The organism is Pseudomonas sp. MT3 (assembly GCF_054720805.1).
Genome location: NZ_JBTVPY010000001.1, coordinates 57,672 through 108,210, shown reverse-complemented (window position 1 = coordinate 108,210; position 50,539 = coordinate 57,672). Strand labels below are relative to the sequence as shown.

General features: G+C 67.1%; 33 protein-coding genes (1 of these 33 running past the window's edge). 15 read left to right on the top strand and 18 right to left on the bottom strand.

Features of this window, described 5'->3' with window-relative positions; translation table 11 throughout:
- Nucleotides 1-107: 107 nt before the first annotated feature.
- From ACYCAX_RS00340 to ACYCAX_RS00330, 3 genes are all read right to left on the bottom strand, one after another.
- Nucleotides 108-2,504 (bottom strand): TonB-dependent siderophore receptor, encoded by a 2,397-nt coding sequence (locus ACYCAX_RS00340; protein WP_015477342.1) that lies wholly within the window; start codon nt 2,502-2,504, stop codon nt 108-110.
- Nucleotides 2,505-2,636: 132 nt separating this feature from the next.
- Nucleotides 2,637-4,325: a cyclic peptide export ABC transporter gene (locus ACYCAX_RS00335; protein WP_460247218.1), complete on the bottom strand. Its 1,689-nt coding sequence runs from the start codon at nt 4,323-4,325 to the stop codon at nt 2,637-2,639.
- Between the two features lie 170 nt (nt 4,326-4,495).
- A complete protein-coding gene (locus ACYCAX_RS00330; RefSeq protein ID WP_015477340.1) occupies nt 4,496-5,509 on the bottom strand; it encodes a FecR family protein in 1,014 nt (337 codons plus the stop codon).
- A 151-nt stretch (nt 5,510-5,660) separates the two neighbouring features.
- Between ACYCAX_RS00330 and ACYCAX_RS00325 the strand changes: the two genes are divergently transcribed.
- From ACYCAX_RS00325 to fhuF, 4 genes are all read left to right on the top strand, one after another.
- Complete coding sequence (locus ACYCAX_RS00325) at nt 5,661-6,143, top strand: sigma-70 family RNA polymerase sigma factor (protein ID WP_460247217.1); 483 nt, start codon at nt 5,661-5,663, stop codon at nt 6,141-6,143.
- A 374-nt stretch (nt 6,144-6,517) separates the two neighbouring features.
- A complete protein-coding gene (locus ACYCAX_RS00320; protein WP_015477338.1) occupies nt 6,518-7,852 on the top strand; it encodes a lysine N(6)-hydroxylase/L-ornithine N(5)-oxygenase family protein in 1,335 nt (444 codons plus the stop codon).
- A gap of 98 nt (nt 7,853-7,950) precedes the next feature.
- Nucleotides 7,951-8,937 carry a GNAT family N-acetyltransferase gene (locus ACYCAX_RS00315; RefSeq protein WP_460247216.1) on the top strand — a complete coding sequence of 329 codons (987 nt, stop codon included), beginning with the start codon at nt 7,951-7,953 and terminating at the stop codon, nt 8,935-8,937.
- A 31-nt stretch (nt 8,938-8,968) separates the two neighbouring features.
- A complete protein-coding gene (fhuF, locus tag ACYCAX_RS00310) occupies nt 8,969-9,724 on the top strand; it encodes a siderophore-iron reductase FhuF (protein WP_460247215.1) in 756 nt (251 codons plus the stop codon).
- 162 nt (nt 9,725-9,886) lie between these two features.
- Here fhuF and ACYCAX_RS00305 read toward each other — a convergent pair whose 3' ends face one another.
- Complete coding sequence (locus ACYCAX_RS00305; RefSeq protein ID WP_460247214.1) at nt 9,887-11,344, bottom strand: high affinity choline transporter 1; 1,458 nt, start codon at nt 11,342-11,344, stop codon at nt 9,887-9,889.
- Nucleotides 11,345-11,880: 536 nt separating this feature from the next.
- Here ACYCAX_RS00305 and ACYCAX_RS00300 point away from each other — a divergent pair.
- Together ACYCAX_RS00300 and ACYCAX_RS00295 are read left to right on the top strand one after the other, a co-directional pair.
- Complete coding sequence (locus tag ACYCAX_RS00300) at nt 11,881-12,765, top strand: Dyp-type peroxidase (protein WP_294976970.1); 885 nt, start codon at nt 11,881-11,883, stop codon at nt 12,763-12,765.
- 277 nt (nt 12,766-13,042) lie between these two features.
- On the top strand, nt 13,043-13,462 hold the full coding sequence (locus ACYCAX_RS00295; RefSeq protein ID WP_015477333.1) for a cupin domain-containing protein: 420 nt from the start codon (nt 13,043-13,045) through the stop codon (nt 13,460-13,462).
- Between the two features lie 52 nt (nt 13,463-13,514).
- Here the strand turns inward: ACYCAX_RS00295 and lpdA are convergent, their stop codons facing one another.
- The 4 genes from lpdA to ACYCAX_RS00275 are packed head-to-tail and all read right to left on the bottom strand — an operon-like array spanning nt 13,515 to nt 18,503.
- Entirely contained in the window at nt 13,515-14,921 is a 1,407-nt protein-coding gene (gene lpdA / locus ACYCAX_RS00290) for a dihydrolipoyl dehydrogenase (protein WP_460247213.1), read from the bottom strand.
- Between the two features lie 16 nt (nt 14,922-14,937).
- Nucleotides 14,938-16,221: a dihydrolipoamide acetyltransferase family protein gene (locus tag ACYCAX_RS00285; RefSeq protein WP_294975735.1), complete on the bottom strand. Its 1,284-nt coding sequence runs from the start codon at nt 16,219-16,221 to the stop codon at nt 14,938-14,940.
- Nucleotides 16,222-17,274 (bottom strand): alpha-ketoacid dehydrogenase subunit beta, encoded by a 1,053-nt coding sequence (locus tag ACYCAX_RS00280; protein WP_041711981.1) that lies wholly within the window; start codon nt 17,272-17,274, stop codon nt 16,222-16,224.
- The gene (locus tag ACYCAX_RS00275) at nt 17,271-18,503 is read right to left on the bottom strand and encodes a 3-methyl-2-oxobutanoate dehydrogenase (2-methylpropanoyl-transferring) subunit alpha (RefSeq protein WP_015477329.1); all 1,233 of its coding nucleotides are present in this window, start codon (nt 18,501-18,503) and stop codon (nt 17,271-17,273) included. The genes ACYCAX_RS00280 and ACYCAX_RS00275 overlap by 4 nt, the downstream gene beginning before the upstream one ends.
- Before the next feature lie 273 nt (nt 18,504-18,776).
- On the opposite strand from ACYCAX_RS00275, the gene ACYCAX_RS00270 reads away from it, so the two are divergent.
- Entirely contained in the window at nt 18,777-19,238 is a 462-nt protein-coding gene (locus ACYCAX_RS00270; protein ID WP_015477328.1) for an Lrp/AsnC family transcriptional regulator, read from the top strand.
- Nucleotides 19,239-19,551: 313 nt separating this feature from the next.
- Here ACYCAX_RS00270 and ACYCAX_RS00265 read toward each other — a convergent pair whose 3' ends face one another.
- The gene (locus ACYCAX_RS00265; protein ID WP_294975742.1) at nt 19,552-20,514 is read right to left on the bottom strand and encodes a GlxA family transcriptional regulator; all 963 of its coding nucleotides are present in this window, start codon (nt 20,512-20,514) and stop codon (nt 19,552-19,554) included.
- Between the two features lie 261 nt (nt 20,515-20,775).
- Between ACYCAX_RS00265 and ACYCAX_RS00260 the strand changes: the two genes are divergently transcribed.
- The 4 genes from ACYCAX_RS00260 to codA all read left to right on the top strand — a co-directional run bounded on the left by ACYCAX_RS00260 (nt 20,776) and on the right by codA (nt 25,063).
- Nucleotides 20,776-21,018: a DUF2790 domain-containing protein gene (locus tag ACYCAX_RS00260; protein WP_015477326.1), complete on the top strand. Its 243-nt coding sequence runs from the start codon at nt 20,776-20,778 to the stop codon at nt 21,016-21,018.
- A 313-nt stretch (nt 21,019-21,331) separates the two neighbouring features.
- Nucleotides 21,332-22,591 (top strand): cytosine permease, encoded by a 1,260-nt coding sequence (codB, locus tag ACYCAX_RS00255; RefSeq protein ID WP_294975747.1) that lies wholly within the window; start codon nt 21,332-21,334, stop codon nt 22,589-22,591.
- On the top strand, nt 22,588-23,799 hold the full coding sequence (locus ACYCAX_RS00250) for a PucR family transcriptional regulator (protein WP_294975749.1): 1,212 nt from the start codon (nt 22,588-22,590) through the stop codon (nt 23,797-23,799). Before codB ends, ACYCAX_RS00250 begins: the two co-directional genes overlap by 4 nt.
- Nucleotides 23,800-23,821: 22 nt before the next feature.
- Nucleotides 23,822-25,063, top strand: a complete 1,242-nt coding sequence (gene codA, locus ACYCAX_RS00245) for a cytosine deaminase (protein WP_294975751.1) — start codon at nt 23,822-23,824, stop codon at nt 25,061-25,063.
- 279 nt (nt 25,064-25,342) lie between these two features.
- Here the strand turns inward: codA and ACYCAX_RS00240 are convergent, their stop codons facing one another.
- The 5 genes from ACYCAX_RS00240 to ACYCAX_RS00220 are packed head-to-tail and all read right to left on the bottom strand — an operon-like array spanning nt 25,343 to nt 42,465.
- The gene (locus ACYCAX_RS00240) at nt 25,343-27,442 is read right to left on the bottom strand and encodes an HlyD family efflux transporter periplasmic adaptor subunit (RefSeq protein WP_460247212.1); all 2,100 of its coding nucleotides are present in this window, start codon (nt 27,440-27,442) and stop codon (nt 25,343-25,345) included.
- Nucleotides 27,443-27,458: 16 nt separating this feature from the next.
- On the bottom strand, nt 27,459-28,799 hold the full coding sequence (locus tag ACYCAX_RS00235; RefSeq protein WP_460247211.1) for an efflux RND transporter periplasmic adaptor subunit: 1,341 nt from the start codon (nt 28,797-28,799) through the stop codon (nt 27,459-27,461).
- Complete coding sequence (locus tag ACYCAX_RS00230; RefSeq protein WP_460247210.1) at nt 28,792-29,568, bottom strand: efflux RND transporter periplasmic adaptor subunit; 777 nt, start codon at nt 29,566-29,568, stop codon at nt 28,792-28,794. The genes ACYCAX_RS00235 and ACYCAX_RS00230 overlap by 8 nt, the downstream gene beginning before the upstream one ends.
- Nucleotides 29,555-31,096: a TolC family protein gene (locus ACYCAX_RS00225; RefSeq protein WP_460247209.1), complete on the bottom strand. Its 1,542-nt coding sequence runs from the start codon at nt 31,094-31,096 to the stop codon at nt 29,555-29,557. Before ACYCAX_RS00225 ends, ACYCAX_RS00230 begins: the two co-directional genes overlap by 14 nt.
- 38 nt (nt 31,097-31,134) lie before the next feature.
- Nucleotides 31,135-42,465 (bottom strand): VCBS domain-containing protein, encoded by an 11,331-nt coding sequence (locus ACYCAX_RS00220; RefSeq protein ID WP_460247208.1) that lies wholly within the window; start codon nt 42,463-42,465, stop codon nt 31,135-31,137.
- Between the two features lie 289 nt (nt 42,466-42,754).
- On the opposite strand from ACYCAX_RS00220, the gene ACYCAX_RS00215 reads away from it, so the two are divergent.
- The 3 genes from ACYCAX_RS00215 (at nt 42,755) to ACYCAX_RS00205 (ending at nt 45,967) form a co-directional block, all read left to right on the top strand.
- A complete protein-coding gene (locus tag ACYCAX_RS00215; protein WP_460247207.1) occupies nt 42,755-44,383 on the top strand; it encodes a mechanosensitive ion channel family protein in 1,629 nt (542 codons plus the stop codon).
- Between the two features lie 144 nt (nt 44,384-44,527).
- The gene (locus tag ACYCAX_RS00210; RefSeq protein WP_294975772.1) at nt 44,528-45,034 is read left to right on the top strand and encodes a DUF3015 domain-containing protein; all 507 of its coding nucleotides are present in this window, start codon (nt 44,528-44,530) and stop codon (nt 45,032-45,034) included.
- A gap of 144 nt (nt 45,035-45,178) precedes the next feature.
- Nucleotides 45,179-45,967 (top strand): SDR family NAD(P)-dependent oxidoreductase, encoded by a 789-nt coding sequence (locus ACYCAX_RS00205; protein WP_460247206.1) that lies wholly within the window; start codon nt 45,179-45,181, stop codon nt 45,965-45,967.
- Nucleotide 45,968: 1 nt separating this feature from the next.
- On the opposite strand, the gene ACYCAX_RS00200 is transcribed toward ACYCAX_RS00205, so the two are convergent.
- Both ACYCAX_RS00200 and pdxR read right to left on the bottom strand, forming a co-directional pair.
- A complete protein-coding gene (locus ACYCAX_RS00200; protein WP_460247205.1) occupies nt 45,969-46,259 on the bottom strand; it encodes a putative quinol monooxygenase in 291 nt (96 codons plus the stop codon).
- A gap of 581 nt (nt 46,260-46,840) precedes the next feature.
- Nucleotides 46,841-48,274 carry a MocR-like pyridoxine biosynthesis transcription factor PdxR gene (gene pdxR / locus ACYCAX_RS00195; protein WP_460247204.1) on the bottom strand — a complete coding sequence of 478 codons (1,434 nt, stop codon included), beginning with the start codon at nt 48,272-48,274 and terminating at the stop codon, nt 46,841-46,843.
- A gap of 149 nt (nt 48,275-48,423) precedes the next feature.
- On the opposite strand from pdxR, the gene ACYCAX_RS00190 reads away from it, so the two are divergent.
- A complete protein-coding gene (locus ACYCAX_RS00190; protein ID WP_015477312.1) occupies nt 48,424-48,864 on the top strand; it encodes a carboxymuconolactone decarboxylase family protein in 441 nt (146 codons plus the stop codon).
- A 66-nt stretch (nt 48,865-48,930) separates the two neighbouring features.
- Here the strand turns inward: ACYCAX_RS00190 and ACYCAX_RS00185 are convergent, their stop codons facing one another.
- Together ACYCAX_RS00185 and ACYCAX_RS00180 are read right to left on the bottom strand one after the other, a co-directional pair.
- Entirely contained in the window at nt 48,931-50,136 is a 1,206-nt protein-coding gene (locus ACYCAX_RS00185; RefSeq protein ID WP_460247203.1) for a YbfB/YjiJ family MFS transporter, read from the bottom strand.
- Nucleotides 50,133-50,539, bottom strand: the 3' portion of a protein-coding gene (locus tag ACYCAX_RS00180; RefSeq protein WP_015477310.1) for a LysR family transcriptional regulator. It continues 466 nt past the right edge of the window; 407 of the gene's 873 nt are visible here — the last part of the coding sequence; its start codon lies off the right edge, out of view; its stop codon occupies nt 50,133-50,135. Before ACYCAX_RS00180 ends, ACYCAX_RS00185 begins: the two co-directional genes overlap by 4 nt.

Genomic DNA, 50,539 nt, shown 5'->3' with positions numbered 1-50,539 from the left:
GGCGGGGGGGGGGGTGCGTGGTCCCCTCCACGTTTGGCAAAACGACAACTATCCCCCGGAGAAGAGGGAGCTCGGGGAAGCTGCGTAACGTCCCCCCGCCAGGTGGCTTACCAGCTGTATTTCACGCTGGTCAGCACGGTGCGGCGCAGGCCCGGATAGCAGGAGATGGCGCTGTCGCAGGTGGCCACGTAATCCTCGTCGAGGAGGTTCTGGGCGTTCAGCGAGACGGTCACGTTCTTGTTCAGCGGGTAGCTCACGCCAGCGTCGAACAGGGTGTAGTTGTCGACGTGGAAGGTGTTGGCGTTGTTGCCGTACAGCGAGCCGGTGTAGCGCGCGCCGCCGCCGATGGACAGCCCGCCCAGGGTGCCGTCGCGGAAGGTGTAGTTCAGCCAGCCGGAAGCCATGTGCTCGGGCACGTTGGCCGGGCGGTTGCCCTGGTTGCCGTCGTTGCTCTTGTGGATCTCGGCCTTGGTGTAGGTGTAGGAGGCGAGCAGGTCCCAGTTTTCGTCCAGCTTGGCCTTCAGTTCCGCCTCGATGCCGCGCGAGCGCTGCTTGCCGGTGGCTTCGCTGAAGCCGGTGGGGATGCCATTGGCGTTCAGCTGCGGGGTGAGCGCGTTGGTCTTCATCAGGTCGAATGCGGCCAGGGTGACCAGCAGGGCGTCGTTGGGCTGGTACTTCACGCCGATTTCCCACTGGCTGGCTTCGCTGGGGTCGAAGGCATTGCCGGAGGAGTCCAGGCCGGAGTTCGGGGCGAAGGACTCGGCGTAGCTGATGTAGGGCGCCAGGCCGAAGTCGGTCAGGTAGGTCAGGCCGGCGCGCCCGGTGAAGGCGTTGTCTTTCTGCATGCTGTGCGCGCCGGTGTGGCTGTCCAGGTCGTTGCGCACGTAGTCGTAGCGGCCGCCGACGGTGAGGATCCAGCGCTCGTCGTACTTGATCTGGTCCTGCACGTAGCCGCCGATCTGCTCGATGTTCTGGTCGTAGTCGATGGCCTGGCCGGGAATGGTGGTGTCCTTGTTCGGACGCTGCACATCCTGGCCGTACACCGGATTGCCCAGGTCGAGCGACGGGCCGAGGGTGCGCCAGCGGGCGATGTCGGCATCCTGCCAGCTGTAGTCGCCGCCCATCAGCAGGGTGTGCTTGAACGGGCCGGTGTCGAAGTTGGCCTGCAACTGGTTGTCCAGGTTGAAGGTGTTCATGTGCTGGTCGAAACGGTCGGCGGTGCGGATCACGTTGCCGGCGATCACGCCCTGCGGCAGCAGGTTGTTGAAGATCAGGTCGACCTGGCCGTAGCGGGCGTTCTGGCGGAACTCCCAGACATCGTCGAAGCGGTGGCGAAACTCGTAGCCCAGGGTGTACTGGTCCTGGTCGAAGTGGTTGTAGCTGTGGTCGCCGAGCAGGGTGCCGGTGGTGTGGCCGCCCACGCTGTAGTCGAAGATCGAGCCGCCGTTGCGGTCGCGCAGGAAGTCGGCGAGCAGGGTCAGGCTGGTGTCTTCGTCCGGTGCCCAGGTGAAGGACGGAGCGAGGTACTGGCGGTCGTCGCGCAGTTCGTGGCCGTCGTCGTACTCGGCCTGGGTGTTGGCGTCGCGCGCCAGCCCGACGACGCGGTAGAGGTACTGGTTCTGCTCGTCCAGGGCGCCGCCGATGTCGAACTGGCCCTGCTTGCGGTCGTGGTTGCCGCCGGTCAGCTCGATTTCGTTGACGTGATTGGCGGTGGGCTTCTTGCTCACGCGGTTGACGATGCCGCCGGCGTCACCCAGGCCGAACAGACTGGAGGACGGGCCACGGACCACGTCGATGCGCTCGAAGGCGTAAGGCTCGCTGCGAAAGAAGGCGTAGCTGTTGTTCTGCTGGCGCAGGCCGTTGAGGTAGTCGCTGGTGGCCTGGGCGTTGAAGCCGCGGATGTACAGCCAGTCGAAGCCCTTGGGGTCCAGGCCGTAGGCTTCGACCTTGACGCCCGGCACGTAGCGCAGCGCCTCGGTCACGGTCTGCGCGCCCTGGGCGTCCATCTGCTTGCGGGTGATCACCGAGATCGACTGAGGGATTTCCACCAGCGGGGTGTCGGTCTTGCTGCCGCTGTTGGAGGTGCGCGGCACGTAGCTGTCTTCGCCCTCGACGGCGCCGGTGATGGTCTGCGCGGACAGGCTCAGGGTGTCGCCATTGCCCGCGTTGGCGCCCAGCAGGGTCACGCGGCTGCCTTCGACCTGGTACTGGATGCCGGTGCCTTGCAGCAGGCGTTCCAGCGCCTGGGTCGGCTCCATTTCGCCGCGCACGCCGGCGCTGCGTAGGTTCTGCACCTGGGTCTGGTTGAAGACGATCTGCAGGTTCGACTGCGCACCCAGGGTGGTGAGCGCGGAGGCCAGCGACTGGGCTGGGATGTCGATGCGGATCGGTGTGGCGTAGGCGGCGGTGGCCGTCAGGAGCATGCCGAAGGTGGTGGCGCGGACCAGGCGGGCCAACGGCTTCACCGTGTGCTGGGCGTTCAGCGCGGAGCGGGTGCGACTCACTTGAAAACTCCTATGATCATGTAATGCAGTTTCTAATAAGAATGATTTAGCTTTATATGACGCGTAGCCCCGGAAAAACCGGAAGCCTTTCCTTGAAAAATTCGTGGCGCGGCCTTGGCGAGGGCGCCGGGCTCAGTGCAGGGCGATGTCCGGCGTGCCGTTGGCCCGCTGCGCGCGGTGCTCCTCGATCTCGACGATTTGCCCGGCGCTCATGCGCAGCAGGCGGTCGGCGACGTCGAAGTAGCGGTCGTCATGGGAGATCACGATCAGCGTCTTGCCCTGGGCGCGCAGCTCGGGCAGCAGCTCGGTGTAGAAGATGCGGCGGAACTCCGGGTCCTGGTCGGCGGCCCATTCGTCGAACACCAGTACCGGGCGCTTCTCCAGCCAGGCCTGCACCAGTGCCAGGCGCTTGCGCTGGCCGGTGGAGAGGTCCGTGGTGGAGAACTCCTGGCCCTGCAGGCTGACCTTGTGGGCGATCTCCAGGCGTTCCAGGTAGCGGTTGGCCTCGACGGGGATTTCCTCGCTGCCCTTGAGCAGGTCTTCGAACAGGAAGTAGTCGGCGAAGATGGTGGTGAACAGTTGGCGGTAGTCGTCGCGGTTGGCGTCGGTCACTGCCTCGCCGTTGAGGAGCAGCTCGCCGCCGCGCGGGGCGTAGAGGCCGAGCAGCAGCTTGATCAGGGTGGTCTTGCCACAGCCGTTCTCGCCGGCGATGAAGAGGATTTCGCCACGGCGCAGGGTCAGGTTCAGCGGGCCGACGCCGAAGCCGCGCGAGCCGTCCTCGGTGGGGTAGTGGTAGCTGAGGTCGCGCAGCTGGATCTGCTGCATGTCCAGGGCCGGGCGGCCGTCGTCGGCCAGCAGCAGGTTCGGTTCGGGCGAGGAGAAGCGCACCGACAGCTCGGCGATGCGGCGAAAGGCGACCTGGGCGCGGCTGACGATCGGCAACTGGCCGATCAGGTGCTCCAGCGGCCCCTTCATGTACAGCAGCACCAGGATAAAGCCGCTGAGGGTGGCCTTGTCGGTGCTCGGCCACAGCGACTGGTAGGCCAGCGCCACGCCGATGACGATGAAGAACAGGGTGGAGCCGAAGCCCTTGGCGATGACGAACAGGTTGATCGAGCGTACCTGGATGTCGCAGATGCGGTCGGCGGTGCCTTGCAGGCGCTCATTGTAGTGCTGGAAGCGGCGCGGCCGGCTGATGCGCAGCTCCTTCGAACCCTCGGCCAGGGCGCGGTAGTGCTTCTGCAGCAGGTCTTCCTCGTCGCGCGCCTCGAAGAAGCCCTTGATGCCCTTGCTGCGCGCCACGTACTGCACGGCGCTGCCGATGACGATGGCCACTGCGGTGGTGAGGAACATCGGCAACGACAGGTTGGCCAGGTAGCCCAGGCAGCCAAGGGTGACGGTCAGGGACACCGCCAGCGGCGCGAAGGCGAAGGCGAAATCGCTGATGGTGTCGATGTCGTGGGTCAGCACCGGGATCAGACGATGGCTGCGGTAGCGCTCGATCTGCTCGATGGGCGCGGAAATGATCTTGCTGCCCAGGTCCTTGCGCAGCCGGGCGATGACGTTCTGGCCGACGTAGTTGGTGCCGATGTCGGAGATGATCGAGCCGAGCAGGGCCAGCAGGCAGAGGCCGGCGAAGCCCAGCAGCAACCTCGAGGGCATGCCGCCGTCGGAATGCAGGCTGTAGTTGATGGTGGCGAGCAGCGCGGTGATGCTCGCGCCGCCGACGATACCCAGCAAAGTGGCGATGGACAGGGGCAGCCAGAAGGGCTTGAGCAGCTTGAAGAGTTCGCCCAGTGGGCTTTGCGCAGGCGTGTGCATCGTCTTTTCCTAGGCTCGGCCCGCCGCGGCGGCGGGCCGGAAATCGAGGGCGAGACGGCCCTGCGGATCAGGGAATGATCTGCAAATCCGAATCGTTCTTGTTAAGACGGATGAGCCGGGGAAAAACTGAAGGAAATTTGCGAAAGATTCGCAAAAAACCGGAAGGGGGATTACAGCTGCACGAATCGGCTGGCGAGGGTGAGGCGTCCGGCGCTGTCCTTGCGCAGTTCCACCGGCAGCACCTTGGGCAGGGAGTCCACCAGCGCCTGCAGGTCATCGGTGCGGTAGATGCCGCCGATGCGCATGGCGGCGGCCTCGGCGTCCTCGAGACGCACCGGTTGTTTCAGGTAGCGGTTGATCAGCGGGAGGGCGGTCTGCAGGGTGAGGTCGTCGAGCACCAGCTTGCCTTCGATCCAGGCAATCGCGCCGGCCGGCGCGACCTGGGCCAGTTCGATGCGCTCGCTGCCGCGCAGGTAGCGCGCCTGCATGCCGGGGGTGAGCTGGGCGCTGTTGCCGTCGATGTCGTCCGGCGGGCTGACCACCACCGAGCCTTCGAGCAGGGTGACCAGCATCTGGTGGGTGTCGGTCCAGACATTGAAGCGCGTGCCGGTGACCCGCACGCTGCCGTTGTCGGTATGCACGGAGAAGGGTTGCAGCGTGTCGTGGGCGACCTGGAAGTACGCCTCGCCGCCGCTCTTGAGCCAGGCGCTGCGGCGGTCGCGGAAGTCGGCGAAGATCAGTTGCGAGCCGCTGTTGAGTTCCACCTTCGAGCCGTCCGCCAACTGCACTTCGCGCGGTGCGGGTTGCGCCGCGTAGTAGCCGACGTGTGACGGCAGCCAGCCGGTGGACCAGCCCGCCGACCAGACCGCTCCCAGCGCCACCAGGACGCTGGCGGCGACCGCCGCGATTCGCCGTGCGCGGCGCGGGCGATGCGCGCGGGGGCGATTCGAGGGGGCCGCCAGTGGCGCAGCGGCGACGGGCTGTCCGGGCGGCAGCAACTCGGACAGGTGCCAGATCTCCAGCATCGCCTGGTATTCCTCCGCGTGGCGCGGGTCGGCCGCGAGCCACTGGGCGAACGCTTCCTGTTCGGCATCGCTGCAGTCGGCGTCGTGCAGGCGAGCGCACCAGTGCGCGGCCTCGGCGCTGATGCGGTCGTCGTCGGTCGGGGCGGGGGAGGCGGTCATCAGGGTTCCTGGTGTGGGCCGGAGCAGGCCCTTTATCACACTTTCTTTTCGAGTTGATGCGAGTGATTATAAGTAAGCCTGACTCGGACTGTCAGCAGGCGCCAGCAGCCTCGACTGTTTTCATGGGATGCCCGACGGGGTGGAGAGCGCGTTGATCCGTTACTACCAGGAACTGGTCCTGTACCTGAGTCGCACCCTTGGCGACCGCCAGGCGGCCGCCGATGTCACCCAGGAAACCTTCCTGCGCCTGCTCGACCGCAAGACCGGCGAGCGTATCGAACAACCCCGCGCTTTTCTCTACCGCACCGCGACCAACCTGAGCATCGACCTGCACCGCCGGACCCGCGTCCGCCGTGCCGAGGAGCTCGAGACCCTCGATCGCGAGGGCGTCCTGGACGAACGCTGCCCGCAGGAGGAGGCCAGCCGGCAACAGCAACTGCGGCTGTTGCAGCGTGCCCTGGACGAGCTCTCCGAGCCGTGCCGGCAGGCCTTCCTGCTGCGCAAGGTCGAGGACTGCAGCCACCTCGAGATCGCCGAGCGCATGGGGATTTCCCGCGACATGGTGGAAAAGCACATCGTCAACGCGATGAAGCACTGCCGCGTACGCCTGAAAGCCTGGGGTGGGCCGGGTTGAGCATTCGCCGGGCGCAGGGCTCGCTCCTACAGGTCAGCTCCGGTGGGTTCTTCGTAGGAGCGAGCTCGCTCGCGAATCCGAATCGAACCTGAGCACGGCACGGCCAGGATCAATCGGCACATGGCACCCTGCGCCCAGCGGATGTCTCCGGCTGCGGCCAGGTATTTATGGGTCTTATTGAGAATCATTCTAAATTTCACCGAGCCTGTCTCGTCTCTCCAGATAACGCGCTATCGACAGCGCAAATCATGGGCGACACGCAGGATCGAGTGCCGGCTGCCAATCGGTGGGCGCTCCTGGCAGGGCAGAACAGTAAGCCGCCGGCTGCCGCGTCGTCATGCCCCACGGCCATCGCGACACAGGACATTGGCACCATGACCCAGATGATCACCCCGACCTACGACGTGCTCGGTATCGGTTTCGGCCCCTCCAACCTTGCGCTGGCAATCGCCCTCCAGGAGCAGGCGCGCCGCGAGGGGCGCCACTACCACGCGCTGTTCCTCGACAAGCAGGCCGACTACCGCTGGCACGGCAACACCCTGGTTGCGCAGAGCGAGCTGCAGATCTCCTTCCTCAAGGACCTGGTGACCCTGCGCAACCCCACCAGCCCCTACAGCTTCGTCAACTACCTGCATGCGATGGGGCGGCTGATCGATTTCACCAACCTGGGCACCTTCTATCCGTGCCGCCTGGAGTACAACGACTACCTGCGCTGGGTCAGCGAGCAATTCGCCGAGCAGCGCGTCTGCGGCGAGACGGTCAACCGCGTGGAACCGGTGCAGGGCCCGGACGGCATCGAGCTGGTCAAGGTGATCTCCAGCGACGCCCGTGGCCACGAGCGCTTCCGCCTGGCGCGCAGCGTGGTGGTGAGCACCGGCGGCACGCCGCGGTTCCCATCGGCCTTCAGCCACCTGCGCGACGACCCGCGCGTGTTCCACCATGCCCGCTATCTCGAATGCATGGCCAGGCAGCGCTGCAACCAGAACGAGCCGATGCGCATCGCGGTGATTGGCGGCGGCCAGAGCGCGGCCGAAGCCTTCATCGACCTGAACGACAGCTTCCCCTCGGTGCAGGTCGACATGGTTCTGCGCGCGGCGGTGCTCAAGCCCGCCGACGACAGCCCCTTCGTCAACGAAATCTTCGCCCCGCGCTACACCGACCTGGTGTTCAACGAGCCCCAGGCCGAGCGCGAGAAGCTGATCCAGGAGTTCCACAACACCAACTACTCGGTGGTGGACCTGGACCTGATCGAGCGCATCTACGGCATCTTCTATCGACAGAAAGTGGCCGGCGTGGATCGCCATGCCTTCCTCTGCCGCCGCAATGTAGAGGCGGCCAGGGCCGACGCCGACGGGATCGAACTGACCCTGCGCGACAGCGCCACCGGCGCGGTGGAAACCCATCGCTACGACGCGGTGATACTCGCCACCGGCTACGAGCGCAAATCGCACCGCGAACTGCTCGCACCGCTGCAGGACTACCTGGGCGACTTCGAAGTGGGCCGCGACTACCGCGTACTGGCGGACGAGCGCCTGCACGCCGGCATCTACCTGCAGGGCTTCACCCAGGACAGCCACGGCCTGAGCGACACGCTGCTGTCGGTGTTGCCGATCCGCGCCCAGGAAATCGCCGCGTCGATGTTCGAGCACCTGCCGCCGCACGAAACGGCACATAAGCCGACGCGCCCGCTGACTGCGGAAAGCGCCTGATCCACGGGGCCCGGAAATAGTTTTCGGGCCGACTAAATTTCCGTCGACCCTGCTCGTCATACGGGCGGGGTCTTTGCATTCACGAAAGGGTACCCACCATGACGCCCGATTTTTCCCTGCCGCTGCCCGATGGCCGCAAACTCACCGCCGATCACGGCACCCAAAGCCTGGCCCTGCTGCTGGACGGCCAGCCGCTGCTCAGCGTGCAACGCGAAGGCGAGTGCTGGCAACTGAGTTCCGCGCCGACCGTGGAAGCGCTGTGGGCGCTGGCTTACTGGACCTTCGCTGGCGATGCGCAGAGCGAGCGTGTGCAGTTCGCCGCCACCCACGTTCCGCTCGAGGCATTCGAACAAGGCCTGGTGAGCCGCGATGAAGTCGGCGGGCGCCTGCAGATCGAGCGTGCCGCCTTCTGGCAACTGGGAACCGCCTGGCACAAGGGCGTGGCCAGCGCCAACTACCCGCAGGTCTACCGCATGAGTGGCGGTCGCCGCCATCCGCTGCGTGCGCCCAAGCCGCAGGGCGAGGTCTATCGTCGCTTCGACGCCCGGCTGGGCCAGTGGATTTCCCTGCGCACCCTGGATATCGAGCTGGACCTGGAGCGCTTCAACCGCTGGCAGAACAGCCCGCGCGTGCTGGAGTTCTGGCAGGAAGGCGGCACCCTGGAACAGCACCGCGCCTACCTGGAAAAAGCCGCCGCCGACCCACACACCACTACCCTGATCGGCTGCATCGACGACGAACCCTTCGCCTACTACGAAGCCTACTGGGCCAAGGAAGACCGCATCGCGCCGTTCTACGAGGTGGGCGATTACGACCGCGGCATCCACATGCTGGTGGGCGAGGACAGCCATCGCGGGCCACACAAGGTGGAAAGCTGGATGACCGCGCTGGTGCACTACCTGCTGCTGGACGACCCGCGCACCCAGCGCATCGTCGCCGAGCCGCGCGCCGACAACGCCAGGATGATCGGCCACATGCAGCGCCTGGGCTTCTGGCGCGAGAAGGACTTCGACTTCCCGCACAAGCGCGCGGCGCTGATGGTGCAGAGCCGGGAAACCTTCTTCGAGCGTTGCGGCCTGTGCTGACGGTGGTTCTCCGTGGTGTCGAGGGCTGCCGGTGATCGGAGCCCTCGCACCGTTGTATTTCGGCGAGTTCGCCAGCTACCGCGAGGTGCTGGTGACCCGCGACGATCCCCGGCCTTCGATCCCGGCGCGCGCCTTGCTGGAGAGGGAGATGCTCGACCGCGCGCTGCGCCGCTTCGACCCGCCCCACGCCAATGGCGACCGCCGCGCACTGGCTTCGCAGTGGTCCAAGTGGTACCTGGTGCGGATCATTCCGCCGGTGGTGGCCGCCGCGCTGGTGCTGGGCCGCACCTTGCCGCTGGCATTCGATGAGGTGGAGGTCGTGTTGGACGAGCAGGGTATTCCCGAGGCGTTCAAGCTGCCGGGAGAGGGCGGACCGTTCGCCGTGCCGCCGGTTGATCCCTTCGAGCGCTTCGCACACCTGCTGGAGGACCACCTGCAACCCTTCATCCAGACCCTCGCCGCCGAGGCGCGCCTGTCGCCCAGGGTGCTCTGGAGCAACGCCGGCAACTACTTCGAATGGTTCATCGGCGAGATGGCCAAGCTGCCGCCGCTGGTCCCGATGCTCGCTCATGGCCGCGAACTGCTGGCGACCGAGCGCCGCCCCGATGGCGCGCGCAACCCGTTGTACAAGCCGGTCCGGTATGTCGAGGTGTCCTGCGAGCAGCGGGCGAATGGACTGTGGCGGCAGCGGCGGACCTGCTGCATTCGCTATCGGTTGGGCGCCATCGGACATTGCGACAACTGCCCGCTGGTCGACGCGCCGCCGCCGGAAGCGAGTGACCTGTAGCGCGTTGCGCTCGGAATTTCGAGAAAGGAGCGAGCTTGCTCGCGAACCTCCGCCGCCCGTGCCCAAGCAGGCCCGCGCCTGCGGAAAAGCCGATGCCGGGTGAATCCCCAGGCCATGAAAAAGCCCCGCACTGGGCGGGGCTTCTCGATCCGTCGCTGCGGATCAGTTGCCGGCGGCGGCAGCGGCGGTCATGTCCGATACGCTCTCGCCACGGTGCTGGCTGAACTGCGGCGCCAGGGAGCCGGCGATCATGCCGAGGGCGCTGAAGATCAGGCCGACCAGTTGCGGCGGCCAGAAGTCGCCTTCCTGGTAGCCCAGCTCCAGCGATACCCAGCTGAACAGGCCGCAGGCGATGGCGGTCAGGGCGCCCTGGGTGGTGGCGCGCTTCCAGAACAGTCCGAAGAACAGCGGCACCACGGCGGCGACCAGGGTCACCTTGTAGGCGTTGCCGACCATCTCGTAGATGCTGGCGTTGGACAGCAGCGCGAACAGGCAGGTGGCGATGGCGCAGCCGACCACGGTCAGGCGCATGGCCAGAAGGAATTGCTTGTCGCTCATGTCCGGCAGGAAGCGCTTGAGAATGTTCTCGGTGAAGGTCACCGACGGCGCCAGCAGGGTGCCGGAAGCGGTCGACATGATCGCCGACAGCAGCGCGCCGAAGAACATGACCTGGGCGAACAGCGGGGTGCGCTCCAGGATCAGATGCGGCAGGATCATCTGCGAGTCTTCGGCAAGCCAGTGCTTGACCATTTCCGGATCGATCATCGTTGCGGCATAGGTCAGGAAGATCGGCAGCATGCAGAAGCTCAGGTAGAAGCAGGCACCGGCCATGGACGCACGGGCGGCAATGTTCTCGGTCTTGGCCGACATCACCCGGGCATAGACGTCCTGCTGCGGAATCGAACCGAACATCATGGTCACCGCGGCGCCAATGAAGGCGACGATATCCTTGGGCTCGAAGCTGTGCATGAAGCTGAACTTGCCTTCGCTGGCGGCGTGACTGATCACTTTGGCAGGTCCGCCGGCCATGTCGCCGATCAGCCAGGTCAGATACACCAGCCCGGCGACGATGATGAGCATCTGCATGAAATCAGTCAGCGCGACCGACCACATGCCGCCGAACAAGGTATAGAGCAGCACGATGACGGTGCCGATCAACATTCCCTGGGTGGTGGTGATGGCGCCATCGGACAGTACGTTGAAGACCACGCCCAGCGCGGTGAGCTGCGCAGCGATCCAGCCCAGGTAGGAGGCGATGATCACCAGGCTGGTGATCATTTCGACGTTCGGACCGAAGCGTTGCTTGAAGAAGTCGCCGATGGTCAGGAGGTTCATGCGATACAGCGGACGCGCAAAGACCAGGCCTACCAGCATCAGGCAACCGAAGGAGCCAAACGGGTCTTCGATGATCCCGGCAAAGCCCTCTTCGATGAAGGTCGCGGGAATTCCCAGCACGGCTTCGGAGCCGAACCAGGTAGCGAACACCATCGCTGCGACCAAGGGGAAGGACATGCTGCGGCCGCCGGCCGCGAAGTCCTTGGAGTTTTTCACGCGAGTGGACGCGTAGAAACCGACACCCACCGTGATCAGCAGGTAACCCGCTACAAACCAGATCAGCATTCTTTCGTTCCGTTGGCTCGCCGGGAACCGGGCTGCCGGGGACGAACCCGGGCAGAGGTGCCGCGACTGACAAATTGTTTTTGTTGGGTTGCGCGGCAGTGGTTATCCGTAGCACCAGGCAGAGGGAGCCGGAGAAACGTAACCAATTGCGACAACGGGCCGCAGTCTGCCAAATGCGTCAAATATGTCAAACACTTAAAGCGTGTATGAGTAAAAAAAATTACATCTCCGGACGGGTGGCGCTCTTAAAGTTTTGATTTGATTGGATGCTAACGATTCGAGATGGGCTTTTAGTCGTTTATTTTTTACGAGTGCTGTTTGATAAGAAGAACATTCGTCAGGGTGTTGGATTCCGAGTCCAGGGAGTTTCCAACGGGCGCTCATGCTCGATCGACTCGACCTCGCACTCTGGCGCCGCCGCCGTGCGCGGTCTTCCGTGCGTTCGTCGCGCCAGTGAGCTGTGCCTTGATGCAGAGCGGTTTGGATTCGCGGCCATGACGATTAGAATTGCCGCTCTTTTGTTCAAGGATGCAGTCATGAGCCTCTACCAGCCCGGCATTCTCGCCACCCCGGTTCCCGCCCACGCCCGTCACCTGTTCTTCGACCTGACGTCGCTGCAGGAACTGCCGGCCGCCCTGGATCGCCTGGCGCGGTTCGCCGATGGCCAGGCGGCGGTCGTCGGCTTCGGCGAGTCGCTGGTGCGCGCGCTGGGCCGTGGCATCGAGGGGCTGCGCGAGTTCCCGGCCATCGCCGGCGTGGGCGTGGACAACCCGTCTACCCCGCACGCGCTGTGGGTCTGGCTGCGTGGCGAGGCGCGCGGCGACCTGCTGCTGCGCACCCAGCAGTTGCAGGCGCTGTTGGCGCCGGCACTGGAGCTGGCCTCGCTGACCGAAGCCTTCCGCCACGGCGACGGCCATGACCTGACCGGCTACGAGGACGGCACCGAGAATCCGCGGGACGCCGCCGCCATCGCCGCCGCCATCGTCGACAACGGCGTGGCCGGCCTGGCCGGCGGCAGCTTCGCCGCCATCCAGCAGTGGCGCCACCAGTTGCAGGACTTCGCCGCGCTGCCGCAGGCCGAGCGCGACGACATCATGGGGCGTCGCCTGAGCGACAACGAGGAACTGGACGACGCGCCGGAGTCCGCCCACGTCAAGCGCACGGCCCAGGAAAGCTTCGATCCCGAGGCCTTCATCGTGCGCCGCTCCATGCCCTGGAGCCACGATGAGGATGCCGGCCTGATGTTCCTCGCCTTCGGTTGCACCCTCGATGCCTTCGAGGTGCAACTGCGCCGCATGAGTGGTCTGGAAGACGGTATCACCGACGCCCTGTACCGCTTCAGCCGGCCGTTGACCGGTGGCTACTACTGGTGCCCGCCGCGCAAGGATGGGTTGCTGGATTTGAGCGTGCTGCTGGGCTGAGCCGGCGTTGCATGCCGAAAGCCCCGCCATTGAGCGGGGCTTTTTCGTGGTGCTGGTGTGTTGGTTCGTGGGCGTGCCGTTCGGGTTCGCGAGCAAGCTCGCTCCTACAGGTAACACCGGACCGCTCTTTCTCTTTTGTAGGAGCGAGCTTGCTCGCGAACCCCGGCGCACACAAAACCACGCAATGGCCCCCCGATCTTCCGCCGAATTGGCTGTTGGCCCTCATCGCCTCCGGGCGTAGCGTGGACCCACGTTCCCACTGCCCAAGGTAGCCACCATGCCCGTATCCAACGCCCTGAAACTCCTGCTCGCCGGTCTGGGACTGGCCCTGAGCCTGCCGACCTTCGCTCATGACGAAGCGGGCAACCGCGAACGGATCGCCGTGCAGCAGGAGCAGAAACTGCCCGACGCCCCCGGCAAGAAAGGCCTGATGATCACCGTCGCCTATGCGCCGGGGCAGGCGTCCGGCGCCCACGTGCACAGCGGCTCGGTGTTCGCCTATGTGCTCGAAGGCGCGGTGGTCTCGCAGCTCGAAGGGCAGGAGCCGGTGACCTACCACGCCGGACAATCCTGGTACGAAGCACCCAATACACCTCACCTGGTGTCGCGCAACGCCAGCACTCAGCAACCGGCCAAGCTGCTGGTGTGGATGCTGCTGGACGAAGACGCACCGGTGCTGACGCCGCTGAAGAAGTGATGTGCAAAAAAAGACCCGCCAATTGGCGGGTCAGAGGGGAGGTGAGGCGGGATCAGATGTGCAGCGCGTGGCCCAGCGCCCGCAGCGCCGCTTCCTGAACCGCTTCGCCGAGGGTCGGATGGGCGTGGATGGTGCCGGCGATGTCTTCCAGGCAGGCGCCCATTTCCAGCGACTGCACGAAGGCCGTGGACAGCTCCGAGACCGCCTTGCCCACGGCCTGCCAGCCGAGGATCAGGTGGTTGTCCTTGCGCGCCACGACGCGGACGAAGCCGTCGCTGGACTCCAGGGTCATGGCGCGGCCGTTGGCGGCGAACGGGAAGTTCGCCGTCAGTACCTCATGGCCGGCGGCTTTCGCCTGCTCCGGCGAGAGGCCGACCACCACCACCTCGGGATCGGTGAAACACACCGCCGGGATCGCCGTGGGGGTAAAGGCGCGGCGCTTGCCGGCGATGATCTCGGCGACCATCTCGCCCTGGGCCATCGCGCGGTGGGCCAGCATGGGTTCGCCGGCGATGTCGCCGATGGCCCAGACATTGCGCATGGAGGTGCGGCATTGCTCGTCGATCTTCACGGCGCGGCCGTTCATGTCCAGGCACAGGCTTTCCAGGTTCCAGCCCGTGGCATTGGGGTGGCGGCCGACGGCGACCAGTACCTGGTCGGTCTCGATCACCCGTTGCGAGCCCGTAGCGTCCTGCACGCGCAAACCTTTGCCATCGGGCTCCAGGCCCATGACGCTGTGGCCCAGGTACAGCTCGATGCCCAGCTTGCGCAGGGCGTTGGTCACCGGCTTGGTCAGTTCCTCGTCATAGGTGGGCAGGATGCGCGGCTGCGCTTCCACCACCGTGACCTCGACGCCCAGCTTGCGGTAGGCGGTGCCCAGTTCCAGGCCGATGTAGCCGCCGCCGACCACCGCCAGGCGCCTGGGCAGCGCCTTGGGCGCCAGGGCCTCGGTGGAGGAGATCACATTGCCGCCGAGTGGCAGGAACGGCAGCTCCACGGACTTCGAGCCCGCCGCCAGCAGCAGGTGCTCGGTATGGATGTGCTGCGTGCCGCCGTCGGCGAGATCGACGTCCACGGTCTTGCCGTCGACCACTTTCGCCCAGCCGTTCACCACGGTGACGCCGTGCTTCTTCAGCAGCGCGGCGACGCCGGTGGTCAGGCGGTCGACGATGCCGTCCTTCCATTCCACGGTGCGCTGGATGTCGATGCCCGGCGCCTGCACGCTGATGCCCAGCGGAGACTTGCCGGCGAACTCGCGGGCCTTGAGGTATTCCTCGGCGGCGTGGATCAGCGCCTTGGAGGGGATGCAGCCGATGTTCAGGCAGGTGCCGCCCAGGGCGGCGCCTTCCACCAGGACGGTGCGCACGCCCAGTTGGCCGGCGCGGATCGCCGCGATGTAGCCGCCGGGACCGCCGCCGATCACCAGCAGGGTGGTTTCCAGAGTCTGGTTCTGTTTCACGTCTGTGCTCCGGCTATCAATCGATGAACAGGGTGGCGGGATGTTCGAGCAGGGCGCGCACGGCCTGGATGAAGGCCGCCGCGTCCATGCCGTCGACCACCCGGTGATCGAAGGACGAAGACAGGTTCATCATCTTGCGCACCACGATCTGCCCGTTGACCACCATCGGCCGCTCGACCATGCGGTTGACGCCGACGATGGCGACTTCCGGCAGGTTGATCACCGGTGTGCTGACGATGCCGCCCAGGGCGCCGAGGCTGCTCAGGGTGATGGTCGAGCCGGACAGTTCCTCGCGGCTGGCCTTGCCGTGGCGCGCGGCTTCGGCCAGGCGCGCCACTTCCGTGGCGTTGCCCCACAGGTCACGGGACTCGGCGTTGCGCAGCACCGGCACCATCAGGCCGTTGTCGCTCTGGGTGGCGATGCCCAGGTGCACCGCGCCGTAGCGGGTGATCACGTCGGCTTCGTCGTCATAGCGCGCGTTGAGCTGCGGGAAGTCGCGCAGGGCGACGACCAGGGCGCGGGCGATGAAGGGCAGCAGGGTCAGCTTGCCGCGCGCCGCGCTGTGCCTGGCGTTGAGGTGGACGCGCAGGGCTTCCAGGTCAGTGACGTCGATTTCCTCGACGTAGCTGAAGTGCGGAATGCGTCGCTTGGCTTCGGCCATCTTCTGCGCGATCTTGCGGCGCAGGCCGATCACCGGGATCTGGTGCTCGTCGTGGCGCGCGGCGTAGCCGGAGGCGATGGTCGCGCCGCCATGTTCCAGGTAGTGCTCCAGGTCTTCGCGCAGGATGCGTCCGGCCGGGCCGCTGCCCTGGACGAACTGCAATTCCACGCCCAGATCGCGGGCACGCTGGCGCACCGCCGGCGAGGCCAGCGGCTTCTCACCCGGCGCACGGCGCGGGGCTGGCGAAGGAGCAGGGCGCGCGGCCGGGGCGACCGGTTTGCTCTCGACGCGCGGCGCCGGCTTGGGCGCTTCGGCGACGGATGCCGGTTTGGCTTCCGGTCTCGCCGGGGCTTCTTCGTGGGCCTTGGGTTGCGCGGCTTCGCGGTGGTTGCCGTGGCCTTCCACTTCCAGGCGGATCAGCTCGCCGCCCACGGCCATCACCTGGCCCGGTACGCCGCCCAGGGCGAGGATCTTCCCGGCCACCGGCGAGGGGATTTCCACGGTGGCCTTGTCGGTCATGACCTCGGCCAGCAGTTGGTCTTCCTGGACCTCATCGCCGACCTGGACATGCCACTCCACCAGCTCGACTTCGGCGATACCTTCGCCGATGTCCGGCATCTTGATGACGTGAGTGCCCATTCAGACCTCCATCGCGCGCTTGAAGGCCGCGCCGACGCGCGCGGGCCCGGGGAAGTAGTCCCATTCCTGGGCGTGCGGGTAGGGGGTGTCCCAGCCGGTCACGCGCACGATGGGCGATTCGAGGTGGTGGAAGCAGTTCTCCTGGACCAGCGACATCAGCTCGGCGCCATAGCCGCAGGTGCGGGTGGCCTCGTGGACGATGACGCAGCGGCCGGTCTTCTTCACCGACTCTACGATGGTGTCCAGATCCAGCGGCCAGAGGCTGCGCAGGTCGATGATCTCGGCATCGACGCCGGTTTCCTCGGCGGCGGTCTGCGCCACGTAGACGGTGGTGCCGTAGGTCAGCACGGTCAGTTCGGAGCCGGGGCGGGCGATGACGGCCTTGTCCAGCGGCACGCTGTAGTAACCCTCCGGCACCTGGCTGGCCGGGTGCTTGGACCAGGGCGTCACCGGGCGGTCGTGGTGGCCGTCGAACGGGCCGTTATACAGGCGCTTGGGTTCGAGGAAGATCACCGGGTCGTCGTTCTCGATGCAGGCGATCAGCAGACCCTTGGCGTCGTACGGGTTGGACGGCATGACGGTGCGCAGGCCGCAGACCTGGGTGAACATCGCCTCCGGGCTCTGGCTGTGCGTCTGGCCGCCGTAGATGCCGCCGCCGCAGGGCATGCGCACCACCATCGGCACGACGAAGTCGCCCACCGAGCGGTAGCGGATGCGCGCGGCCTCCGACACCAGTTGGTCGGTGGCCGGGTAGACGTAGTCGGCGAACTGGATTTCCACCACCGGACGCAGGCCGTAGGCGCACATGCCGACGGCGGCGCCGATGATGCCGCTCTCGGAGATCGGCGCATCGAACACCCGCGAGGTGCCGTATTTCTTCTGCAGGCCTTCAGTGCAGCGGAATACGCCGCCGAAGTAGCCCACGTCCTGGCCGAACACCACCACGTTGTCGTCGCGTTCGAGCATCACGTCCATCGCCGAGCGCAGCGCCTGGATCATGGTCATGCTGGTGACCGCCTGGGCGTTCTCGTGTTGCGGATTCATGGCATTCATACCCCGAGCTCCTGGCGCTGCCGGCGCAGGTGTTCCGGCAGGTCCTTGTAGACGTCGTCGAACAGGTTGGCGGCGCTGAACACGTGGCCGTCCACCAGCGAGCCGTGGCGCTCGGCCTGTTTCTGCGCGGCGATCACTTCGGCTTCCAGTTCCTTCTGCAGCGCGTCCTGCTGCTCCTCGGACCAGATGCCGAGGCCGATCAGGTGCTGCTTCAGGCGGGCGATCGGGTCGCCCAGGGGGAAGCTGGTCCAGTCGTCGGCGGGGCGGTACTTGGACGGATCGTCCGAGGTGGAGTGCGGGCCCGCGCGGTAGGTGACCCATTCGATCAGGCTCGGCCCAAAGCCACGGCGGGCGCGCTCGGCGGCCCATTGCGAGGCGGCGTAGACGGCGAGGAAGTCGTTGCCGTCCACCCGCAGCGAGGCGATGCCGCAGCCCACGCCACGGTTAGCGAAGGTGGTGCCTTCACCGCCGGCGATGGCCTGGAAGGTGGAGATAGCCCACTGGTTGTTGACCACGTTGAGGATCACCGGAGCGCGGTAGACGTGGGCGAAGGTGAGGGCGGTGTGGAAGTCCGATTCGGCGGTGGCGCCGTCGCCGATCCAGGCCGAGGCGATCTTGGTATCGCCCTTGATCGCCGAGGCCATGCCCCAGCCGACGGCCTGGATGAACTGGGTGGCGAGGTTGCCGGAGATGGAGAAGAAACCGTATTCGCGGCTGGAATACATGATCGGCAGCTGACGGCCCTTGAGCGGGTCGGCCTCGTTGGAGAGCAACTGGCAGATCATGTCCTTCAGCGGGTAGTCGCGGGTGATCAGGATGCCTTGCTGGCGATAGGTCGGGAAGCACATGTCGCCATCCTGCAGCGCCATCGTGTGGGCGGTGGCGATGGCTTCCTCGCCCAGGCACTGCATGTAGAAGGACATTTTCTTCTGGCGCTGGGCGGTGAGCATGCGCGCGTCGAAGATGCGCGTCTTGAGCATGGCGCGCATGCCGCGCAGCAACTGCTCGTGGCTCAGGTCCGGGGCCCAGGGGCCGAGGGCGTTGCCTTCGTCGTCGAGCACACGCACCAGGCTGAAGGCCAGGTCGGTGGTCTGCGCGGGTTCAACGTCGACGGCGGGCTTGCGCACCTCGCCGGCGGGCGAGAGGTGCAGGTAGGAGAAGTCAGTCTTGCAGCCCGGGCGTCCGGTGGGTTCGGGGACGTGCAGGCGGAGCGGAGCGTAGTCGGTCATGGCGGGTCTCCAGGTGTGATCGTTGGGTGTGGATCAGCAGACGGAAGACACCAGGCCTGGCGGATGCACCCGGCCGGGTCGGGCTACGGTGCGGGGGCCGCGCGGGGTCGCGCAGCGGGTGGTGACATCACTCATGGTGAGGTCCTCGGTTGTTGTAGTTGTGGTTTCAGTATAGGTGTGACCGCTTGGTTTTTTGCTCCAAATTGACTAGCTCCGAAGTTACGGATTAGTGTGTTTGAACTATAAAAACAACCGTCCGTAGTACGAGGAAAAATGGCTGACCTGGACCGCACCGACCTGAAAATCCTCCGCGCCCTGGCCGACGATGGCCGGCTCTCCTGGCGCGATCTCGCGCAGAACATCGGCCTGTCGCTGACCCCGACCTTGCGCCGGGTGCGCCGCCTGGAGGAAGAGCAGTACATCCAGGGTTACTTTGCGCGCCTCGACGAGGAGCGCCTGTCCGGCGGCATGAGCGTGTTCGTCTCGGTGTCCCTGGAAAAACAGACCGGCGACTACCTCGCGCGGTTCGAGGAACGCATCGTCCAGGCGCCGCAGGTGATGAGCTGCTTCCAGATGACCGGCGACGCCGACTACATGCTGCGGGTGGTGGTGAAGGACCTGTCGGCGTACCAGTTGTTCCTGACCAACACGCTGACGCAGATTCCCGGTGTGGCGGGGATCAAGTCGGCGTTCGCGTTGAAGTCGGTGATGCTGCGCTCGGCGCCACCGATCTAGCCGCAAGCTCTGGCGCGGGGGCGCAGATTTAGCGCACAAGGTCCGCTTGTACGGGAGCGCACCCGCATCTACCTGTGGGAGCGGACCTTGTCCGCGAATCCAACCGGGGCCCTCCGGCTGGATTGTAGGAGCGAGCTTGCTCGCGAACCGATCTGTCCGCAGTGGTTGGAAGTCATCGCGGACAGCGTCCGCTTGTACGCTTGCGCGAAATGGGTGCCGGTTCTTGCAGGAGCGGATTTATCCGCGATCGGGTGGATGCCACGCCCGGCGGCGGGTTCGCGAGCAAGCTCGCTCCTACGAAAAGCGCACCCGATCAGCCCTCGCGGCGAAACTGCTCGCGATACTGCGTCGGCGTCACGCCCAGTCGCTGCACGAACACCCGTCGCATCCGCGCCGCGCTGCCGAAGCCGCAGTGCCAGGCGATCACCTTCAATGCCAGGTCGCTACCCTCCAGCAAGCCGCGCGCGGCGTCGAGGCGGGCGCGCTGGACGAACTCGGCCGGTGTCACGCCGGCTTCGCGCACGAAGATACGGGCGAAGCTGCGTGGGCTCATGGCCACTTTGGCGGCCAATTGCGGCACGCCCAGTGGCTGGTCGAGATGTTCCTGCACATGGCGCTGGATGCGCGCCACCGGCGAGCGCTCGTCCACGGGAGCCCGGAGGAAAGGGCTGAACTGCGACTGCCCGCCTTGCCGCTGCGCCACCACCAGCAGGCGCTTGGCGACCGACAGCGCCACCGCCGCGCCGTGGTCTTCCGCCACCAGCGCCAGGGCCAGATCGATGCCGGCGGTGACGCCCGCCGAGGTCACCAGCGCGCCGTCGCGCACGTGGATGCGGTCCGGCTCCACCCGTGCTTGCGGGAACAGCTCCGCCAGCCGTTGCGTATCGTTCCAGTGGGTGGTCACGCGCTTGCCATCCAGCAGCCCCGCGTGGCCGAGGAGAAAGGCCCCGGTACAGATCGAACCGTAGCGCGGCACCTGGGCGCAGGCCGCGCGTAGCCAGTCGAGCAGTTCGGCGCCGGGCGTTTCGTCGGGCAGCGCCGGCCCGCCGGGCACCAGCAGGATGTCGGCGGCGGCCAGGCCCTGGGCGAGGCTGAGGTCGGCGCCCAGCAACTGGCCGTTGGAGGCACGCAAGGGCAGGGGCGGCGCGGCCAGGGTGATCACCTGGTAGCCCTGGCCAGGCGCGACGAAGGCGTTGGCCTCGGCGAACACGTCCAGCGGCCCGGAAACGTCCAGCGCCTGCACGCCGGGAAACAGCAGCATGGCCACGCGCTTCATGGTGCCTCCGATCCGATCGATGGCACTCATTCTTGCGGGGGATCGCCCTGGCTGCAAATTCAACGAGAGTGTGAATTCTGCCAATCAGCCGACAACGAACGTCACAGTCGTGCCGCGCCACGCTATCGCAAGGCGCCATTATTGCGCGGTCTGAATAAATTCATTGCCGAAGTCGCTCTGTGTCCTTGGCGGCGGCTGGTCTAGATTCAATGGCTGTGGGCCACGATCAACGCGACCCGTGTGATCCCCGAGGTTCCTGCCATGAAATCCACGCTTGCTCTTCTGTTCGCTGTTCCCGCCGCACTGCTTTCGCTCACCGCTTTCGCCGAAGAGGCGCCGGTCTATCGGTACGGCATGCCGCTGGACGTGGCCAAGGTACTGCGCATCGAGCAGCCCAACGAGCGCTGCGAAGTCAGCCTGGCGACCATGACCTACCTGGACTCCCACGGGCAGGTTCGTGCCGTACGCTATTTGCGCCAGACCACGCGCTGCAGCGACGTCTGAGCCTGCTCCAGACGTTCGGCAGAGGGTGCAACGGTCCGGCGATTCCCGCTGAGCGGTAGGAACTCAAGTCAGGGTTTCGTCAGGTTTTGGTGCGAAAAAGCTGCATCGTGCCCCGAAAATCCGCACAATGCACATTTGAGCTATCTTGAAACGCCGTTACACCCACCGGAAGTGTGCATTGTGAACAGTTCACAATGTTCGACATGCTCAAAATTTCCGCGTCGTTCCTGATTGGCTTTTCCGGCCCGCTATTTGCGTTGTGCCGGGAGTCCTCAACCAATCCTCGCGGAATGCTCCGATGAAAAAAGCCGAGATGAGTTCCCCCAGTGAATTCCCCCTGAGCGCGACGCCCAGGGAAGGGCGCAAAGGCCTGCTGCCCATCGCCATGGTCCTGTTCAGCTTCACCTTCTTCACCGGCACCATGTTCGCCGGCGGCAAGATCGGCATGGCCTTCGATTTCGTCGACATGCTCTGGGTCGCCTTCATCGGCAACGTGCTGCTCGCCATCTACGCCGCCGCCCTGGGCCTGATCGCCTCGCGCAGCGGCCTGAACACCGTGCTGATGGGCCGGTTCTGCTTCGGCGAGCGCGGCAGCAAGCTGTCCGACTTCCTGCTCGGCTTCGCCGAACTGGGCTGGTACGCCTGGGGCACTGCCACCGTGGCCATCGTGCTGGTGAAGATGCTGTCGCTGCCGGCGTGGCTGAACATCCCGCTGATGGTGGTGTTCGGCCTGCTCTTCTCGATCACCGCGATCATCGGCTTCAAGGGCCTGGACATCATGTCCCGCGTGTCCGTGCCGCTGATGTTCATCCTGCTGGTGGCATCGATGGTCATCGCCACCAACCACGCCGGCGGCTGGAGCGGCCTGCTGGCGAAGGAGCCGAGCCAGACGTTGACCTTCTCCGCCGCCGTGACCATGGTCTTCGGCACCTTCGCCAGCGGCGCGACCCAGGCCACCAACTGGACGCGCATGGCCCGCAGCGGGCGCATCGCGGTGATCGCCAGCGTGGTCGCCTTCCTCATCGGCAACGGCCTGATGATCGTCGCCGGCGCCTGGTGCGCCATCGTCTACCAGAACGCCGACATCGTCGAAGTGATGGTGCTGCAGGGCCTGTCCTTCGCCGCGGTGATCATGCTCTGCCTGAACCTGTGGACCATCCAGGGCCCGACCATCTACAACGTCTCCGCCGCCGCCTGCCACCTGGTGCGCAGCGAGCGTCGCCGCAGCATGACCCTGCTGGCCGCCGGCATCGGCATCGTCCTCGCCATCGGCGGCATGTACGAATGGCTGATCCCGTTCCTGGTGCTGCTGGGCTCGATCATCCCGCCGCTGGGTGGCGTGATCATGGCCGACTACTGGTACCGCAACCGCGGTGAATACCCGGCGCTGGTGGGCACGCATATCCCTGCGTTCAACGTCATGGGCCTTGCGTCCTACGCGGTCGGCGCGGGTCTCGCCTACGCCTCGCCGTGGATCGCGCCGCTGGTGGGCATCGCCGCCTCGGCCTTCTGCTACGTCGTGCTCACCGAAGTCACCCGCGCCCGCGCGCCGGTGGCCGAGCCGCGCGCTTGAGCCTGAGCGTCGAGGAAATCCTCCGCCTGCCGGGGCTGGAAAGCCTCGCGCTGCGGGCCGGCGCGCGCAATCTGCATCGCAGCGTACGCTGGTCCTACGTGGCGGAGAACGTCGGCATCGCCGAGTGGGTGATGGGCGGCGAGCTGGTGTTCGTCACCGGCATCAACCACAGCCGTGACGAAGCCAACCTGCTGCAGCTGGTGCGCGAAGGCGTCGCCAGCGGCATCGCCGGCATCGTCATCCTCACCGGTGACGAGTTCATCCAGCGCATCCCGCCGTGCGTGGTTCATCTGGCCGAAGTGGAAGGCCTGCCGCTGATCGAGCAGCCCTATGCGCTGAAGATGGTCATCGTCACCCACCTGATCGGCACGGCGCTGGTGCAGATGACCCAGGTGAAGACCTCGCGCCGGGACATCCTCGGCCAGTTGCTCAGCGGAGATTTCCCGAGCCTGGAGATCGTCCGCCGCCGCGCCCGGCACCTGGAGTTGCCGCTGGAGACGCCGCGCCGCCTGGTGGCGCTGCGGCTGTCCGGTGTCGATACGCTGTTCCAGCGGCACGAGCCCGAAGAGGCCGAGCGCGCCTTGCAGCAGACCCGCCAGCGTCTGCTCGACCACCTGGAGAACTGGCAGCAGGAGCGCCCCGAGCGCCTGCCGGTGGTGATCCAGGGTGACCTGTTCGTCCTCCTGCTGACGGAGGTCGAGCGTGCCGAACTGCACGCCCTGGCCGCCGCGCTGCAACAGGAACTGGCGCCGCTACGTGCCTACCTCGGACTTTCCGCCCGCGCCGAATCCTGCGCCGAGTTTCCCCGCGCGCTGCTCGAGGCACGCCAGGCGCTGGATGTCGCCGAAGGCATGCAGGCGCCCGGCGGCTTCTGCGACTACCGTGAGCTGGGTGTGCTGCGCCTGCTGCGGGCGATTCCCGATCGCGCGGTGGTCGAGCAGTTCATGAAGGACACCCTCGGCCCGCTGATTGAAGCGGGCCGCAAGCAGCCGCACCTGCTGATCGAGACGCTCGACGCGCTCGTCCAGGAAGGCGGCAACGCGCTCAGGGCGGCACAGCGCCTGGGCATCCACCGCAACACCCTGAACCAGCGGATCGCGCGGATCGAGGCCCTGAGCGGCCAGTCCCTGGACGACGCGCAGTTCCGCCTGAATACCTCCGTGGCGCTGCTCATCTGGCGCATGTCCGCTGCGCCGCGCCACGAATAGCCTGAAGAGGACCTCCGAGCCCATGAAAATCATCAACGCCTCGCTGCGCAAGCAGACCGGCCTGTTCACCATCCGCTGCGAAGGCGATGTCATCGCCGAAGTCGTCCAGCAAGCCGGCAGCGTAGCCGCCAGCGGCGACGACATCGATGCCCGCGGCAACCTGGCCATCGCTCCACTGGTGGAACCGCACATCCACCTCGACGCCACCCTGACCGCTGGCGAGCCGGAATGGAACATGAGCGGCACGCTGTTCGAGGGCATCGAGCGCTGGGCCCAGCGCAAGGAAACCATCACGCACGCGGACACCAAGTCCCGCGCCCACGCCACCATCCGCATGCTGGCCGCCCACGGCATCCAGCACGTGCGCACCCACGTCGACGTGACCGATCCGACCCTGGCCGCGCTCAAGGCCATGGTGGAGGTTCGTGAAGAAGCGCGGCACCTGGTCGACCTGCAGATCGTCGCCTTCCCGCAGGAGGGCATCGAGTCCTACGAGGGCGGCCGCGAGCTGATGGAAGAGGCGATCCGCCTGGGCGCGGACGTGGTCGGCGGCATTCCGCACTTCGAGAACACCCGCGAGCAGGGCGTCAGCTCGATCAAGTTCCTGATGGACCTGGCCGAGCGCACCGGCTGCCTGGTGGACGTGCACTGCGACGAGACCGACGACCCGAACTCGCGCTTCCTCGAAGTGCTCGCCGAAGAAGCCCGCGTGCGCGGCATGGGTGGTCGCGTCACCGCCAGCCACACCACCGCGATGGGCTCCTACGACAACGCCTACTGCTCCAAGCTGTTCCGCCTGCTCAAGCGTTCGGGCATCAACTTCGTCTCCTGTCCGACCGAGAGCATCCACCTGCAGGGCCGCTTCGACACCTTCCCGAAACGCCGTGGCGTGACCCGCGTGGCCGAGATCGACCGCGCCGGCATGAACGTCTGCTTCGGCCAGGATTCGATCAAGGACCCGTGGTACCCGCTGGGCAACGGCAACATCCTGCGCGTGCTGGATGCCGGCCTGCACATCTGCCACATGATGGGCTTCGACGACCTGCAACGCGCACTGGACCTGGTCACCGACAACAGCGCCCGCGCGCTGAACCTGGGCGCGCGCTACGGCATCGCCGCCGGCCGCCCGGCCAACCTGCTGGTGCTGGGGGTGGAGAGCGACTATGAGGCAGTGCGCCAGCAGACCAAGGCGCTGTACTCGATCCGCAATGGCCGCGTGCTGATGAAACGCGAGCCGGAGAAGGTGGAGCTGGTCGAGGGCTGATCGACCACCCGGGTTTCTTGCGGAAGCGGCGAATGGCCGAAAAGTCTTGGTAAAGACCTTCGGCCTTCGGCTCACGGCGCGGCGGATCGCGCGGCGCCTGATTGCGTACGAAGAACAGGGCATCGCGGGCGAAGTCCGCTCCTACGAAAGCGCCCGAAGCCGCCCCGCCCTTGTAGGAGCGAGCTTGCTCGCGAACGGATTCACCAGCAGTCCCGAAGCTGAGCGCTTTGCTCCCGTAGGAGCGGGCATGTGCCTCGTCACCCGGAGGGGGCCGCGCCGCTAGAATCCGCTCTCCCGCAACGCCACCGCCAGCAACCGGGTCAAGCCTTCCCCCAGCCAGCTGCGCCGGGCGCCATCGATCTGCAGGTGCCCACGCGTTTCATGCAGGTTCGGCGGCGCTTCCTCCAGTTTCACCAGCACGTGGAACAGCGCCGGATTGGGTACCAGCGCGTCGCCCTGGGCGTTGACGTTCAGCGGGCCGCCGTAGCGCGAGGCGAGCATCGGCTGCTCCAACTGGCTGACGCGGGTGGTGCCGATCAGCACCACCTGGCCGTCGATGGGGCTGGGCACGCCCTCGGGGTAGAAGCGCACGCGGCCGCCGTCGGTGAGGCGCTGCACCTCGTCCTGCTTGACGTAGGCGTCCACCAGCCAGGAACCCGGATCGACCAGCACGCCGATCGGCTCGCGGGTATTGATCCACTGGCCGGCTTTCCACTCCGGGTTCACATCCATCCAGCGGCCGGCGAAGGGCGCTTGCAGCGTCAGGCGGGCCATCTCGTTGCGGGCGGCGCGGGCCTGCTGGTATTCCACGCCCAGGCGCTGGCGGGTGACGGCTTCCTCGGCGAGCCCCTGCGGGTCGGCGAGCATGCCGGCCAGGCGGCCTTCGTAGCCGCGGATGCTGGCTTCGCTGCCGCGTACCCTGGCGGCGATGTCCGGTTCTTCCATTACCGCCAGGGTTTCGCCCTTGGCGACTTCACCGCCGGAGCGCACATCGCGCAGCAGCGCAGGGAACGGCGCATAGACGTGCAACTGCTGCGCCGCGCGGGCCACGCCCATCGCGTGGACCTGGGTGCGCCAGGGCACCGCCAGCAGGAGCAGTACGGCGCCAAGCAGTGCCAGGAAAACCAGTTTGCGCCGCGGCTTCACTTCCCCACGGCGCTGCCACCAGACCTTGAGTTCACGCCACACGGGCTGAACGATGAACCAGCTGATTTCCACGGCGAACAGGAAGATCCCCAGCAGTTTGAAGAAGAAGTAATAGACCGCCACGGCGATGCCGAGGAACAGCAGCAGGCGGTAGACCCAGGTGCCGAAGGCGAACGCCACCAGCAGGCGGCGCTTGCCGGTGGGGAAGTGTTCCGCCCACGGCTCGTCCAGACCGAGCAGGTTGCGGCGCAGGGTGGTGCGGGCCAGGGCGCTTGCGCGTTCGTGCAGGTTGGGGAAGTCCAGCAGGTCGGAGAGGATGAAGTAGCCGTCGAAACGCATGAAGGGGCTGGCGTTCAGCGCCAGCGACAGCGCCCAACTGGTGGTGGCCAGGTACAGCAAGGCGTTGCGCAAGGGGCCGGGATCGGCCAGCGCCCAGCCCAGCGTCGAGAGCCCGGCCAGGCCCAGTTCGGTGACGATGCCGGCGCTGGCGATGGCCAGACGCTGGCGGTTGCTGCGCAGTTTCCAGCTTTCCCCGGTGTCGGTGTAGAGCATCGGCCACATCACCACGAAGGCGATGCCCATGTGCGCGACCTTGAGCCCCAGCCGGGTCGCCACCAGCGCGTGGCCCATCTCGTGCAACGTCTTGGCCACCACCAGCGCGGCGGCGAAGCTGAGCAGGCCCTCGAAGGAGAAGGATTCCACCACATCGTGGGTGAAGGTGTCCCACTGGTGCGTGACCAGCACGATGCCGGCGAGGCTGAGCAGCAGCACCAGCGCCGCCGTGAAGCGGTTGAACAGCCAGGCGAGGCTGCCGGCGATGGCGCGCAGGAAGCGCTGCGGGCGGATCAGCGGGATGCGGAAGAACAGGTAGTGGTGCAGCCACCATTTCCAGGTGGTCCACTGGCTGCCTTCGCTGCGTGCCTGCAGGCGCGCCAGGGCTTCGGGGCCGGAGCGCAGCAACTGGTGGTATTCGAGGAACTGGCGGAAGCCCAGCACCTGCTCGGTGTCGGGCTTGAGCGCGGTCTGCTCGGCGATCTGTTCGCTGATCTGCCGGGGTGTCTGTTCCCAGCGCAGCAGGCATTCGAACTCCAGCCAGCCGATGCGGTAGAACCGGTTGAGCACGCAGTCCTGGATCACCCACACCGGTTCGCCGTTGGGGCCGGGCGCGGCTTCGCTCAGGCGCAGGTCGTCGCGCAGGGGCGGGGTGGGCAGGTCTTCGACGGCAGTGTCCATCACCAGACTCTCTCCATCACCAGCCGGTCCAGGCGCGCAGCGAGGCCAGCGGCCGGCGCAGCAGGTAATAGCCGAGCACCACGCGTTCGCCGTAGAGCTTGGCGGTGCCGTGCAGGCCGAGGCGGGCGTGCGGCGGGGCGTTTTCCACGCTGGCCAGCAGGCGGTAGGAGGCCACGCCTTCGTCGCTGGGCTTGGCCTGGTAGCTGGTTTCGAGGATTTCCCCGTGCAGCGGGTCGAGCGGATAGGCGGTGAGGAACAGCGCGACCTTCGCCCCCGGCTCCAGGGCGATGGCGTCGGCCACCGGCAGCTGGATGCGCATGCCCGGTTTGCTCGGGTCGGCCACCTGGAGGATGCGTTCGCCGGTGACCACCGGCTTGCCCAGCCAGTCGTTGGGGTCGCTGTACACCGCGACGCCGGCGCGCGGCGAGAGCACGCGGGTGCGCGCCAACTGCGCCTGCACGGCGGCCAGTTCGGCGCGGCGCTGGCGGGCGCGGCCGTCGAGCACCGTCAGTTCGCTCTTGCTCTGCGGGTTGTCGAAGGCGCGCTGGCTCGCCGCCATCAGCTCGGCGTCGGCTACCGCGACTTCCTTGGCCAGCACTTCGGCGCGGCTGCGCAGGGTGGTTTCATCCAGTACGAACAGCGGCGTGCCGACTTCCACGCTCTGGTTGGGTCGCACCAGCATCTGCGCGATCACGCCGTCGATGGGCGAGCTGATCATCTGGGCGTTGCGCGACACGACTTCCGCCGGCGCCAGGGCCGTCTGCCGTACCGGGATCAGCAGCAGCGCGGCCAGGGCGACCGCGCCGATCAGCAGTTGACGCTTGCTCGGCCGCCAGAAGCGCAGGCGCGGACGTGGCCCGAAGGCGGCCCAGGCGTGCGCCCAGGTCTGCCAGACGCCTTGCAGCAGCGGTTGCAGGTTACGCGCCGGTGCCTCGTCGAGGAGGAACAGCACCAGCCCCTGGCGCTGGCCGGCGCGGTCGTGCAACGGTACGCACCAGAGTCCGGCGGGCCACCATTCGGCCCAGCCTTCGGCGATGTCCGGCGGCGGATCGAGGGCTTCGCGGGCGAGCCAGGCCGGCGCGGTGTCGGGCAGTTGCGCGGCGATCCAGCGGCTGGCGCGTTCGAGCCAGACCAGGTAGGGCGAGTCTTCCGTGGGCTTGGCCAGGCCGGAGACGGCCAGCAGTTCGTTGCGCGTGTCGTGGCAGGCGAACACCAGCGCCTGGTGGAAGCGCAGCAGCGGGAACAGGTCGTTGGCGATGCTGAAGGCCAGGCCGTTGTACGAATCGGCCGCCAGCGCCTTGTCCCGCACATTGGCCAGGCTCAGCAGCAGCTGGGGTGGCGGCAGCAGCTCACTCATGGCTTTCGGGGAAGCGGGCGACCCCGCTCATGCCGGCGATCAGTTCGGGGTAGCTGGTGTCCAGCTTCGCCTCCAGCTCCACGGTCTGCGCCACGGCGTCGACCCGCGCGTTGATCGCGCTGACCTTGGCCGGGTAGTGCTTGCCGGTTTCGTGGATGTCCACTTGCAGCGGCATGCCCGGCTGCAGGCGTGGCAGCAGCGAGGAGGGCACGTTGAGGCGGACTTTCAGGGCGCCGTCGCTGACCAGGTCGAACAGCGGCGTGCCGGCGGAGACGGTCTGGTACGGCTTGACGTAGACCTTGGCGATGCGCCCGGAGAAGGGCGCGTCGATCAGGCAGTAGCTGGCCTGGGCGCGGGCCAGGGTGAGAGCGCCGTCGGCCTTTTCCACTTCGGTGCTGGCCATCGCCACTTCCAGGTCGCCCACCGCATCGAGCTTGCGCAGGTTGCGCTTGGCCGCAAGGTTGGCGCGGGCCATGTTCAGCTCGGCGGCGGCGACCTTGGCGCGGGCGTTGACTTCCACGCAGTTGAGTTGGGCCAGTTGCGCGTCCTTGGCGACTTTTTCGCCGAGACTGGTCTTGAGCGCGCCGAGGGTGCCGTTCATCTGGGCGGAGAGGGTGGTTTCCAGGTCGGCCACCAGCAGCACGCGAATCGCCCCCGGATCGTTGCCCGGGAGCGGCGGCAGGGGCGCGCCGGCGTCAGCGGCCAGCGCCGGTTGCAGCAGCATCAGGCAGAGCGGGAGGAACAGGTACGACGATTTACTGCGCGACATTGGCACTTCCTTCACTGCTGGAGAGGCTGCTGGCGAGCAGGTTGCTGCTGGACTGCTCATCGAGCGTGCGTTGGATTTCCCGCGCAAGCGTCTTGATGTCGTGGTTCTCGATTTCCTTGGGCATCACCTCGAAGCCCACCGAGTTGTACAGCCGGCCCCAGGCGGCCTGGGCGTCGGAGTAGGCGGCTTCGCGCTGGTAGCGCGAGAGCAGGTAGCGGCCTTCGGCGCGGATCAGCTCCAGCTCGCTGCCCAGGGCGGCGCCACGGGCGGACTGGGCGTAGTCGAGCAGGCTCTTGTCGACCCGCAGGCTTTCGTTGGCGAACTCCACTTCCTGGCGCGCCAGCTGGTAGCGCAGCAGGCCGACGCGAACCTGGGTGAGGATGGCCATCGACAGTGCGGTGCGGCGCATATCGTCGGTCTTCTCCTGGCTCTCTTCGGCGGCCTTGATGTCCGGGTACTGCAAGAGGCGCAGGAGGTTCATCGAGACCTGGACGCCGGTCTGGTTCCAGTCGTTGTTGTACAGGTACTTGTTGGAGTCGTACTCGTAGCCGTAGTTGAAGCTCAGGTTGGGCCACAGCTGCGCCTTGGCGATCTTCAGGTCGTTCATGTCGACGCGCTTTCTGTACCACTCTTCCATGATTTCCGGACGGTGCTCCAGGGACAGGCGCTCCAGTTGCTCGGTGTTGCTGGTGACCAGCGGCAGCGGCTGTTCGCTGACGTCGGCCAGCACCATCCTGGTGTTGGGCGGCAGCGACATCAGCGCGGCCAGTTCGGCGCGGGCGAACTCCAGGTCCTGGCGGCGCACGGTGAGCATGTATACCGAGTCGAGCAGGGCGCGCTGGTAGGCGAGGATGTCCTGGCGCGGCAGCAGGCCCTGGTTTTCCGCCTCGCGGGCGGCGGTCAGGGCGCGGTGGGTGCGCATCAGCAGGCCGTCCACTTCCGGCAGCAGGCGCTGGGCGCCCAGGGCGCGCCAGTAGGCGTTGCGCACGTCCTGCAGGACGTTCTGCGCGACCTTCTCGCGGCGTTCCTCGGCCATCAGCATCTGGTCGTTCTTCTGCTGGGTGCGGTAGTAGGCGACGCCGAAGTCCAGCAGGCTCCAGGACAGTCCCAGGCTGTACAGCGTGCGGTAGCGCTCCTCGGAGGTGGATGGGCGCAAGCTGACCTGACGGTCCTCGATGCCGATGGAGGTGCCGCCCGAATCGTTGTTGCGCCCGGCGTAGCCGGCCGAGGCCACCAGGCGCGGCAGCATCTCGTGGCTGGTGACGTCGCGCAGGTCTGATGCCAGCGCGCTTTCCAGCAGCTTGAGGCGGTAGTCGAGGTTGTATTTCAACGCTCGGGCGGAGGCTTCGTAGAAGGTGATCGGACCGTTCACCGGCTCCTGTTCCTTGTACATCCGCGCCTGGTCTTCGATGACCCGCTGTCGCATTTCATCCTGGGTGTAGGGCTTGGGCTGGAATGACGAACAGGCCGTCAGAACGACAGTGGCGGCGATCGAGGCACTCAGGCATTTCAGGGCGTATGCGGGCATGTGCAGTCCTTGGTCCATCCGTGATTGTTGCGTACGCATCATGGGTTGCCGCTCCGGCGTTGGGCGGCGTCGCGCAGTTGGGCACGGAAGCCCGGTGCGGTCTGCGCGTGTTCAGCGTTCTTCGCCAGCATGTCGCCGGGCAGCGGCGCCCACAGCGACGGATCGGGGAGCAGGCCGTCGGCGCTCAGGCTGGTGACGCCGTGGCGGCCTTCCACCCAGCGCTTGTCCAGGTCGCTGGCGCGCCGGCTTTCGCCCACGGCGCGGGCGACGAACTGGCCCTTCACCTGGCCGAGCTGGTCGCCGAGCGACTGGCTCTCGATCTCCGGGGTGGCGAAGAGATCGATGTTGCTGCCGTCCGCGCTCCAGGCGGACAGCGAGAGGTTGTTGTCGATGCGCTCCACCACCGGCTGTATGAAGATCGCCGGGTCGTATCCCAGCGGCGGGTCGTGCGGGCGGCCGTCTTCGGCGAAGAGGCCGGCGTAGGGCCCTGGCGGGATGTAGGGTGTCGAGATGTCCAGGGTGATGGTCAGCAGCGCCTGGTCGGTGGCGCCGGCGAGGTCGCTGATGGTGTAGGTGAAGTAGTCCTTGAGGATCTGCCCGAGGCCGGCGGCCGCCAGCACTTCCTTGTTGCTCAGGTCGATGGTGTAGGTGTAGCTGCCGTCGGCGTTGAGCACCAGGGTGCCGTAGCGCCCGGCGATGGGCTGGCCGACGCTACCCGAGGTGCCGTTTTCGTTCTCCTGGCCGGTGCGAATGCCGGTGACGCTGAGCTGGTCGCCGCCGTCGATGTCGCTGTCGTTGGGCAGGACGTTGCCGCTGGTGTGCGGCGCCGGCACCTGGTCGCTGGCGAAGTTGCTGTCGTCGCGCGCCACCGGGTTGTCGTTGGCGCCCTGGATGGTCAGGGTCAGGCGCGCGTCGGAGGTGGCGCCGGCGGTGTCGCGCATGCGGTAGGTGAAGACCTCGCTGAGGGTTTCGCCGGCGCTGCGCATGGCTTGCACGGTGGGGTTGTTGTTGTCCACCACATAGCGGTAGCTGCCGTCGGCGTTGATCACCAGGGTACCGTAGAGCCCCTGCAGGCTTTGACCGGCGCTGGCATTGCGGCCGTTCTCGGCGCTGAAGCCCACCACCTGGCGGGTTTCGCCGTTGGCCACGCTGTCGACGTCGCTGTCGTTGTCCAGCACGTTGCCGCCGGGGTTGAGCCCCGGCGTGGCGTTGTTCACGCCGCCGGCTTCCACGGCGGTGGCGGTATCGTCGCTGGCGATGGGCGTGTCGTTGGCGCCGCGGATGACGATGGTCAGGCGCGAGTGGCTTTGCGCGTTGAACTTGTCGTGGATGCCGTAGGTGAAGACTTCGCTCAGCGTCTGGCCGGGGAGGCGCAGGGCCTGCACGGCGTCGAGGCTGTTGTCGACTTCGTAGGACCAACTGCCGTCGGCGTTGATCAGCAGGGTGCCGTACAGGCCGCGCAGCGGGGTGCCGACCACGCCGTTGGCCGGCCCGGACGCATCGCCCCCGGTGCGGATATCGAACACGGTGAGGGTGTCGCCCTCCAGGTCGGTGTCGTTGTCCACCACGTTGCCGCTGGGGTTGAGCCCCGGCGTGGCGTTGTGCAGGCCGCCGGCTTCCAGGGCGTCGGCCGAGTCGGGGTTGGCGTGGGGCGCGTCGTTGCGGCCGAAGACGATGATGCTCAGCTGCGCCAGATCGACCAGGCCGCCGTTGTCGCGCACTTCATAGGTGAAGTGTTCGACCAGTGTCTGCAGCAGGGAGAGCGCCTGCACCGCCGGATTGTTCGAATCGACGTTGTAGGTGTAGCTGCCGTCGGAGCCGATGATCAGTTGCCCGTAGAGCCCCTGGATGAGGGTGCCGTCGACGTTGCTGGTTCCCGCACCGACAGCCGCCAGGGTGCCGCCGACGGTCTCGGGACCGACACGGATGCCGCTGACGACCTTGCCGTCGCCGGCGTCCACGTCGGTGTCGTTGTTCAGCACGTTGCCACTGGGGTTGTAGCCGGTGCCGCCGTCCTCGGTCTGCGCCAGGGCGAGGGAGAGGTCGTCGTGGGCCACGGGGGCGTCCCAGGCGCCGAGAATGGCGACGCGCAGTAAACCGATGTCGCTCGCGCCGTCGGCATCGACGACCTGGTAGGTGAAGAACTCCACCAGGCTTTCGCCCGGCTTGAGGGCTTCCACCTCCGGCAGGCGGTTGTTGATGACGTACTGGAACTGACCGTCCGCCTGGATGTGCAGCACGCCGTAGCGGCCGAGCAGGGTGGTATCGGCATCGCCGACGGCATTGAAGGTGGCGTTGGAGGAGCGGTCGCCGTTGCGTACGCCATTCACCAGCCGGGTCTCGCCGTAGGCATCCACGTCGCGGACATCGTTGAGCGAGTTGCCGGAGGGCGACACACCCGGGGTGCCATTGAAGGTGCCCCCTGCCTCGATGGCGATGACCGCGAGGGACGGGGCATGGGGCGCGTCGTTGCGACCGTGGATGGTGATGGTCAATTGCGCCGTGGAGGTGGCGCCGGCGAGATCGCGGATGGTGTAGGTGAAGGTGTCTTCCAGGCGATCGGAGTCATGGCGCAGCGCTTCGACCAGTGGGTTGTCGTTGTCCAGGACGTAGCTGAAGGTGCCGTCGGCGTTGAGGACGAGGGTGCCGAAGGCACCGCTGAACGCGCTGCCCAGGGTGCCGTTGCGCAGGCCCTGGCGCACGCCGGTCAGCACCAGCGCGTCGCTGCCGTCCACGTCGCTATCGTTGGCCAGCACGTTGCCGCTGGGGTTGAGGCCGGGAATGTCGTTGTCGCGGCCGCCTTGCTCGATGGCGGCGACGTTGTCGTTCTGCGCCACGGGCGTGTCGTTGGCGCCGTGGATGGTGATGCGCAGGGTGGCCAGGTCCTGGGCGCCGTCGGTGTCGACCACCGCGTAGGTGAAATCGTCCGTCAGCTGGTCGGCGGCGCTGCGCAGCGCCTGTACGCGCGGGTCGTTGTTGTCCAGCCGGTAGTGGTAGCTGCCATCGGCGTTGAGGGTCAGCCAGCCGTAGGTGCCGCGCAGCTCCACGCCCAGGCTGCCGGCGGTGCCGGTGGCAAATTCGCCGCCGGTGCGTACCCTGTCGACGGCCTTGGTTTCGCCAAGGTCGACCGAGTCCACGTCGCTGTCGTTGTCCAGCACATTGCCGCTGGGATCGCTGCCGGGATGGTTGTTGTTGACGCCGCCGGCTTCGATGGCCAGCGCGCCATCGTCGGTGGCCACCGGGTTGTCGTTGGCGCCGTGGATGACGATGAGGATGAAGGCGGGGTCGGACAGACCCGTGGTCCCCGTGGGATCGGTGTTGTCGGTGAGGACGTAGGTGAAGCCTTCGAACAGGTGGTCGGTGTTCAGGCGCAGGCCTTCGACGGTCGGGTCGCCGTTGTTCAGCGCATAGCTGTAGGTGCCGTCGCGGTAGATGGTCAGGGTGCCGTATTCGCCGTCGACGACCAGGGGCAGGGCCGGGTCGGCCGGGAAGGTCTGGCCGTTGACCGAGTACACGCTGATGGGATCGCCATCCGGGTCGAAGGCCAGGGTAGTGACGTCGCCGCTCGGGTCGCTGCCGCCGGTGCCGTTTCCGACGCCGCCTTTCTCGACGGCGGTGGCTACGACGATCTGTGCCACGGGCGGGTCGTTGACGCCACGGATGGTGATGACCAGTTGCGCGCGGTCCTTCAGGCCTTCCTGGTCGACGATCTCGTAGGTGTAGTAGACCACCACGGCCTGGCCTGCCTGCAGGCCCCGGATGATGGTGTTGTCGCTCTTGACGTCGAACTGGAAGGAGCCGTCGGAGTTGATGGTCAGGGTGCCGAAGGGGTCGGGGTCGGTGACGACGACATTGTTGATCTCGGCGTAGGTGGCCGCGATGCGGGTGCCGGTTCCGACGGTGTCGAGCAGCGCGTTCGGGTCCTCGCGCATCGAGCCGATGCCAATCACCGTCAGCCTGGAGCTGGGCCGGTCGATGCGGTCGACGTCGGTGTCCACGCCGTTGCCACCGGGCTGGGTGACTGGGCCGGGGCGGCTGGGGAAGAGGATGACGTTGCCGCTGGGGTTGCTCTCCAGCGCCGGGTCGTCGGTGGCTCCGGCCTGGGCCACGGCGCGGTCGTCGCTGGCCACCGGGTTGTCGTAGCTGCCGCTGATGGTGATGCGCAGCTCGGCCAGGTCGCTCAGGCCGCCGGCATCGGTGACCCGGTAGGTGAAGTATTCGATCAGCGTGTCGCCGGGCACCAGGCGCTCCACGGCGGTCTTGGTGTTGTCGACCACATAGCGGTAGGAACCGTCGGAGTTGATGGTCAGGGTGCCGTAGGTGCCGTCGATGATCTGCGGCACGCCGCTGACCATGTCGGTGATGGGGCCGGGGACGGCCTCGCGGAGGTTGCGGATGCCGGTGACCTCCTTGGTTTCACCGTACAGGTCGACGTCGGTGTCGTTGCCCAGCACGTTGCCGACGGCGTCCTGGCCGACGGTGGTGTTGTTCTGCCCGCCGGCCTCGATGGCGCTGCCCGGGTCGTCGACGGCCACCGGGGCGTCGTTGGCGCCGTGGATGGTGATGGTGATAGTGGCGCTGGAGCTCGCCCCGGCCAGGTCGGTGATGGTATAGGTGAAGGTGTCGCTCAGGGTGTCGGTGGAGCTCCGCAGCGCCTGGACGTCGGGGTTGGTGTTGTCGACGAGGTAGACCGCCGCGCCGCTGCTGTAGATCATCAGGGCCCCAAAGTCGCCGGTGACGATCCGGAAGGAATTGTTCGGCACGCCGAGCTCGGGGCTGCCCGGCACGCCGGCGCTGGCGACCTTGATCACGTCGTTGTTGGTGGCGATGTCGACGTCGCGGTCGTTGCTCAGCACGTTGAATGACGGATTGGTACCCGGCGTCTGGTTGTTGGTGCCGCCGGCCTCCACCGCGTCAGCGACGTCGTTGGCGGCGATGGGCGGATCATTGACCGGTGTGACGATGATCTGCACCTGGTCGACGTCGGTCAGGGCATCGGCGCTCTGGCCGGGGATGCCGTCGTGGTTGGTGTCGCCGAAATTGCCCTGGTCATTGGTGGTCATGGTCAGGGTTTCGGCATTGCGGAAGGTGTTGAAGTCCTGGTCGCCCTTGTAATAGACCTGCGACAGCAGCACGTTCAACTGCGCCAGGCTGCCGCTCAGCGTCAGGCTGCGCCCGGCGCCGCCCGGCGGGGTGGCGTTGGAGCCGGGCGGCGTGGCGGTCTGCCAGAGCACGCCGTGCTGGACGGTCAGAGTGATGCTGAGGATGCCGCTGCCGGCATCGGAGTCGGCGACGGCCAGCCCGAGCAGGTGCAGCACGGTGTCTTCCCGGCCCTGCTGGCCGGCGAGGGTATTGACCGGTGCTTCGTTGAGGTGCACGTAGCCGGCATTGGCATTGCTCACGGCGCCTTCGCCCAGGGCCAGTGCGACACTGCCCAGGCCGTTGGCGCTGGTGCCGGTATCGGTGTCGATGCGCACGTTGAAGCGGTTGTCGGCGGCGAGCTGGAAGGACTGCGGCATGACCACCAGGTAGTTGCCGGTCGGCAGCACGGAGAACTTGTACTGGCCGTTGGCGTCGGTGGTGGTGGTGAACACGCGGTCGTCGGCGGTGCCGAAGCTGTCGTCGGCGCCGGCCCAGGTCAGCTGCACGGTGCGCCCGGCGAAGCCGGGGCCGTCGGGGGTGAGGCTGCCGGTGGCCGAGTTGGTGTCGTTCCACAGGGTGCCCTGGACAACGCCCAGGCCCACGCCGTCGCTGAGTACATAGTTGTTCAGCCCGGCCGTGCCGTCCTGGCCGGTGCGTTCGCCGCTGGCGGTGCCGGCGGCGCCGGGGACCGAGCCAGCCCAGCCGCTGGTCTCGAAGCTGGTCGGCAGACTGGTCCAGGTCAGCACCGCCGAACTTGCGGCATTGTCGACCACCACCGTGCTGGGCACGGTGACGCGGTAGATGACTTGCACCTTGTCGCCCACCGCCAGGCGGTCGAAGTCCACCGAGAGGGCGCCGCTGGTGCTGACGCGGACGCCCGCCGGCAGGTTGTTCAGGTCCAGCGCGGTGCCGTTGAGCAGGATGCCCTGTACCTGGTAGTTGCTGCCGCTGGGGAACTGGTCCTGCAGGTGCACGTTATAGGCGGGGACGCCGCCGTTCTGGGTGAAGTCCACCGACACGGTGGCCGTGGTGGTGCTGGGCCCCGGCTGGATGTCGATGACCTCTTTGTGGACGCGGTCGAAGTTGGGCTCGACCACGTGTTCGAGCAGGGTGTCGCTCATGCCGCGGTCGACGTCCTGGCCGGGCAGGCCGACGTGCTCGATGGCCTTCACGCCCAGGGTCGAGCCCGCCTGGTTGCTGGCGACGTTGGTGACCCGCACGTTGAAGTCGAGGACGATGCCCTCGACGTTGCCGTCGACGGTTTCGCGGTTGACCACGTTGCCCAGGTTGAAGGTGACGGTCTGGCTGCCATTGGCGTTGGTGACGATGCTCAGGTTGGTGGCGTTGCCGTCGAAGATGCCGGTGGGGTTCACGCCGCTGAGGTCGGGCATCAGGTACCCGGCCACCGGGCTGGTTTCGTTGCCGGCCATCCACAGGGTGCCGCCCTTGATCAGGCTGGCGTCGGTGCTCAGGCCGTTGAGGTTGTCCGAGACCAGTGCAATGAGGATGTTGTTCAGGTCGGCCGGGAGGAACTGCAGCCCGGCGCCCAGCTCGAGGCGTACCTGGTAATTGGGGTTGTCGCCGGCCGGCACCAGGACCACCACGCGGTAGCGGATCACCTCGCCGATGGCCACGCTCTCGTTGATCGCGGAGGTGGTGACGCCGGCGCCGTCGCTGGGCGGCGGGGTATCCGGCAGGCCGCCGACGCGGGAAATCAGGATGCCGTTGGAGACCGGGAAGAGCAGGGCGGAAATCTGCCGGTAGTCGTTGAGGTCGCCGCCATTGAGCACTCCGTCGGCGCCGGTACGTTCGCCGGCGTTGGCGCCATCCAGGCTGGTCCATTGCACCCGCGCATTGTTGGCGAAGTCCGCCTGGCCGGCGGCCGTGGCGTTGACCACGCCGGTGAGGCGCAGGGTGATGCTGCCGCCCTTGGCGATGTCGATGTTGGCGCCGTTGGCGGTGATCAACTGGCCGTTCTGGATGATGAAGTCCACACCGCCGTTGTTGGTGGCGCCACCCTGGTAGAGCACGCCGGTGAGGGTGATGTTGTCCAGCTCGGTGGGCAGGATGTCCAGCAGGTTGATGTCGAACGCGGCGTAGTCGTTGGCGCCGTTGCCATTGCTGATGGTGATGGTGAAGTCCACCCGGTCGCCCTGGTCGTAGCCGCCGATGCCGGGGGTGGAGGTGATGGCCTGGGTGATCTGCAAGGTCGGCTCGCGCACGATGACGGTCGGCGCGCCGTCGCTGCGGTTGACGGTGCGGTTCAGCGGGGTGGTGCCGTTGGGGGTGTCGCCGTCCGGGTCCTGGTAGGCCAGCCGGGCGTCGTTCTGCAGCGAGCGAGTGGCCTGGTTGCCCATGACGTTGCTGGCGACCAGCTGCACGCGGATGACGAAGCTGCTGTTGCCGGTCTCGTTGTCGACGCCGGCCGTGGAGGCGCTGAAGACGAAGCGCGCGTCGACGCCGTCGGCGCCCAGGGTGCCGCCAACGCCACTCATGCCGCTGATGACGATGTTGCCGAGGAAGTCGCGGCTGAGCGAGCCGCCGCTGCCGGAGGCGGTGATGATCAGCTGATAGCCCAGGCCGCCGTTGAAACTGGTGTCCAGGCGCAGCCCGGCGGGGATGAGATCGTCGATGCTGAGATTGCGCGTGGTGCCTTCGGGCAGGGTGACGACGATGTCGTAGAGCATGCTTTCGCCCACCACCAGGTTGTTGCCGGTGGTGTGACTGGCGCTGGAGTCACCCTCGCTCAGGCTGCCGCCGGCGAACACCTTGCGGACCTCCGGGGCCGCCACCTGCTGGTTGGCGATGTCGCTGAGGTCGGTGGGGGTGAAGTCGGTGCCGTTGTCGATGCTGGCGTAGTTGCTCAGGATCGCCGTGCTCTGCAGCGTGCGGCCGGCGGCGATGGCGTTGTTGGCAACGACGTCGTAGGTGATCACCACGACGTTCTGCCCGCTGGTATCGGCGGTGGTTCCGGCGCGGCCGGGCAGCAGGCTGGCGACGAAGCCGGCATCGAGGAAGGTGATCCGGTTGCCGGAGACGCTGTAGTCCACGTTCGCGCGCAGCAGGGTGCCGTCGCCCCGGTAGATCTGCAGGTTGGCCGCCGCCAGGCTGCCGCCGACGAAGGTCAGGTCCGGGGGCAGGGTGATGCTGGTGACCACGTCGAAGGCGCCGCCGCCGCCGGTGTTCTCGATGGCCGTGGCCAGGCGCAGCATGTCGCCGCCGTCGATGCCGGTGATGTTGCCGTCGATGGCGGACAGGTCGGTGACGCGGCCGCCGAAGGGGACGCCGGAGGTGCCCGGCTTGTTCCAGGTGCCGGTAGTCCCGGTGACCGTGCCGTTGTAGCTGGAAACCACGCCGTGCTTGATGTTGAGCACGGGTTCGGCGATCGACTGGACCACCGCGATGTCGGACGACACCAGCACGGTCTTGTTGATCGTGGTGGTCTGGCTGGATTGCGCCAGTACGTCCAGCGAGCGCTGGTCGGCGAAGGGCTGGTCACCCACGCGCAGGGTGAAGGTCAGCTCGATGCGCCCGCCAGTGGCCTGGGTGACGCTGTAGTTGCCGAAGTTGAACACCACCGAGTTGCCGGGGCCGCTGCTGACGCTGATCGCCCGCGCCGGATCGCTGTTGCCGGGGCCGATGCTCCATTGGCCGACGCCGCTGCCCACGGTCCAGCCGATGCCGCTGACGTTCAGCAGGGGCAGGGGCAGGTAGGCGGTGAGGCTGAAGTTCTCGTAGTCGCCGGTGACCAGGTCGTAGGACAGCTGGAAGGTCACCACGTCGCCGGGGCGCAGTTCACCGTCGGCGGGCGGATTGCCGCCGTTGACCTGCAGCAGGTTGATGTCGACCTGGCTGGTGGGAATGGTGCTCAAGGTGCTGGAACCGTCGCTCTGCAGATCGCCGATGTTGATGGCGTCCTCGAGCACGGTGGCGCTCACTGTCGCGTTGTTGCCCAGGCTGTCGCCTTCGTTGATCTCGGTGTGCGGCGGGTGGCTGGTGGTGTAGGCCTGGTTGATGATCGCGTTGTAGCTGATGACCGCGGTGGTGGCGGTGCTCTGCACGTCATCGAAGGCCAGGTCGCCGAACAGCGCGCCAAACCCCAGGCCGTCCACGGCGTTGAGCAGCGAGGTGCCGATGTCGACGGTGAGGGTGGTGGTGCCGTCGGCATTGGCGGTGGCGGTGTAGACCAGGGCGATGGTGCGGGTGACGCCGTTCTGGCTGATCGTCATGGTCGGCGCGCCGACGATGCTCTGGCCGTCGGCGAGGGTGTCGGTAACGGTGAACTGGCCCTCGCGGAGGATGTTCTCGCCGAAGGCGAAGTAGTCCGACAGCGCCACGTTGAGCACATAGCGCAGCGTGTCGCCGGGACTCAGGCCGGTGCTGCCGGTATCGTTCTGCAGCAGTGCCTGCTTCTGCAGGGTGATGCTCTTGGCGACAAACTGCGCGCCGGTGCCGTCGCCGGTGGCGCTGAAGTCGACATCGGTGGCGGGGGGCGTCAGGTCGCGCGGGTCCAGCGGCGTCCATTGCCCGGTGGCGCTGGGCGGGCCGAAGCTGATGGTGACCGGATCGCCGGTGTCGGGGTCGATCACCGGGGCGCCGTCGGCGCCGACTTCGGGCACGTAGAAGTCCACGGTGGAGCTGGTCGGCCCGCTCAGGGTCGCGTAGTCGATGGTGTAGGCGACGACGAAGACATTCGGGTCGGCGATGGCCGCGGCGATCAGCGCAGGGTTGGTCAGCACGGTGCCGTTGCGCAAGGTCACCGAGGTCAGGGTGCCGCCGGCGCCGGGGGTGATGGCGGTGACCCGCACGTCCTCCGGCACGCTCTGGGTGATCACCACGTTATGCAGCGTCTGGCCGTCGGCGGGGGTGACGGTGACGGTTTGCGTATGCACGAAGTTGGGACCGGTGGCGGTCTCGCCTTCGGTCATGTTGAGGCTCTGGGTGATGTCGAGCAGGGTCGGGTGGATCGCCAGGGCGTGGAGGGTGGCTTCCACCAGGCTGGGGTCGATCGTGGGGTTGTTCAGCGAGTCGTTGCCGTACTCGAAGCCGCCGCGCGCCTGGATGGTCAGGTCCGGGCTGCCGGTGGTGAGGCTGGTGTCGGCCAGGTTGCTGAGAGTCGCGGTGACCTGCAGGGAGATGGTCGGCTGGTCCTGCGAGACGCTGGCGTAGGGCACCTGCAGCACCACGAACTGGTCGCCCGGTTTCATGCCGACGCTGGCGGCGCTGATCACCAGCGCCTTGCCACTGGCGTCCTTGGCCAGCGGATGGGTGGCGTTGCCGCTGGCGTCGAAGGTGACCACATAGGACTTGACCGCCTGCCCCAGGTAGCTGGCGCTGACGAAGCGAATGCCGTCGTCGCCGTCCTTGCCGGTGGCCGGCAGGAACAGGTCGATATAGGGCGCGAAGCCGACCTGGCTGGAGCTGTTGCGCAGGTCGATGTTGAAATTGAACGAATCGCCCAGCAGCACGTCGGGGCTCGGCATGCTGATGCTCACCGTCGGGCTGGCATCGGGTAGCAGGCCCTGGAAGCTGCTCAGGGTGTCGGCGCTCAGGGCGATGGCCTTGTCCAGGTCGCCGTTGCGCACCTCCAGGTTCCAGTCGCCCCCGGCGCTGCCGGCACCGGTGGCATTATTGGAGGCACCGACGTCGGCCCCGGTCCAGCGCGCGATTTCGTTGACCAGCGCCTGGCCGGCGCTGCCGGCGCCCACGTCGCAGCCGTAGAGCTGGATGTCCGCGCCGGGGCTGAGTTCGCCGCGCCAGGCGCTCAGGCGTTCGCCGAGCTGGTCGACGGTCTGGGCGGTGAAGGTCTGGTTACCCAGGGTGAACTGGCCGGTGGCGCCGTGGGAGAACACCTGGATGGAGTCCACCTGGCCCAGTTGCGCCAGGGCGTTGCTGATGGCGGCGATGGCATCCTGGCCGGCGTCGACCACCAGCGCGGTGCTGCCTGCCGGCAGGCTGGCGGCCAGTTGCTCACGGTTCTCCAGGCGAGCGTCGATCACTACCAGGTTGCGCGGGGCGCTGGGCGCGGGGGCCGCCGTCTGGGCGCGGGCTTCCACCGCGGTGGCGGGTGGCGTGCTGTCCTTGGCGTCAGCGGCCTGGGCGTCGTGGTGTTGCTGGTCGACCGCCGCGGCGGCGGCGCCGTCGAAGAGAATGCGCTGCTCCAGAGCGAGAGCGAGGCTGCTGGGGCGGAGAAGGAATGCGGCGCGCGCCTTGCCCTGATTATCCATTTCAGTACCCGTCGGATCGGTCAATGATCACGGCTTGGAACACAAACTCAAGCACATACGAGTGGCAAGCTTAGACATTGATTCGCGATAGCGAATAGGAATGTCCGTGTGCATTTCGCGACATCTCATACAGCTGCTTTCTGATCGTTCCGACAGGAACCCAATGCGCCGCGTTATCCCGGCTTGCCGCTTTCCAGCCCATTTCCGAATGGCTACGCTTGGGCCTCAGGGAGCGGCCGGGCCCTCTGGACAAGAAGCAGGCCGCAGTCGGGCAAGGGGAGAGCGGGGAATGCGTCACGGAATGTTGCTGTGCTGTGTGCTGGCCTTCTGGCCGCTGGTGGGCTTCGGCGAGTCGTCCGGCAGCGAGATCGCCATCACCGACCGCGAGGCGGCGCCGGCCGAGCTGAGGATTGAGAACCGCAGCGTCATGACCTTCCGCGCCACCCTGCTCGGCGAAACCCCGGAGCTGCGGGCGCGCCGGGCCACGGCGGCGATCGAGGACGCCTTGCAGGGGCGCGGCGAGCTGAAGGTCAGTATCGACCCGATCCAGACCAGCTACATCGTGCTGCTGGGCTATAGCCGCGCCTTCATCGTCACCCCTCAGGATGTCGATCCGCCGGGCGCTTCGGTGCGGGTCGCGGCGGAACAGGCGGCCGACAACCTGCGCCGCGTGGTGGCCGAGAGCGGCGAGGCCCGCAATATCCGCTTCCTGCTCATGGCGCTGGGGTATTCGGCGCTGGCCACGATGATCTACCTGTTGCTGCTGCGGGGCGTCAGCGTGGGTCGGCGCCGGCTGTCCGGTCGCCTGCCGGGCCTGATGAGCCGGCACAAGCAGTGGCTCAAGCTGGGGCACACGCCGTTGTTCGACGTGCAGTACCTCTATTACCTGTTCGGCCGGCTGCTCTGGCTGATCTACTGGGTGGTGGTGTTCCTGCTCAGCTACCAGTGGCTGAGCTTCGTGCTGTCGCAGTTCCCCTTTACCCGTCCGTGGGGCGAGAGCCTCAACGTGCACCTGCTCGACCTCGTCCGCTACCTGCTCGATGGCATGCTCGGCGCCATGCCGGGGCTGGCGGTGGCGCTGTGCATCGTGCTGATCGCACGGGCCTTCAGCAGCTTTGCCCGGCGTCTGCTGCAACGCCTGGCGCGCCCCGGCACCCTGGGCTGGCTGACCGAGGAGACGCTGCAGCCGACCACCCGGCTGACCTCCCTGGCGATCTGGCTGTTCGCCCTGGTGATGGCCTATCCCTACCTGCCCGGCTCCGGCACCGAAGCCTTCAAGGGCGTCTCGGTACTGATCGGCCTGATGATTTCCCTCGGCGCCTCCAGCGTGATCGGCCAGGCCGCCGCCGGGCTGATCCTGACCTATTCGCGGACCCTGCGCGCCGGGGAGTTCGTGCGGATCGGCGAACACGAGGGAACGGTGACGGAAGTCGGCATGTTCAACACCACCATCCGCACCGGCCTGGGCGAGGTGCTGACCCTGCCCAACTCGATGATCACCGGCTCGGTCACCAAGAACTACTCGCGCATCGTCCACGGCCAGGGCTACGTGGTGGATACCGTGGTGACCATCGGCTACGACACGCCCTGGCGCCAGGTGGAAGCCATGCTGATCGAGGCGGCGCGGCGTACCGAGGGCATCCTCGAAAAGCCGGCGCCCCACGTCTTCCAGACCGCGCTGTCGGATTTCTATCCCGAGTACCGCCTGGTGGCCCAGGCCATTCCCAGCGAGCCGAGGCCCCGCGCAGAGCTGCTGAGCGTGCTGCACGCGAATATCCAGGATGTGTTCAACGAGTACGGGGTGCAGATCATGTCGCCGCACTACCTGGCCGATCCGCACCAGCCCAAGTGGGTGCCCAGGGAGCAGTGGTACAGCGCGCCGGCCCGTCCGCCGGGAGGCGATGATGTCGTGAAATGAGTAACGGCGCTCCGGGGCACGACAGGCACAGTTGCGAGTCGGCGCTTGATTGCCTACACCTGTAACCGAAACGCGAACTCCAGGGTCGGTGGTCGTACTGGAGGCGGCATGCCAACGATGCTCACAGACAAGGGAAGAATGTCCATGACAAACAGAACCTTCAGCAAGGGTACGATCTTCGCCGTTCTCGGCGCCGCCAGTCTCTTCGCCCAGGCCGACCAGGCCGGCGGCAATGGCTGCGGCTGGGGCAACATGGTGTTCGAAGGGCAGCGCGGCCTGTTCCCGCACCTGCTGGCCACCACCACCAATGGCACCTCGGGCAACGCCACGTTCGGCCTCACTTCCGGCACCAATGGCTGCAACTCCGACGCACGCCTGGGCTACGGCGGCCGCTCGGTGTTCGCCATGAACGGCATGCTCGACAACATCGCCGAGGACATGGCCAAGGGCCAGGGCGAGGCGCTGGACGCCTATGCGGTGCTGCTGGGCGTCGAGGCCAAGGACCGCGCCCACTTCGCGCAGGTCACCCAGCAGCATTTCGGCGACATCTTCGCCAGCAAGGACGCCACCGGGGAGGAGGTCTACCGCAACACCCTGGCGGTGATGCAGAAAGACACCGTGTTGGCGCGCTACGCCCGCCAGCCGGCCTGATCCAGCCGTTGCGAACGAATGCCCTCTTCGGAGGGCATTCGTGTTTCTGCGATTGGCGCGCGGCGCCGGAGGGCGCCTATCCTGATGCGTTGTTTCGTGCCCCAGGGCATTCGGGGCGTGGCGTTCCTTCAGCGGGAGACTCCCATGAACCTGCATCTCACAGACAAGCTCGCCCTGGTCAGCGGCTCCACCAAGGGCATCGGATTCGCCATCGTCCAGGGGCTGGCCCGCGAAGGCGCGCGGGTGATCCTCAACGGCCGCAGCCAGGCGTCGGTGGACGAGGCGCTGGGCCGGCTGCGCGGCGAACAGGCCGACGCGAAGGTCGAGGGCTTCGCTGGCGACCTCTCCGATCCCCGGCAGATCGAGGCGCTGGTCAAGCGCTACCCGGCGGTGGACGTGCTGGTGAACAACCTGGGCATCTTCGATCCCAAGCCCTTCGAGGAGATTCCCGACGAGGACTGGGTGCGCTTCCTCGACGTCAACCTGCTCTCCGGCGTCCGCCTGTCCCGCGCCTACCTGCCGGGCATGAAGCAGAAGAACTGGGGGCGCGTGGTGTTCATCAGCAGCGAGAGCGCCATTCAGATTCCGCTGGAAATGATCCACTACGGCGTGACCAAGACCGCTCAGCTCGGCCTGTCGCGCGGGCTGGCGGAAAGCTGCGCCGGTACCGGGGTGACGGTGAACGCGGTGCTGCCGGGGCCGACCGCTTCCGAGGGGGTGGGCGAGTTCGTCGGCAAGCTGTCCGGCGGCCAGTCCTTCGAGGCGTTCGAAGCGGAGTTCTTCCGCACCGCGCGGCCGGGGTCGCTGCTGCAACGCTTCGCCCGCCCGGAGGAGGTGGCCAACCTGGTGGTCTACGTCTGCTCGGAGGCCTCGTCCGCCACCAATGGCGCAGCGCTGCGGGTGGATGGCGGCCTGGTGCGTTCGGCGTTCTGACTCAGTCGGCGCTGCGGCTCTCGAACTCCAACCCCTGCGCCAGCTCCCCGCAGCCGAGCCGGCCGAGCCACTGCTGCGCCTTCGAACCCGACAGGTGCGCCTCCAGGTCGGCCTGGCTGGCCCAGCGGGTCTGCACCTGCCAGCGATCGGCGGCCAGCGCCCGTACTTCCCCGGACTGGCAGCCGGGCTGCTGGCGCACCTGATCCAGCAACTCGTTCAGGTGGGCGCCGAGTGCGGAACCCTGGCCGGGGAATGCCTGGACGCGGACGATGGCGATGGCGGACGGGGACATGGCGAGGCTCCTTTCTGCTGGCTGGGCGGGTGGCCATTGGGCGCTGGCGCCGGCGGCCGGTAAAGACCGGAACCGGCTTTCAAAACCTTTCGCAGGATCGAGGGGCGTTCGCGAACCGCCTGGCGTCGTATGCGCCGGGGGCTGTTCGCGAGCGAGCTCGCTCCTACGGGAAGTCCAGGCGCCAGCGATGGGGTAGGTAAAGGTTAAGGCCGTGGCCGCGGGGACAGAACCGCCAATTCCCGGGAAAACCGCCGGACCAATCCTTCGCTATCGCGGAGCTGGGCCGAGTGGCGTCAACTCGCCGGAGCCAACGACCTCCCACCGGGTCAACCCCTGCCGGCGCTTCCCCCTCACCCCAACCTTCTCTCCCTGGGAGACGACTGCATGGATCAGGAGGTAGAGCGACGCAGGATGCCAAAGCCGAGGGTTGGGGTGAGGGCCGCCCCGAGCGCAGATATATCTCGTAGTAGCGGACTCCCTTTTCGAATGGAGCGTTACGCAGGCTACGGTTGGGGGCATTGATCGCAGACTCCGTCCGCTCCTGCCGCAGCAGAGGCCCCTGCGATCCTCGCGCGGCCAGATCAACCCAACTGCTGCAGCAGGTCGCGCACCTTGTCCAGCGCCGGGTCGATGTCCAGGGTGTCGATGGCGCCGAAGCCCAGCAGCAGCCCGTCGCGCACCGGCGCCTGGTCGTAGAAGGGCGCCAGGCCATACAGGCCGACCTCGACCTTGCGCCCCAGCTCCATCAGCAACGGCACGTTGGTCGGCTGGCGCAGCAGGGCGCTGAGGTGGAAGCCGGCCACCGAGGGCACTGCTTCCAGCCAGGGCGCCAGGTCGCCGTCCAGGCGGGCGAGGATGCGCTCGCGGCGACCGGCGTAGATGCCGTGGCAGCGGCGAATGTGCTTGAGCAGGTAGCCCTCGGCCATGAACTTGGCCAGTGCCCATTGCGGCAGGGTGGAACTGTGCCAGTCGGAAATCTGCCGGGCGCGCACCAGCGCCGGGAACAGCGAGGGCGGCAGGATCAGGTAGCCCAGGCGCAGTTCCGGCAGCAGCACCTTGGAGAAGGTGCCGACGTAGGCCACCACGCCGTGGCGGTCCAGGCTCTGCAGGGCGTCGCTGGGGCGCCCTGCGTAGCGGAACTCGCTGTCGTAGTCGTCCTCGATCACCAGCGCGCCCAGCTCCACCGCCCGCGCCAGCAGCGCCTCGCGGCGCGCCGGGCTCATCGGCATGCCCAGCGGGAACTGGTGCGAGGGCGTGGTGTAGATCATCCGGGTGCCGTCGGGAATCCGCTCCACCTGGATGCCCTCGGCATCCACCGGCACGCTCACCACCTCGGCGCCGAGCATGCGGAACAGCAGCCGTGCCGGCGGATAGCCAGGGTCTTCCATGACGACCTTGTCACCGGGGCGCAGCATCACCCGTGCCAGCAGGTCCAGTGCCTGCTGTGCGCCGTTGCAGACCATCACGTCGTCCAACTGGCAGTTCACCCCGCGCGCATAGGCGATGTGCCGGGCGATGCCGTCGCGCAGCGGGGTGATGCCCTCGGGGCGGCTGTAGTGCCCGCGCGGGGTATTCATCTGGCGCATGGCATAGTTCACGCAGCGCCGCCATTCCTCCTGGGGAAACTGCAATTGGGTGGTGGCGCCGCCGATGAAATCAGCCTTGGCCGTGCCCTCGGCGCCGGGGTGGGTGAGGCGCGGATTGAGACCGGCCCAGTGCTCGATGTTGGCCTGGCTGGCGAAGCGGAAACTGTCCTGGCGCCGGTCGTTGCGGGGAATCCGCGCGTTGACGAAGGTGCCGCTACCGACCTTGCCCACCAGCACGCCTTCGTAGGTGAGCTGCGCGTAGGTGTCGGAAATGGTCTTGCGCGAGATCCCCAGTTGTTCGGCCAGCAGGCGGCTGGGTGGCAGCCGGGTGCCGGCGGCGAGGCGGCCGGAATCGATGGCGTCGCGCAACTGGCGGTAGAGTTGCCCGGCCAGGTCTTTCTGGCCGTGGATGATCAGGTGAAGCTCCAAAGCTGGCTCCGGCAGGCAGGGCAGAACGAAAAGAGTAGCGCCGGGGGGAATGGCCGGTGAAGTTGCGCGATGAAATTTCCCCGAATTGGCCACCGGAGAAGCGTCCGGCACCGCGCACAATGGGGGTGTCCATCCCCGAGGAACCCGCCATGCAGCCACGCCTGGATTACTACACCGCATCCCCCGAGGCCCTGAAGGCGGTACTGGCCCTGGAGGCCGCGATCTTCGAGCTGTCCGTCGAAAGGCCCTTGCTGGAACTGGTGCGTCTGCGGGTCTCGCAGGTGAACAACTGCGCCTTCTGCGCCGACATGCACGCGATGGAAGCCCGCCGCGCCGGTGAGACGGAGCGGCGGCTGTTCGCCGTGAGCGTCTGGCGCGAGTCGCCGTTCTTCACCGAGCGCGAGCGTGCGGCGCTGGACTGGTGCGAGGCGGTGACCCTGCTGTCCGAGTCGAAGGTGCCGGAGGCAGTGTTCCTGCACGCGCGGGAGCAGTTCAGCGAGCGCGAGCTGGTGGACCTCACGGTGGCCATCGGCGCGATCAACGTCTGGAACCGCCTGGGTGTGTCCTTCCGCCAGTTGCCGCCGGCCTGACTCGACGCCGCTGGTTCTGCTTTTCGTAGGAGCGAGGGAGCGCCTGGTCCTTGCTCGCGAATGGACTTACCGGCGGCCACGGTGTTGGGGCTGTTCGCGAGCAATGACGATGGCGTCCCCCTCGCTCCTGCAAGGTGCAGCTCGGCGCAACGGCAGGCAGCACAGCGCCCCGACCAGCAAGGCGCCCGCGGCGGCGCCCAGGGCCGGGAGGAAGCTGCCGGTCAGCCCGCGCAGGGCGCTGGCCGCCAGCGGCCCGACGATCTGCCCGACGCCATACAGCGCGGTCATCGCCGCCAGCATGTTGAAGCGCACCTGGCCGGCTACCGCGCGGGCCGCCGGCATGGCGATGGTCACCGTGCCCATGAAGCTGCCGCCCACCAGCACCGCGCTGCCCAGGTAGAGGAAGACCGATTCGCCCAGCGTCGGCAGCATCACGCCCACCGCCTGCACCAGCAGGTTCAGCGCCAGCGCGCGGCGGCTGCCCAATCTCAGGTGCAGCCGGTGCCAGAGGAAGCAGGAGGGCACTGCGCCCAGGCCGAACGCGGCCCAGACCTGCAGCGGGTCGATGGCGCCCAGGCCGCTCTTCATCAGCAGCGGCAGGTAGGTGGCGGTGATGATGTAGCCGAAACCGGCCAGCCCGTAGACCAGCAGGATGATCGGCGCCGGCAGCGACGGCGTCTGCTTGCCGTCCGTTGCGGCTGGTTGCGTGCTCGGTGGGCCCGAGTGCCGCAGTGCCGGAACGGCCAGCAGCGCCAGCACCAGACCGGCCAGCGCCAGCACGCACCAGATCGCCGCGCTGCCCAGGCCGAAGGCAGTGCCGGCGACGATCAGCTCGGCGGAGAGCAGGATGCCAAGGCCGACCCCGGCGAACATCAGCGGCGCCCCGTGGGTTTCGCCCATGCTTTGCAGCAGCCACTGCGCCGCACCCACCAGCGTCATGGCGCTGAGCACGCCGGCCAGCAGGCGCACGCCGACGGCGAAAGCGATGGGCGCCGGGATGGCCATCGCGGCCAGGGCGACCAGCGTGCCGGCCAGCGCCAGCACGCAGATGCGCGCGGCATGGCGTTCGTGACTGCGTGCCAGGAGCAGGGCGCCGAGCAGGTAGCCGGCGTAGTTGGCCGAGGCCGCCAGGGAGCCGCCCGTGACGCTGAGCAGGCCGTCACGCACCATCAACGGGTAGAGCCCGGTGAAGGCGAAGCGGCCGAAGCCCATGCCCACGGCGAGGATCAGCGCCGCCGACAACGCGGCGGGCAGGCGACGCGGGGCATTCATGGCCGTGCCTGCAGGGTTTCCCGCCAGCGCTGGAAGGCGCCGGTGGCGTAGCCGTCGCGCCAGATCAGCAGGGTGTCCACTTCCATCAGCGGCACCACCCGCAGATCGGGCATGTCCCGCTGCAATTCCAGCACCGAGCGCGGTAGCACGCCGATGCAGGAACCGGCGTTCACGCAGGCGAGGATGCCGTGGTAGGAGCCCACTTCCTGCACCGCCAGCGGCGCGCCCTTCAACCAGCGTTCGGCCAGTTGGCGGTAGGTGCAGCCTCGGGTGAAGCCGACCAGGGTGCGGATCTGCACATCCTCGGGCCTGTTCACTGGCGGATGGTCGCCCGGCAGCACCAGCAGCAGTTCCTCGCGGAACACCGGCTCGGCGCGCAGGCCGCGTTCCAATCGAGAGTCGA

Coding starts and splice junctions, on each gene's coding strand:
- ACYCAX_RS00200 (WP_460247205.1), bottom strand. CDS start 46,259: ATGTCCCCGTCCGCCATCGCCATCGTCCGCGTCCAGGCATTCCCCGGC.
- ACYCAX_RS00240 (WP_460247212.1), bottom strand. CDS start 27,442: ATGGACACTGCCGTCGAAGACCTGCCCACCCCGCCCCTGCGCGACGAC.
- ACYCAX_RS00320 (WP_015477338.1), top strand. CDS start 6,518: ATGACCCAGATGATCACCCCGACCTACGACGTGCTCGGTATCGGTTTC.
- ACYCAX_RS00215 (WP_460247207.1), top strand. CDS start 42,755: ATGCGTCACGGAATGTTGCTGTGCTGTGTGCTGGCCTTCTGGCCGCTG.
- ACYCAX_RS00260 (WP_015477326.1), top strand. CDS start 20,776: ATGAAATCCACGCTTGCTCTTCTGTTCGCTGTTCCCGCCGCACTGCTT.
- ACYCAX_RS00265 (WP_294975742.1), bottom strand. CDS start 20,514: ATGAAGCGCGTGGCCATGCTGCTGTTTCCCGGCGTGCAGGCGCTGGAC.
- ACYCAX_RS00270 (WP_015477328.1), top strand. CDS start 18,777: ATGGCTGACCTGGACCGCACCGACCTGAAAATCCTCCGCGCCCTGGCC.
- ACYCAX_RS00185 (WP_460247203.1), bottom strand. CDS start 50,136: ATGAATGCCCCGCGTCGCCTGCCCGCCGCGTTGTCGGCGGCGCTGATC.
- ACYCAX_RS00220 (WP_460247208.1), bottom strand. CDS start 42,465: ATGGATAATCAGGGCAAGGCGCGCGCCGCATTCCTTCTCCGCCCCAGC.
- ACYCAX_RS00280 (WP_041711981.1), bottom strand. CDS start 17,274: ATGAATGCCATGAATCCGCAACACGAGAACGCCCAGGCGGTCACCAGC.
- codB (WP_294975747.1), top strand. CDS start 21,332: ATGAGTTCCCCCAGTGAATTCCCCCTGAGCGCGACGCCCAGGGAAGGG.
- ACYCAX_RS00210 (WP_294975772.1), top strand. CDS start 44,528: ATGACAAACAGAACCTTCAGCAAGGGTACGATCTTCGCCGTTCTCGGC.
- ACYCAX_RS00205 (WP_460247206.1), top strand. CDS start 45,179: ATGAACCTGCATCTCACAGACAAGCTCGCCCTGGTCAGCGGCTCCACC.
- codA (WP_294975751.1), top strand. CDS start 23,822: ATGAAAATCATCAACGCCTCGCTGCGCAAGCAGACCGGCCTGTTCACC.
- ACYCAX_RS00225 (WP_460247209.1), bottom strand. CDS start 31,096: ATGCCCGCATACGCCCTGAAATGCCTGAGTGCCTCGATCGCCGCCACT.
- ACYCAX_RS00300 (WP_294976970.1), top strand. CDS start 11,881: ATGAGCCTCTACCAGCCCGGCATTCTCGCCACCCCGGTTCCCGCCCAC.
- ACYCAX_RS00315 (WP_460247216.1), top strand. CDS start 7,951: ATGACGCCCGATTTTTCCCTGCCGCTGCCCGATGGCCGCAAACTCACC.
- ACYCAX_RS00330 (WP_015477340.1), bottom strand. CDS start 5,509: ATGACCGCCTCCCCCGCCCCGACCGACGACGACCGCATCAGCGCCGAG.
- ACYCAX_RS00295 (WP_015477333.1), top strand. CDS start 13,043: ATGCCCGTATCCAACGCCCTGAAACTCCTGCTCGCCGGTCTGGGACTG.
- ACYCAX_RS00190 (WP_015477312.1), top strand. CDS start 48,424: ATGCAGCCACGCCTGGATTACTACACCGCATCCCCCGAGGCCCTGAAG.
- ACYCAX_RS00335 (WP_460247218.1), bottom strand. CDS start 4,325: ATGCACACGCCTGCGCAAAGCCCACTGGGCGAACTCTTCAAGCTGCTC.
- ACYCAX_RS00285 (WP_294975735.1), bottom strand. CDS start 16,221: ATGGGCACTCACGTCATCAAGATGCCGGACATCGGCGAAGGTATCGCC.
- ACYCAX_RS00275 (WP_015477329.1), bottom strand. CDS start 18,503: ATGACCGACTACGCTCCGCTCCGCCTGCACGTCCCCGAACCCACCGGA.
- ACYCAX_RS00235 (WP_460247211.1), bottom strand. CDS start 28,799: ATGAGTGAGCTGCTGCCGCCACCCCAGCTGCTGCTGAGCCTGGCCAAT.
- ACYCAX_RS00230 (WP_460247210.1), bottom strand. CDS start 29,568: ATGTCGCGCAGTAAATCGTCGTACCTGTTCCTCCCGCTCTGCCTGATG.
- ACYCAX_RS00305 (WP_460247214.1), bottom strand. CDS start 11,344: ATGCTGATCTGGTTTGTAGCGGGTTACCTGCTGATCACGGTGGGTGTC.